This window comes from Morganella morganii, assembly GCF_019242955.1.
In the GTDB taxonomy this organism is placed as follows: domain Bacteria; phylum Pseudomonadota; class Gammaproteobacteria; order Enterobacterales; family Enterobacteriaceae; genus Morganella; species Morganella sibonii.
In genome coordinates this window covers 1-57671 of the sequence record NZ_CP066129.1, presented here as the reverse complement: position 1 = coordinate 57671, position 57671 = coordinate 1, and the positions used below count along the sequence as shown (strand labels likewise).

Below are 57671 nucleotides of genomic sequence, written 5' to 3'. Positions count from 1 at the left end.
GTTTAATATAAACAGCACAACAGACACCAAAACAACAGCAACGGTGCCCTGAAGCAGGGAGGCCAGAATACTTAATAATGCACTGTGACGTAATTTTGCCGGGTGTGTGGCGATATAGGCAGAAAGAATAACTTTACCGTGGCCCGGCCCCAGTGCATGCAATAAGCCGTATAAGAAACTGAAAAGGGTCAGCAGCCCGCCCGCTTTCAGCGGATCAGATACCACTTTCTGGATCAGCGCCGCCATTTCAAAATTCAGTTCCTTCTGTAATCCCGCACTGGCATGCAGCAGTGACGGCCACTGGCTGTACAACAGCCCGCCCGCACACAGAACAATAATCAGCACGGTGACCTGAAGAATAACCCGTGAATATGATGTCATCCGTTATCTCACTCCGTGCAATGTAAGGTAATCTGCTGTGCAAACTGACGCCCGAGCGTCAGGTCATCATCCGGGGTATCGCCGGTATCCAGCGACAGCGCGTAATCTTTCAGGCTATCTGAAGGATCAGCCTCTGTGAAAACCAGGCGGCACTGTGACTCATCCGGCGGAGAGAGGTGAACCGCGCGTTTGCCGTTATAAGTCATACTGACAAAAAAAGTCGGCTCATAGGTTTTCAGCTCAATGGTACTGCCGGCTAACGGTATCGGATGTAATAATGAGACACGGAATGACATCACAATCTGCAATCCCTGCCGGGTCATCCGGTATGAGTCCGGAAAGAGCTTAAAAGGCTGTTTTTTATTCTGATAACTCAGCTCGGAAAAATAAGATTGTGCAATGATATTCGCCATGACGGAGGCGGCCTGCTTCTTCCATTGCGGGCTGTCTTCTTTGCTGTTCATCAAATCATACAGAATATCAGCGGAAGTCATCGGGTCCATTTTCCAGACATATTCAATCCCTGTCAGCGTATGGTTTTCCGTCACAAGGGTCGTTTCCATATCAATAAAACTGTGCGGGTGTGCAAACGCCTGCGGACTGAATGTCAGCAAAAACAGGAAAGAGAGCAGTAACGTATTCATACTTTTGATTAAATTCACAACTTATCTCACCCGGCTACAAAGTGTTACAACATAACATAGCGATACAAATGAAAATACCGTTTTTTCCGGACGGAAAAACACCTGAGAACCAGGAAACCTGTCATAAAATGACGAAAGTGCGATCTCTGCCACAGATATCTGCCATTCATTCATCCGCTCAATAAAACACCATAAAGATATAGGCCATACCGCCGATAACTCAAATATACCCTTATTCGTTTCGGGAGTTCTGTATGTCCTGGTATCCGTCCCGTATTTCAACCCGCCTGACTATCGGGGGCATCCTGCTCCTGGCTGTAACCACTGCGATTATCATTGTTGTTATGCTGTGGCGGGGTCAGCCCCGTGTAGTGGAAATTAATACCGCATTAATAGAAGAAACCGGACGCGGCCTGACATCCCGGGTCAGCATCATTTTGTCCCAGACAGACGGAAAAACCGTCAGCCTTGCACGTCTGGCGGAAGTACTGCCTAATGATGAAGCTCTGTACCGCTATATCCCGCCTAATCTGATTGAAAGTAACAGTCTGATCACCGGCGGCGGTATTTGGCCGGAACCGGGTGCATTTACGCCGGGAGTCGAAAAACGCAGCTTTTTCTGGGCACGGAATACCGCCGGGGAACTGGTCTTTTCTGATGAATACAATGCGGAAGGTGCCGAAAATTATCACAATGAAAGCTGGTACCGGAATGCTCGGGAACAATCTACCGAAAGCTGTTTATGGTCGGATGTTTACAGAGATACCATTTCCGGTGTGAATATGGTGACCTGCAGTGTGCCGTATAAAACGGACGGAAAATTTGCCGGTGTCGCGACAACTGATATCCGTCTGGATAATATCGCCGCCATTATGCAGCAATACGGTGACAGCACCGGCGGCTATGCTTTTGTGACCGACCGGCAGGGGCAACTGATCTACTTTCCGGGTGATGACAGCAAGAAATTCAAAACCTTCGATGAACTGGCTGCACAATCCGCCTGGCTGGCACCGGTTGCTGCCGGACTGAAGGAAACACATTCTGATCAATCCGCTATCAATAGTATCCGTCTTGATAATGACGGACAGCTGAATACATCCTCACAAGTGATGCTGTTCCCGATGGCCGATACCGGATGGGTTATCGGCCTTGTCACACCGGAAGAGCGGATCACCGGACTGGCGAAAGTGATGATGCAGGATGTGCTGGAAGTACTGCTGCCTATCATGGCATTACTGCTGCTGGGTTCCTGGCTGGTTGTACGCCGTCTGATCACCCGCCTCGATGAAACCCGTAAAGCCCTCGATGATATCGCGCAGGGCGAAGGTGATCTGACACGGCGCATGGATGTCCGCGGTGCTGATGAAATATCCGCTATCTCACAGGCATTTAATCTGTTTGCCGATAAAATCTCATCCATGCTGCTTACTGTACGCAACAGCAGTTCTGTTGTGGCCGGGAATACCGTTAATCTGGCGGATAATAATAACGAGTTATCCGCACGGGTTACGCAGCAGGCCGCTGCACTGGAGCAAAGTGCTTCCGCCATGGAAGAACTGAATGCGACGGTCCGACAGAACAGTGAGAATACCCATCAGGCTGATGAGCTGGCAGAAACCACGGCACAAACCGCGAGCCGCTGCGGAGATATGATGCGTGATGTGATTTCGACAATGAATAGTGTCAGCACATCATCCGGACGGATGGTTGAAATCGTGTCGGTGATTGACAGCATTGCATTCCAGACCAATATTCTGGCACTGAATGCGGCTGTAGAAGCCGCCCGCGCCGGTGACTCCGGACGGGGCTTTGCCGTTGTGGCAACGGAAGTCAGATCACTGGCTCAGCGCAGCGCGCAGGCAGCACAGGAAATTAAGACGCTGATTGATGAATCCGTACAGAATGTAAAAACAGGCAGTAATCAGGTACATGAAGCCGGTGAAACACTGGCTGATCTGGTGATGGATGTATTGCAGGTAAGGCAGCTGATGGGAGATATCCGTGTTGCCGGAGAGGAGCAAAGCAAGGGACTGGCCGAGGTGACAACCGCAGTATCAGAGATGGATACGACAGTGCAGCAAAATGCCTCTTTAATTGATGATGCCGCTTCGCGGACACAAATCCTGAGAAGAGAGGCCGAACAGCTCGCACAAATGGTGTCAGCCTTTAAATTACCGGAACCGCATTAATAACAGGAAAGGATTTCCCGGCAGAAATCATCTGCCGGGAAATGATTAAATATCAATCCAGATCTGACGCGTCGTGACGTTCGCGGATAAACCGGTCTGAAGGCTCCCCGCCGCTGCGGTTAACACGGCGTCCTCGCTGAACAGCCGGGCGTGCCGCAATCTGTTCCGCCCAGCGGATCACATGCGGATATTCGCTGACAGACAAGAATATCGCCGCATTATACAACGTACCTAATACTAACCCGCCGTACCATGGCCAGGCGGCCATATCCGCAATGGTGTAGTTATCACCGGCAATAAATTCATGCTGACTGAGCTGACGGTTCAGGACATCCAGCTGACGTTTGGTTTCCATCGCATAACGGTTAATCGGATATTCATACTTTTCCGGTGCATACGCGTAGAAATGACCAAATCCGCCGCCGACAAACGGCGCTGAGCCCATCTGCCAGAACAGCCATGACAGGGTTTCAGCCCGCTCAGGTTGTGTTGCCGGCAGGAACAGAGAGAATTTTTCTGCCAGATACGTCAGAATGGCACCGGATTCAAAGATCCGTACCGGCGCTGCACCACTTCTGTCAACTAATGCGGGAATTTTTGAGTTCGGATTAATATCAACAAATCCGGAACCAAACTGGTCGCCTTCACCGATATCAATCAGCCAGGCATCGTATTCCGCTTCCTGAATCCCCGCAGCCAGCAGTTCTTCAAGCATGATGGTGACTTTCTGGCCGTTAGGTGTTCCCAGCGAGTAAAGCTGCAACGGGTACTTACCGACAGGCAGGGATTTTTCATGTGTCGCCCCGGCAACAGGACGGTTGGTATTGGCGAACTTCCCGCCGTTTTTCTGTTTCCATTCCCACACCTGAGGCGGGATATAAGTTGGATCAGCCATAACAATGCTCCTTTGTATTTTCTGCCGGATTGAAGTGATCAATTATCCAATCTACCTTCCGGTGCATAAAATACAAACTGAATTCTTTTGCTGATCGTTGTCAGGATTTCAGGGGGATAATTTCGGTGGCTTTCAGAGAGGTGTATTTTTACTTTCGCCCAAACGCAAAAAAGCCACCCAAAGGGTGGCTTCTTCACTTAATAATAACCTGGCGGTTCCCTACTCTCACATGGGGAGACCCCACACTACCATCGGCGCTACGGCGTTTCACTTCTGAGTTCGGCATGGGGTCAGGTGGGACCACCGCGCTACGGCCGCCAGGCAAATTCGTTAATCCAAAACAAGCTTTTCATAATGAATGACTCTGTTGTCTCTTCACTATGCTGAAAAATTCTTTCTTCGTCTCTCAACTCAAAACACCTTCGGTGTTGTCAGGTTAAGCCTCTCGGTTCATTAGTACTGGTTAGCTCAATACATCGCTGCACTTACACACCCAGCCTATCAACGTCTTAGTCTCAAACGTTCCTTCAGGATTCTCTAGGAATCAGGGAAGACTCATCTCGAGGCAAGTTTCCCGCTTAGATGCTTTCAGCGGTTATCTCTTCCGCACTTAGCTACCGGGCAATGCAATTGGCATCACAACCCGTACACCAGTGGTGCGTTCACTCCGGTCCTCTCGTACTAGGAGCAACCCCTCTCAATCTTCCAGCGCCCACGGCAGATAGGGACCGAACTGTCTCACGACGTTCTAAACCCAGCTCGCGTACCACTTTAAATGGCGAACAGCCATACCCTTGGGACCTACTTCAGCCCCAGGATGTGATGAGCCGACATCGAGGTGCCAAACACCGCCGTCGATATGAACTCTTGGGCGGTATCAGCCTGTTATCCCCGGAGTACCTTTTATCCGTTGAGCGATGGCCCTTCCATTCAGAACCACCGGATCACTAAGACCTACTTTCGTACCTGCTCGAGCCGTCACTCTCGCAGTCAAGCTGGCTTATGCCTTTGCACTAACCGCATGATGTCCGACCATGCTTAGCCAACCTTCGTGCTCCTCCGTTACTCTTTGGGAGGAGACCGCCCCAGTCAAACTACCCACCAGACACGGTCCCAACCCGGATTACGGGTCTGGGTTAGAACATCAAACGTTAAAGGGTGGTATTTCAAGGTCGGCTCCGTGCAGACTGGCGTCCACACTTCGTTGCCTCCCACCTATCCTGACACATCAAGGCTCAATGTTCAGTGTCAAGCTATAGTAAAGGTTCACGGGGTCTTTCCGTCTTGCCGCGGGTACACTGCATCTTCACAGCGAGTTCAATTTCACTGAGTCTCGGTGGAGACAGCCTGGCCATCATTACGCCATTCGTGCAGGTCGGAACTTACCCGACAAGGAATTTCGCTACCTTAGGACCGTTATAGTTACGGCCGCCGTTTACCGGGGCTTCGATCAGAAGCTTCGCTTGCGCTAACCTCATCAATTAACCTTCCGGCACCGGGCAGGCGTCACACCGTATACGTCCACTTTCGTGTTTGCACAGTGCTGTGTTTTTAATAAACAGTTGCAGCCAGCTGGTATCTGCGGCTGGCTTCAGCTCCGTCCGCAAGGGACTTCACCTAGTGCCAGCGTGCCTTCTCCCGAAGTTACGGCACCATTTTGCCTAGTTCCTTCACCCGAGTTCTCTCAAGCGCCTGAGTATTCTCTACCTGACCACCTGTGTCGGTTTGGGGTACGATTAATGGTAACCTGGAGCTTAGAGGCTTTTCCCGGAAGCAGAGCATCAATCACTTCACCACCGTAGTGGCTCGTCGTCACGCCTCAGTGTTAACAACCGACCGGATTTGCCTGGTCAGTCCACCTGCACGCTTAAACCGGGACAACCGTCGCCCGGATGATTTAGCTTTCTCCGTCCCCCCTTCGCAGTTACCACCAGTACGGGAATATTAACCCGTTGCCCATCGACTACGCTTTTCAGCCTCGCCTTAGGGGTCGACTCACCCTGCCCCGATTAACGTTGGACAGGAACCCTTGGTCTTCCGGCGTGCGGGTTTTTCACCCGCATTATCGTTACTTATGTCAGCATTCGCACTTCTGATACCTCCAGCAACCCTCACAGGTCACCTTCACAGGCTTACAGAACGCTCCCCTACCCAACAATATTTACATATCGCTGCCGCGGCTTCGGTGCATAATTTAGCCCCGTTACATCTTCCGCGCAGGCCGACTCGACCAGTGAGCTATTACGCTTTCTTTAAATGATGGCTGCTTCTAAGCCAACATCCTGGCTGTCTGAGCCTTCCCACTTCGTTTCCCACTTAATTATGACTTTGGGACCTTAGCCGGCGGTCTGGGTTGTTTCCCTCTTCACGACGAACGTTAGCACCCGCCGTGTGTCTCCCGTGATAACATTCTCCGGTATTCGCAGTTTGCATCGGGTTGGTAAGTCGGGATGACCCCCTAGCCGAAACAGTGCTCTACCCCCGGAGATGAATTCACGAGGCGCTACCTAAATAGCTTTCGGGGAGAACCAGCTATCTCCCGGTTTGATTGGCCTTTCACCCCCAGCCACAAGTCATCCGCTAATTTTTCAACATTAGTCGGTTCGGTCCTCCAGTTAGTGTTACCCAACCTTCAACCTGCCCATGGCTAGATCACCGGGTTTCGGGTCTATACCCTGCAACTAAGACGCCCAGTTAAGACTCGGTTTCCCTGCGGCTCCCCTATTCGGTTAACCTTGCTACAGAATATAAGTCGCTGACCCATTATACAAAAGGTACGCAGTCACACCATAAAGGTGCTCCCACTGCTTGTACGTACACGGTTTCAGGTTCTTTTTCACTCCCCTCGCCGGGGTTCTTTTCGCCTTTCCCTCACGGTACTGGTTCACTATCGGTCAGTCAGGAGTATTTAGCCTTGGAGGATGGTCCCCCCATATTCAGACAGGATAACACGTGTCCCGCCTTACTCATCGGACTCACAATACCAGTGCTTTCAGATACAGGGCTATCACCTGCTGTGGCCAGCCTTTCCAGACTGTTCTCTTAACACTGACACTGATTAAGGTCCTGGGCTGCTCCCCGTTCGCTCGCCGCTACTGGGGGAATCTCGTTTGATTTCTTTTCCTCGGGGTACTTAGATGTTTCAGTTCTCCCGGTTCGCTTCATTACCCTATGTATTCAGGTAATGATAGTGTGACGAATCACACTGGGTTTCCCCATTCGGAAATCGCCGGTTATAACGGTTCATATCACCTTACCGGCGCTTATCGCAGATTAGCACGTCCTTCATCGCCTCTGACTGCCTAGGCATCCACCGTGTACGCTTATTCGCTTAACCTCACAACCCGAAGGTGTTTCATAAAGAAGCACATTCAGTGTCGTTCGGCTGAGAGACTCATCAATATTACCTCGGTGATAATATTGATTGTTTCAATTTTTCAGCTTGTTCCGGATTGTTAAAGAGCATAATTGTTAAGCTGACTCTTGAATCAGCTTAATCATTATTTGCAGATGACTTTCACTCACCCGCGCAGACTGGCGTCCCCTAGGGGATTCGAACCCCTGTTACCGCCGTGAAAGGGCGGTGTCCTGGGCCTCTAGACGAAGGGGACATATGTCAGCTTCGCAGACGCTCTCTGCTCATTTTCTATCAGACAATCTGTGTGAACACTCACATTCAACATCAACTAGGTAAGGAGGTGATCCAACCGCAGGTTCCCCTACGGTTACCTTGTTACGACTTCACCCCAGTCATGAATCACAAAGTGGTAAGCGCCCTCCCGAAGGTTAAGCTACCTACTTCTTTTGCAACCCACTCCCATGGTGTGACGGGCGGTGTGTACAAGGCCCGGGAACGTATTCACCGTAGCATTCCGATCTACGATTACTAGCGATTCCGACTTCATGGAGTCGAGTTGCAGACTCCAATCCGGACTACGACGTACTTTATGAGTTCCGCTTGCCTTCGCAGGGTCGCTTCCCTTTGTATACGCCATTGTAGCACGTGTGTAGCCCTACTCGTAAGGGCCATGATGACTTGACGTCATCCCCACCTTCCTCCGGTTTATCACCGGCAGTCTCCTTTGAGTTCCCGACATTACTCGCTGGCAACAAAGGATAAGGGTTGCGCTCGTTGCGGGACTTAACCCAACATTTCACAACACGAGCTGACGACAGCCATGCAGCACCTGTCTCAGAGTTCCCGAAGGCACCAAAGCATCTCTGCTAAGTTCTCTGGATGTCAAGAGTAGGTAAGGTTCTTCGCGTTGCATCGAATTAAACCACATGCTCCACCGCTTGTGCGGGCCCCCGTCAATTCATTTGAGTTTTAACCTTGCGGCCGTACTCCCCAGGCGGTCGACTTAACGCGTTAGCTCCGGAAGCCACGCCTCAAGGGCACAACCTCCAAGTCGACATCGTTTACAGCGTGGACTACCAGGGTATCTAATCCTGTTTGCTCCCCACGCTTTCGCACCTGAGCGTCAGTCTTCGTCCAGGGGGCCGCCTTCGCCACCGGTATTCCTTCCACATCTCTACGCATTTCACCGCTACACATGGAATTCTACCCCCCTCTACAAGACTCTAGCTGACCAGTATCAGATGCAATTCCCGGGTTAAGCCCGGGGATTTCACATCTGACTCAATCAACCGCCTGCGTGCGCTTTACGCCCAGTAATTCCGATTAACGCTTGCACCCTCCGTATTACCGCGGCTGCTGGCACGGAGTTAGCCGGTGCTTCTTCTGTCGGTAACGTCAATTGCTAAGGTTATTAACCTTAACACCTTCCTCCCGACTGAAAGTACTTTACAACCCGAAGGCCTTCTTCATACACGCGGCATGGCTGCATCAGGCTTGCGCCCATTGTGCAATATTCCCCACTGCTGCCTCCCGTAGGAGTCTGGGCCGTGTCTCAGTCCCAGTGTGGCTGATCATCCTCTCAGACCAGCTAGGGATCGTCGCCTAGGTAAGCCGTTACCTTACCTACTAGCTAATCCCATATGGGTTCATCTGATGGTGCGAGGCCCGAAGGTCCCCCGCTTTGGTCCGGAGACATTATGCGGTATTAGCTACCGTTTCCAGTAGTTATCCCCCTCCATCAGGCAGATCCCCATACATTACTCACCCGTCCGCCGCTCGTCAGCAGAGAAGCAAGCTTCTCCCTGTTACCGCCCGACTTGCATGTGTTAGGCCTGCCGCCAGCGTTCAATCTGAGCCATGATCAAACTCTTCAATTAAAAGTGTTTGATGCTCAAAGAATTAAACTGTTTACTGCTGCTTATTTCTAAGCTGCTGTATTGGTCACTCTTCAAGACTTCTCAAAAATAATATTTTTTGTGATATGTCCTGCGAGTGCCCACACAGATTGTCTGATAAATTGTTAAAGAGCAGTTGCAACATTCGCTGCCGTTGCCGGTCTTCTGCGTTGTTGCGAGGCTGCGTATATTACGTTTTCAGCCTCTTCGAGTCAAGCGTTGTTTTTCAACTTTTTCGCTTTTCTCTGCTGCCGGCGCGCTTCTCAGCGTGTTGCTCCGTGTCAGTGAGGGCGCATTATAGACACTCGCTGAGATCACGCAAGTGTTTATTTCAAAAAAATGTTTGTTCGCGTTTTTTTTAGACAAAACATGTATATTTGAGCTTTTATTCGCCGGTTTTGTCATTAATATGCACCATAATGCGTCTTCTGTATCATTATCCCGCTTTGTTAATGCATTACACCAAGGAATCAGAATGCAGTTTTCAGAACAACTCAATGCGTCACAAAAGAACCTGTCTTATCTTCTGGCTGAAAAACTGGGGCAGCAGATTTTATCCGGCCAATATCCGCCGGAGTCTATTCTGCCGGGGGAGATTGAGTTGGCGGAGCAGTTTGAGGTAAGCCGGACAGCCGTCCGTGAAGCGATAAAGATGCTGGCCGCGAAAGGGATGGTCTTACCGCGCCCGCGCATCGGTACCCGCGTGATGCCGGTGATAAGCTGGAATTTCCTCGATCATGACTTTATTAAATGGTGGCTGAGCAGCGGGGATCACCGGCAGGTACTGAAATATTTCCGCGAGCTGCGTGCCGCAATTGAACCTCAGGCCTGTGCCCTGGCTGCCGCCAATGCAGGAAAGGAACAAAAGCAGTCGCTCTCCTTTCTGTTAAAAGAGATGACATTATTATCCGCCCATTTTGAGCGGGATAAATGGATAGCCGTTGATCACCGCTTCCACCACCTTATCTATCAGGCGTGCGGAAATCCGTTTTTTGCTTCTTTCGCGAATTTATTCGATTTTGTGTATCACAACTTCTTTGAATCTATCACCACCAATCAGGTTATTGAGATTGATCTCCATAAAGAGATTGTGGATGCCATTATTGACGGCAACGGAGAACGTGCCCGTCAGGCATGTCAGGTGTTGTTGAGTAAAGTGTGAATATGTAATAGTTACACTACTGACTATTCAGAGATAATGTATTAAGGGAAAACATGTTTAAAACAGCCCGGAATATGGCGGGTCTGCCTTGGATTGCCGCAATGGCGTTCTTTATGCAGGCGCTCGATGCCACCATTCTGAACACCGCACTGCCGGATATTGCCAGAAGCCTGAATCACTCTCCGCTGGCGATGCAGTCCGCTGTTATCAGTTATACGCTGACAGTAGCGCTGCTGATCCCGGTCAGCGGCTGGCTGGCTGACCGTTTCGGTACCCGCAGGGTATTTATTATCGCAGTGGTTCTGTTTTCCCTCGGTTCTTTATTATGTGCCTTTTCCCCCAGCCTTCCGTTTCTGGTGGTATCGCGGATTATTCAGGGAATAGGCGGGGCGATGATGATGCCGGTGGCACGTCTGGCACTGCTGCGGGCTTATCCGCGCAGCGAACTGCTGCCGATCCTCAATTTTGTCACCATTCCGGGATTAGTCGGCCCGGTACTGGGGCCGCTGCTCGGCGGGATACTGGTGACCTATGCCACCTGGCACTGGATTTTTATCATTAATATTCCTATCGGGATTCTGGGGATTATCTACGCCATCCGCCATATGCCTGATTTCACCATGCCGAAACGCCGGTTTGATACATTAGGTTTTGCCCTGCTCGGTGCCGGACTGGTGTCTGTTTCTGTCAGCCTGGATCTGTTCGGGGATAACGCGCTGGCGGCGGCGACGCCGTTCCTGGTGATGGGCAGCGGTTTTGCGCTGCTGACCTTCTATGCCCTGCACGCCCGCCGTATCGCAGCCCCGATAATTCCGCTGAGTCTGTTCCGTACACGGACATTCAGTGTCGGAATCGCCGGTAACGTGGCCACACGGCTGGGGACCGGCTGTATTCCGTTTCTGATGCCGCTGATGTTACAGGTCGGTTTTGGTTATCCGGCCGTGGTGGCAGGGATGATGATGGCACCGACGGCAATCGGTTCTATTCTGGCAAAATCTGCGGTTACTCAGATTCTGCGCCGCTACGGCTACCGGCTGACGTTGTTTGCGGTCACACTGGTGATCGGCGCAATTATTTCATCCTTCTATTTCCAGTCGCCGGGAATGTCGATTTATCTGCTGGTATTGCCGCTGTTTATTCTCGGGATGGCGATGTCCACACAGTTCACCGCGATGAATACCATTACCCTTGCGGATCTGACCGAGCACAATGCCAGTTCCGGTAACAGTGTGCTGGCCGTGACTCAGCAGCTTTCTATCAGTTTCGGGATTGCAGTGAGTGCGTCTGTATTACGCTATTTCGAATCTCAGGATTGGGGATCTATCGTCGATAATTTCCACGCGACCTTTGTGACTGTCGGGGTGATGACGATTCTGTCGGCGTTTGTGTTCCTGTTCCTGAGCCGGACTGACGGACGGAATATGATTAAGAAGAAAACCCGCCCCTCAGACAGCCCGGCCCCGCATTAACGGCGGATAACTGAACCCCGGTTTATCAGTGCCGGGGTCAGTACCAGCAGATCAGAAGGTGCGTCCGCATCATCCATGCGCCGCAGAAGTTTATCCACTGCCAGTTTACCCAGCTCATCTTTCGGCTGGTGGATAGTGGTCAGCGGAGGCGTGAGGAATGCTGCCAGATCGATATCATCGTAACCGACGACCGCAATATCCTGCGGGATACGTAATCCTTTCTGCCAGATAGCCTGATACGCACCGACCGCCATCGCATCGTTACCGGCAAATACCGCCTGCGGCGGTACCGGCAGGGAAAGCAGCTGATTCATGGCACTGAAACCGCCGCTGAATTCAAAATCACTCTCCAGCACATACTCTGACGGCACATCCAGCCCGGCCTGTGCCATTGCGCGGTAAAAACCGTCCAGACGGGATTTGGCCGGTGATTTATCCAGCGGACCCGCAATGCAGGCAATCCGGGTAAAACCGTTTTCGATCAGGTGATTGGTGGCAATTTCACCGCCGAGGAATGAATTGTCCTGAATCACATCCCCGCCGAACGCGAACGGCGACCAGTCCATCATGACCATCGGCAGACGGGGATAGCGGCTGAACACCTCCGCTGACGGGCCTTTTATCTCGGTGCACATCAGCAGCAGGCCATCCACCCGCTTTTGCAGCAGCGTTTCCAGGCTGCTGTTCATCCGTTTGTGATCCCCCTCGGTATTACAGAGGATCAGGCTGTAGCCGCGTTCATAACAACTGCGCTCCACCCCGCGGACAACTTCCGCATAAAACGGGTTGTTACTGGTGGTCACCAGCATCCCGATGGTGTTTGTCCGGTTCATTTTCAGGCTGCGCGCAAGTGCAGACGGTGCGTAGTTCAGTTCGGCAATGGCATCATTCACTTTCTTGCGCACACCGTCACTGACAAAGCGGTTATTGTTGATGACATGGGAAACTGTCGAGGTGGATACCCCCGCCAGCCGCGCCACGTCTTTCATCGTCGCCACAGTATTAACCACGCTCCGCAAGGAAAGCATCAATTTCACGGCGCCACGGTACTGATGGCTGTGCACCCCGCCGGGTGACGGCGATAGCGGCCGCTGCATGGGCAAAACGCACAGCATCATCTGCCGGTTTGCCTTCCAGAAGCGCGGTAACATACGCACCATTAAAGGTATCACCGGCGGCAATAGTATCTACGGCATTGACTTTAAATCCCGGAATACGGCGGCCTTCACCATTGACACTCAGCCAGACACCCCGGCTGCCCAGGGTAATAAGCACCTGTTCAATGCCTTTATCATGCAGTACCTGCGCAGCTTTCGCTGCGCCGGTTTCATCACTGACAGAAATACCGGTCAGCTTTTCCGCTTCCGTTTCATTCGGGGTGATAACATCCACCAGCTTCAGCAGGCTGTCAGGTAATTCCCGCGCCGGGGCCGGATTGAGGATCACTTTGGTCTGGTGATGTTTTGCTGCCTGTGCGGCGGCTATCACCGTTTCCAGCGGAGATTCCAGCTGCATCAGCAGGGCATCGGATTGCTCAACAATCCCTTTATAAGGTGCAAAATGTTCCGGCGTCAGTGCAGCGTTGGCACCGGCACTGATACCGATGACGTTTTCACCGTCTTCATTCACAAAAATCATCGCCACGCCGGTGGCCGCTTCCGGTACCACACTGATTGCGGCAGTATGAATATGGTCGCGCTGTAACTGCGCCAGTATTTCCGCCCCGATGGCATCATCACCCACACAGGCAATAAAGGTAATATCAGCACCGCTGCGTCCGCAGGCTACCGCCTGGTTTGCACCTTTGCCGCCGAAGGCTGTCTGATATTGCTTACCGATCACCGTTTCGCCCGGTGCCGGAAACTGTGCAATATTCATTATATAGTCGACATTAATACTGCCGAGAACGGTCAGACGGGATGTTGTCATTACCTTTATTTCCTTATTGCTGACAATACTCCCCGGCACACAGTACCGGGGAGGCTGATATCGTTAGTCTTTTACAATCAGTTCTAACTCAACCGGGATAGTTTTATCGATTTTTTCACCTTTCAGGACTTTATCGGCTGTCTGAATACCGATGATCCCAATCTGGTCAGGGCGCTGTGCCACTGTTGCACCCAGTTTACCGCCTTTTACTGCTTTGATACCGTCAGCTGTTCCGTCGAAACCAACCACCAGCACATCATCACGGCCGGCAGTCTGTAATGCACGCTGCGCACCTAATGCCATTTCATCGTTCTGGGCGAAGACCGCCTGAACAGCCGGATGTGCGGTCAGCAGGTTCTGCATGACGTTCAGACCTTTGGTACGGTCGAAATCTGCCGGCTGGCTGGCCAGCACATTCATTTTATGCTCAGCAACTGCCTGTTTGAAACCTTCGCCGCGCTCACGGGAAGCTGAAGTCCCGGTGATACCTTCCAGCTGGATAACTTTGGTGTCCGCACCGGTTTTACGGGCGATAAAATCACCGGCCAGTTTGCCGCCGAGGACGTTATCAGAGGCAACGTGGCTGACCACTTCACCTTTACTTGCAACGCGATCCAGGGTGATTACCGGGATATTAGCTTTGTTGGCCAGGATCACGGCGTTACCGACGGCATCAGAGTCTGTCGGGTTAATCAGCATCAGTTTGGTGCCTTTCACGGTCAGATCCTGCACGTTAGCCAGTTCTTTTGCCGGGTTATCCATGGAATCCAGAACCACCAGGTCGTAACCGAGTTTATCCGCTTCTTTTTGCGCACTGTCTTTCATGGTGACAAAGAACGGGTTATTCAGTGTGGAGATCACCAGGGCAATGGACTCTTTTGCCAGTGCATTGGCGCTGATAGTGGCGCTCAGTGCAACAACGGAGAAAAGGGTCGCAATCTTTTTCAGTTTCATGTTTCAGTTCCTTGCAGGATTCGGGTAAGTGGATTATTTACTGCTTTTATTATCAACAAGTACAGCCAGCAAAATCACAACCGCTTTGACAATCATCTGGTAGTTGGAGGAGATCCCCAGCAGATTCAGCGCGTTGTTCAGAAAACCTAAAATCAGCGCCCCGATCAGGGTGCCCATAATACGGCCTTTACCACCGGCGAGACTGGTGCCGCCCAGAACCACCGCCGCAATCGCATCCAGCTCGTAACCGTTACCGGCCATCGGCTGTGCGGAAGATAAACGCGCCACTTCAATCACACTGGCTAACGCCGCCAGCAGACCACAAAGTGCGTAAACAATAATTTTGATTTTATCGACATTAATACCGGACAGGCGGGTGGCGGATTCATTACCGCCCAGTGCGTAGATATAACGTCCCAGACGGGTGTGATGCAGCAGATACCAGGCCGCCGCAAAAACAACAATCATCAGCCAGACCGGTGCCGGAATACCGAACAAACGGCCGATACCAAACCAGTTGAACACATCCGCATTATCGCTGAATCCGGTGCTGATCGGGCTGCCGTCGGTATACACACGGGTTACACCGCGCAATAACAGCATCATCACCAGTGTGGCGATAAAGGCCTGCACTTTCCCTTTGGCAACAATCACCCCGGTCACGCCGCCGATAGCCGCGCCCAGTGCCAGTGCACCCGCAACCGCAACAATGGCGTTAACATCTGCTCCCACCATGGAGGCTGCCACCGCGCCGGTCAGTGCCAGCAGAGAGCCGACAGACAGGTCAATCCCGGAAGTCAGGATCACCAGCGTCATCCCCACGGCCATAATGGCGTTAACAGAGGTTTGCTGAAGGATGTTGAACAGGTTATTCAGGGTAAAAAAGTTCGGGCTGATCATGGAGACAATCACAATCAGGATCAGCAGTGCTATCAGTGATTTCTGCTCAAGCAGCCATTCTTTGGAAAACCAGCGTTTTGACGCCGGGGTTGAATCTGTACGCATATCTTACTCCTGCCCTGCGCCATATTGTTTGCCGACTGCGGCGGCCATTAATGCTTCCTGAGTGACGTTTTCCGCGGCAAACTCCCCGCTTATCCGCCCTTCGTGCATGACCAGAATCCGGTCACTCATCCCCATAACTTCCGGCATTTCCGATGAAATAAGGATGATACTCAGGCCTTCCTGTTTAAATTTGTTGATCAGCTGATAAATCTCTTTCTTCGCCCCGACATCCACACCGCGTGTCGGTTCATCGAGGATCAGGACTTTCGGCCGGGTCATCAGGCCGCGGGCGATCGCCACTTTCTGCTGATTACCGCCGGATAAAAATCCGATGATTTGATCCATACCCGGGGTTTTGATATTGAACAGCTGAATGAAATCACTGACGGTCAGATGCTCTTCTTTATGATTAAGGCGTCCGGTTTTGCTGCTGAAATACGGCAGCGCGGTCAGAGACATGTTCTCTTTTACTGACATCCCCAGTACCAGACCATCACGTTTGCGGTCTTCGGAGATATACACGATACCGTTATTCAGTCCGGCTTTCGGCGAGTTTATCTGACAGATTTTGCCGTCCATTTCGACAGTACCGCCGGTTTTTGCCATCGCACCGTAAATGATTTTCATCAGTTCAGTACGTCCCGCGCCCATCAGCCCGGAAACACCGAGAATTTCGTTTTCATGCAGCGTGAAACTGACATCATGCACATCGCGGCCGCACAGGTTTTTCACCACCAGCTTCTCTTTGCCGCGCGGCAGATTCAGACGCGGATACTGATCTTCCAGCTTGCGCCCGACCATCATTTCAATCAGGGTATCTTCTGTCAGGTCAGATACCGGTTTTTCACCGATAAACTGGCCGTCGCGGAATACCGTCACATCATCGCAAATCTCAAAAATCTCTTTCAGACGGTGAGATATATAGACAATCCCGCAGCCCTGCTCACGCAATTCGCGGATCACACTGAAAAGTGATTCGGTTTCGGTGTCGGTCAGTGCGTCCGTCGGTTCATCCATAATAATGACTTTCGACTCAAAGCTAAGCACCTTGGCGATTTCCACCATCTGCTGATCGCCGATAGACAGTTCCGCCACCAGCCGGTGACTGCTGTAAGAAAGATTCAGACGGGCCAGTAACTTATCCGCTTCGGCATACATCTTTTTCCAGTCGATATTGCCGAAACGGCCGGTAAATTCGCGGCCGAGGAAAATATTCTCTGCAATCGTCAGTTCCGGGATCAGGTTCAGTTCCTGATGGATAATCCCGATACCGGCTTCCTGAGACGATTTCGGCCCCGTAAACTGACGCTCCTGCCCCAGAAACAGAATCTGACCGGCATCTTTTTTATAGATCCCGGTCAGTACTTTCATCATGGTGGATTTACCGGCGCCGTTCTCTCCGACCAGCGCCATCACTCTGCCGGGATAAACCCGCAGGGCGGCACCGGATAAGGCTTTCACACCCGGGAAAGCTTTATCGATACCTTTGAGTTCAAGTAACGGTTCCATAGACACCTCAGAATGTCACGCCGGAGAACAGCATCACATTGGCAAACGGTGTGCACTCACCGGTCCGGATCACGGCACGGCTGTTTTGTGTCTGTAATTTGAAAGAAGCATGAGTAACATACTGAATCTGAATCACATTCCCCTGCTGTAATTCCAGTGCTTTCAGATGAGCCACAATCGCATCATGCAGGTCACTGTTATGTGTCTGGATATCTTCCGCCATCAGAGCGGCTTCCACCTGCATCTCCTGTGTGATGACTTTAAACACCGACATAAAATCAGGCACACCCTGTGTTAATGCCAGATCAATACGCGGTGTGGCGGGCGGGATCGGCAGCCCGGCATCAGCAACAGTAATATGGTCGGTATGACCCAGACGTGCGATAACTGCGGAAACATCACCGTTCAGTAAAGCCCCTTTCTTCATAAAATCCTCCTGAGCGAAACGTTTCGCTTTTAAACTATGGTAGAAAAAATACGGGAAAACTCAATATTCATTCCCGAAAAATGTGATGGTGATCGAAACGTTTCGCTTGTGAATATGTTAAATAAAAAATATAACTGATTGAATGAGTTATAGCTGAATGGATTCAATCATACCGGCAGAAAAATGCCGGTGATCCGGCAGCTTCCCCGCAGAAATCACCGGTTTTCCTCCCTGATATCCCGGATTTTTTATCACTCTGTTACACCACTGATAAGTTATGACATCGCAGAACATATCCCGGTGTTGTTATGTTGATTTCCCCTCTCATACCGGAGATCTTCTTATGATGAAAAAAACGGCATTTGCCGGCATACTTTTCTGTTTACTGACTTCTCAGGCGTTTGCTCACGGCTATATCACTGAACCGGCCTCACGGGCAGCAAATTGCCGTGACGGTAAAAATCCCGCTGCAATGTGTGGCTCCGCCCAATGGGAACCACAAAGTATTGAAACATTCTCCGGATTTCCGGACGGAAAATTCCCGCCGGACGGCCGGCTTGCCAGTGGTGGTATTGAGCGTTTTCTGCCACTCGATACCCCCGGTGATAACTGGCATCAGATAACGGTAAAACCGGGAACCGCCATATTCACCTGGAAAATAACAGCTGCCCACAAAACCCGTAACTGGCGTTACTACATCACCAGACCGGACTGGCAGCCGGGAGCCCCGCTGACCCGGGCATCATTTGAATCCGAACCATTCTGTAGTTATGACGGTAAAAATCAGGTTCCGCCGCAGACAGTGACACATCAGTGCACCATTCCGGAACGGAGCGGCTATCAGATTATTTACGGTGTATGGGAAATCGCGGATACCGCCAACAGTTTCTATCAGGTGATTGATGTCCGGTTTGACTGATGTTCTGTTTTACTGATTAACAGCATTGCCGGTATCCCCGGCAATTTTTTTATCACTATTTGCGCAAAAAGCAGAAGAAACGTGATTTTACGCAGTAAACGCGGTAGCTTTTTTAGTTTATAAACGCAGAAACTGCATCAGTAAATTCACGGGAGTCCCATGCAACGTTCTGAACGTATCGCCCGGCTGAGCCGACATCTGGAATCCGGGCTGTATGAACGACAGCACGCCATCCGGCTCTGCTTACTGGCAACCCTCAGCGGGGAAAGTGTTTTTCTGCTCGGCCCGCCGGGAATAGCCAAAAGTATGATTGCACGGCGGATGAAACTGGTTTTCAGTGACGCCCGTGCTTTTGAGTACCTGATGACCCGCTTCTCCACCCCGGAGGAGATCTTCGGCCCGCTCTCTATTCAGGCACTGAAAGATGAAGGGAAATATCAGCGCATCACGCAGGGATATCTGCCGGATGCGGAAATCGTGTTTCTCGACGAAATCTGGAAAGCCGGTCCCGCTATCCTTAATACCCTGCTGACCGCGATTAACGAACGCAAATACCGTAACGGCGACAGCGAAAGCGCTATCCCGATGCGGTTGCTGGTGGCCGCCTCCAACGAACTGCCGGATAACGACAGCAGCCTGGAAGCCCTCTATGACCGGATGCTGATCCGCTTATGGCTGGATAAACTACAGGAAAAACAGAGTTTCCGCGCCATGCTTACCGTCACACCCGGCGCATCAGATGAACAGATCCCCGCGCATCTTCAGGTAACCGATGAGGAATATCATCAGTGGCAGGAAGAAATTGACCGTGTTGTGCTGACCGATCAAATATTTGAACTGATTTATCAGCTGCGTCAGCAGATTGAACGGCTGGATAACGCGCCGTATATCTCAGACCGGCGCTGGAAAAAAGCACTGCGGCTGTTACAGGCCAGTGCGTTTTTCAACGACCACAGCAGTATCACGCCTCTTGATCTGATTTTGCTGAAAGATTGCCTGTGGCATGATTCCGCGTCACTGAAATCTGTTCCGCAGCTGCTGACACAACTGGTGTGTGAGCAGGCCTATCAGCAGCGCAGCCTGCTGCTGAAGCTGGAAAAGTACTATCAGGAATGGATACTGGAAACACAGACCCGGCAACAGCAGGATGCCTTCAGTGTTATCCGCAGCAGTGCCCGTTTCGGGCGCAAAGTCAGCTATGCGTTACCGGATACCCTGCAGCCCGGCCCGGTAACGCTGTTTTTACATAATCCCCTGACATTACATGATATGACCGTTACCCATGTGACTATTGAACGCAGTGCGTTTGATACCTTCTTTGATAAAGGCGTCTTTGATAAAGGAGGGAACATTGCGGCAAAACTCAATGGTATCGGGTTTACTCAGTCGGTTTCTGCCGCCGTGAATGATAACGGTCTGCTGGAACTGCGTGATGTCAGCCTGCGCAGCAGCACGCTGTTCCCTGCGGATACTGACAGCCGGATGACAGAAGCACAAACGCAAATCTGGCTGGATAAGCTTTTCGGAATCCGTCAGACCCTGGTACAGCAGCGTCAGCTGTTTGCACAGCATCAACCGGCGCTGTTTGTCAGTGATGACTGGATTGCGCAGATAGAGGAAAGTTTCCTGCCGGTGACAGAGCGTCTCGATAAACTGACTCAGCAGATGGGCAGCACTCCGTGTTAAGTCTTTCGGCACTGGATGTCGCGCTGGCCGTCAATGAAGGGGAACTGATTGAAGAGATCCTGCTGACACTGCTGGCCGCCCCGCAACTGGCCTGGTTTTTCGAAAAACACCCGCGTTTACGCCGGGCGGTGCTGACCGATTTGCCGTCGTGGCGCAAATCACTGGAAGAACGGGTCAGAGAAGCGCTGGTTCCGGCGGCACTGGCGGATGAATTCTGTCTTTACCAGAAAAGCACAGCCGCAGACCGGACAGAATTTTACCGTCAGCTGCCGGAAATACTCAAAGCGCTGGAGGACATAAACTCCCCGTTCTCTCCGGAAGCCCACCGCCTGCACAGAGATGAGCAGGAGACCACCTCCCATCAGATATTATTCAATCAGCGCTGGCGTATCAGCCTGATTTTACAGGTCACCGCTTACCACAAAGAGATTCTGGAGCAGGAAAAAGAACAGCTCCTCGCCGAGCTTCAGCAGCATCTGGCGCTGAGCGGCAATCTTGATCCGATCATCAGTGAAAATGAACAGGCTTCCGGCAAGTTATGGGATCTGACCAAAGGATCACTGAAATCCCCGAGACCGGCGGATGATCTCCTGCTGCGTTACAGCGAGTTCTTAAAAACCCAGCCGGAACTGGAAAAACTGGCCTCGCTGCTGGGGCGCAGCCAGACAGCAAAATCCGTTCCTCAGGACAGTGCGGTGACAGAACCGGTCATCATAACTGAGCTGGTGCCGGATCAGACCCCGGAAGAGGTCAGCGGGGTCGGGCTGAGTGATGATGTGCTGCGTCTTCTGCCCGCAGAGCTGGCATTACTCGGCATCAGCGGCCTGGAGCTGGAATTTTACCGGAAGCTGGCCGAGAAACAGCTGTATACCTACCGGTTACAGGGCGATCACTGGCAGGAACGGCAGGTGATGCGGCCGATCGTTCATCATAAAGATGAAAAACAGCCGCGCGGTCCTTTCATTATCTGTATCGATACTTCCGGTTCGATGGGCGGCTTTAATGAACGCTGCGCCAAAGCGTTTTGTCTTGCACTGGTCAAAATTGCCATGGCCGATAACCGGCAGTGTCATGTCATGCTCTTTTCCACCGAACAGGTACATTATGATTTTCTCGGTCAGGACGGCATCGAACAAATGACCCGCTTTCTGCTGCAGAGTTTTAAAGGCGGAACAGATCTGGCGTCCTGTCTGACAGAAACAGCAAAACGGCTGGAGACACCGCAGTGGCGTGATGCGGATGTGGTGGTGATATCTGATTTTATTGCCCAGCGGCTGCCGGATGAAGTGGTAAAGCAGGTTAAACGTTCACAGCAGCAGGGAAAACACCGCTTCCATGCGGTAGCCCTGTCCCATTACGGAAAGCCCGGTATCATGCGGATTTTTGATCACATCTGGCGTTTTGATACCGGCTTAAAAAATCGTCTGCTGCGCCGTTTCAGGCGGTGAGCCTCCGGGCTCACCGTACAGCAAAAGTATTACAGCATATCAGAGATGGTTTCACGTACTTCCGGTGCCCACACACTGCACTGCACCTGGCCGATATGGCTGCGCTGGAGCAGTAACATCACCAGACGTGACTGGCCGATCCCGCCGCCGATAGTCTGCGGCATTTCACCGGCTGCCAGCGATTTGTGCCAGTCCAGCTCCATCCGTACCTGCTGGCCGGTCAGCTCCAGCTGACGCGCCAGGGTGACCGGGTCGACGCGGATACCCATTGAGGATAACTCAAACGCATCCTGTAAAACCGGGTTCCATACGAGGATATCCCCGTTCAGGCCTTTGTAACCGTCACTGTTCTCAGTGGTCCAGTCATCATAATCCGGTGCACGGACATCATGGGACTCACCATGAGATAATTTACCGCCGATACCGATTAAGAATACGGCACCCAGTTCTTTCGCGATGGCACGTTCACGACCTTTGGCATCCAGGTCCGGATAACGCGCAAGCAGCTCTTCAGAGTGAATAAAATGAATTTGGTCCGGCAGGAACGGTGTCAGACCAAATTCCTTACTTACTGCAAGTTCTGTTTCTTTTATTGTCTGATATATTTTACTCACTGTCTGCTTCAGATAAGGCAGCGTACGCTCCTTATCTGCCATCACTTTTTCCCAGTCCCACTGATCAACATAGACAGAATGGATTGGGGTTAAGCGATCCTCATCAGGACGCAACGCTTTCATGTCGGTGTACAGACCCTGACCCGGCAGAAAATCAAAACGCCCTAAGGTTTTGCGTTTCCATTTAGCCAGTGAATGCACGACTTCAAAGGTTGAGCCCGGCAATGATTTAACTTTCACCTGAACCGCTTTCTCGCTGCCGGATAAATTATCCTGAGTACCATCACCCACGCGGCTTAAGATTGGCCCCTGGACTTCAATAAGGCCCAGTTGTTTTTCCAGCAGACGTGAGAAATATGACTTCACGAAGCTGATTTGCTGCTGCTGTCGGATGAATGATTTTTCCATGATAATAATCCTTGATATGCGGAACATGTATTGCCTGTGAAATAGATTAAGCAACAGAATGGGGTATAAATTCAATATCCTTTAGCAAAAATACCCTTTGCTATTTATAAAATTCATTTTTATGATGCTAAAAATGAATTTTCGTTAATTTAAGGGGCATAAAATGGCCGAAATTTATCAGATCGACAATCTGGACCGTGACATACTTCACGCTTTAATGGCGAATGCCCGCACACCTTACGCCGAACTGGCGAAAAAGTTTGCCGTCAGTCCCGGCACCATTCATGTCCGGGTCGAGAAAATGAAACAGGCAGGTATTATCACCGGTACCCGGGTGGATATCAGTGAAAAGCAGCTGGGATTTGATGTGACCTGCTTTATCGGCATCATCCTGAAAAGTGCCAAAGATTATCCCGCTGCCCTCAAAAAACTCGATAAGCTGGATGAAGTGGTGGAAGTCTATTACACCACCGGGCAATACAGCATTTTTATAAAGGTGATGTGCAAAACAATAGAATCTTTGCAGGACGTACTTATCAACAAGATACAGAGTATTGATGAGATACAGTCCACTGAAACCCTGATCTCCTTACAGAATCCGATCATACGGACGATCCGCCCGTAAAAAAAAAATTTCTTATAACCACATTATCCACAGGTAGATCCCAGCTGTTTCACAGCGTACAATAGCCGCTCTTTACAGCAGGGGATCACCATGACCACAGTTACTCTCATCACAGGCAGTACAATGGGCAGCGCAGAATATGTCGCTGAACATGTTGCTGAAATACTGGAAAACGCCGGTTTTACCACAGATGTGCAGCACGGGCCTGAAGCGGATGACGTGCCGCAGCAGAACAGTACCTGGTTAATAGTCACCTCCACACACGGTGCCGGTGATCTCCCTGAAAATATACAGTCGTTTGCCGATGCACTGCGTGAACAGCAGCCTGATCTCAGCACTGTCCGTTACGGTGCCATCGGAATCGGCAGCAGTGAATATGACACGTTCTGTGGTGCGGTCCGTACACTGGATACCCTTCTTGCCTCTTTAGGTGCGGAAAAAATCGGTCAGTCACTCGAAATTGATATCCAGAAACACGATATTCCTGAAGATCCGGCTGAGATCTGGATCGAAGAATGGAAAAATTTACTCTGATTTGCTGATAAAAACAGCGATCAACTGTGGATAACTCGGGGATCAACTTGCGATCAACCCGTAGTTATTCACTGTATAAGATCACTCTCCGCCAGGCCCTGTGAATAAGTACCCGTTTTGACCCCAGCTTATACTGAACAGGATCAACGGTACTGCACAGGAAATGATCCTTTACAGTTTTATGATCTTTATGGGGATTTATCACTTATCCACAGAGGATCGCGATCCTAATAAAAGATCTAATAAAGAGATCTTTAAATAAAAAGATCTTTATATAATTACCTGCGTCTTTACCGCTCATGGTCAGACGGCAAGAGTTGAGTTATATTCTCTCCCCCGATGCACTACTGCATTTTGTAATGAAGGTTTAACATGTTTTATCCGGATCATTTTGACGTCATTGTTATCGGCGGTGGCCACGCCGGTACTGAAGCTGCAATGGCAGCGGCACGTATGGGCCGTCAAACACTTTTACTGACTCACAATATCGACACTCTGGGTCAGATGTCCTGCAACCCTGCTATCGGTGGGATCGGTAAAGGGCATCTGGTTAAAGAGATCGATGCACTCGGCGGATTAATGGCACATGCCACTGACCGTGCGGGTATTCAGTTCAGAACCCTGAACGCCAGCAAAGGGCCGGCAGTCCATGCCACCCGTGCTCAGGCTGACCGTGTGCTTTACCGGCTGGCCGTTCGTACTGCGCTGGAAAACCAGCCTAACCTGATGATCTTCCAGCAGCCGGTTGAAGATCTTATCGTTGAAAACGATATTGTTACCGGTGCGGTAACCCGGATGGGACTGAAATTCAGAGCCAAATCGGTGGTACTGACTGTCGGGACATTCCTGGACGGCAAAATTCATATCGGACTGGAAAACTACAGCGGCGGCCGTGCCGGTGATCCGCCGTCAGTTTCACTCTCACACCGTCTGCGGGAACTGCCGCTGCGTGTCGGACGCCTGAAAACAGGAACACCACCGCGTATTGATGCACGGACTATCGATTTTGCCCGGCTGACACCGCAATTTGGTGACAACCCGATGCCGGTATTCTCCTTCATGGGCAGTGCGGATGAACATCCGGAACAGATGCCGTGCCACATCACCTACACCAATGAAAAAACCCATGAAGTGATCCGCAATAACCTTGATCGCAGCCCGATGTATGCCGGTGTGATCGAGGGGATCGGCCCGCGATACTGCCCGTCCATTGAGGATAAAGTAATGCGGTTTGCGGATCGTAACCAGCATCAGATCTTCCTGGAGCCGGAAGGGCTGACCAGCCATGAAATTTATCCGAACGGTATCTCCACCAGCTTACCGTTTGATGTGCAGATGCAGATTGTTCACTCGATGAAAGGCATGGAAAACGCACGGATTATGCGTCCGGGCTATGCTATCGAGTATGATTTCTTTGACCCGCGCGACCTGAAACAAACCCTGGAAAGCAAATATCTGCACGGCCTGTTCTTTGCCGGACAAATCAACGGCACCACCGGTTATGAGGAAGCTGCTGCCCAGGGGCTGCTGGCCGGTCTGAACGCCGCCCGCTATTCTGCTGATCAGGAAGGCTGGTTCCCGCGCCGTGATCAGGCTTATATCGGCGTGCTGGTGGACGACCTGTGCACACTCGGCACCAAAGAGCCGTACCGGATGTTTACCTCACGGGCGGAATACCGTCTGATGCTGCGTGAAGACAACGCAGATGCCCGTCTGACGGAAAAAGGCCGTGAACTCGGACTGGTGGATGACGCCCGCTGGGCGCACTTCAGCGAAAAAATGGAGCTGATCGAGAAAGAACGTCAGCGCCTGAGAGACATCCGCGTTCATCCGCAATCCGAAAGCGTGAAAGAGATCAACGCGATCCTGAATACCCCTCTTTCCAAAGAAGCGACCGGGGAGGATCTTCTCCGCCGTCCGGAAATGGACTATAACCGCCTGATGACCCTGAGTGATTTCGCGCCGGGCGTTGATTCACCGGCCGCAGCACAGCAGGTGGAAATCCAGGTGAAATACGAGGGGTATATCTCCCGCCAGCAGGACGAAATTCAGCGCCAGCTGCGTAATGAGAACGCCACACTGCCTGTTGATCTCGATTACAAACAGGTGAGCGGACTTTCCAACGAAGTGGTGGCTAAACTGAACGACCACAAACCGACATCGATCGGTCAGGCATCGCGGATCTCCGGTATCACACCGGCCGCCATTTCGATTCTGCTGGTCTGGCTGAAAAAGCAGGGCCTCCTGCGCCGGAGTGCATAACGGATGAGTGATTTACAGCAACAACTTACCGCATTGCTGCGCAGTACGGACATCCGGCTGACCGATCAGCAGAAACAGCAGCTGACCGGTTATGTGGAGATGCTTCACAAATGGAACAAGGCCTATAACCTGACCTCTGTCCGTCAGCCGGAGCAGATGCTGGTGCGTCATATCATGGACAGCATTGTGGTGGAGCCGCATCTGACCGGCAGCCGGTTTATTGATGTCGGAACCGGTCCCGGGCTTCCCGGCGTGCCGCTGGCGATTGTCCGGCCTGAGTCTCACTTTGTCCTGCTCGACAGCCTGGGCAAGCGTGTGCGCTTCCTGAAACAGGTTCAGCATGAACTGGGGCTGACAAATATCGAACCGGTTCAGAGCCGCGTGGAAGAGTATCAGGGCAAACCATTTGACGGGGTTATCAGTCGTGCGTTTGCATCACTGGACGATATGCTCAGCTGGTGTCATCACCTGCCGGCATCCGGAACCGGACGCTTTTTTGCACTGAAAGGCAGTGTGCCGGAAGAGGAACTGACCCGGTTACCGGCCGGTATTTCTCTCGTCAGTGTCGAAAAACTGGTCGTGCCGCAACTTGATGAACAGCGTCATCTGGTGATTCTTAAGCCAAACTGAGTTTGCTGTACGTCAAAAAACAGAAATATTTTTAAGGGGACGGAGTCAGCGCATTTTCTGCACCGTCCCTTTGTTTTTCCGGAGACGAAAATAAAATGCGTAACCGGGCCGTTACAAAGTAACAACGGCTGATTGGTTACTTTCCGGCAAGTTTATCTGCGAAAAATTTTATGCCGAATCGTTTTTACGGATAACGTATTATTTCAAAATTATTTATTTTATTTAAAATTAATCTGTAAATATCAGTTAAATATTTATTTTTTTGATTAACTGATTGATTGATATTGCTATTTTTACAGCTGCTAATCGCTATAAAATGTTAATTCAACTAATGTATTTTATGTTATGTGATTTTTGTCACGTTTCAGAAATGAGTTGCACGTCGTATTCCGAGGTAGGGTAGACTCTATTTTTTGTACGATTTGTGGCGGCGGCAAAGAAATTAAATTTTTATTCACTTTTTCGCTACTTATTGATTGAAAACAATCTGGCTGCCCGTATAATTTGCACGTTTTTGTCTCTTGACACTCTCGCTCAAAGGCAGTTTTATACATCATTCAGTAAGCCTGACCCCGGAAGGTGCACACGGAGAAACTAAATGTCATGTCTGTCTCCCTTTTCAACGGAAAATTGACCAAAAAACTGTTGTTTTTGCAGTTTATGACGTTTGTTGTTCTTAGTGCGCTTTTTTGCATAAAAAGTATCGAATGGGGGGCTTCCGCGCTTGCCGGGGGAGTTGCCGCATGGATACCGAATGCGATTTTTTTGCTGATCAGTAACCGGCAGAAAGCGCATGAGGAACCGCAGTCGTACCGGATTGCATGGTTTTTTGTGGTGGGGGAAGGGTTTAAAGTTATCTTCGCGATAGCGATACTGATGATTGCTTTAGGAGTGTTTAAAGCGGCAGTTGCACCACTGGTCTTGACCTATTTAGCGGTGCTTTTCGTGCAGATTATCGCACCGGCCGTGCTAAGCGGTTAGCGGTTTTAACAACAAAGGGTAAGAGGCATCATGTCTGCATCAGGAGAAAGTTTAACCACAAAAGAGTATATCGGTGGCCATCTGAATAACCTTCAGCTGGACCTGAATACTTTCGAGTTGGTCAATCCCCATGCGAACGCGACTCCATCTTTTTGGACGCTGAACATTGACTCCCTTTTCTTCTCAGTCGTATTAGGTATTTTCTTTTTATGGCTTTTCAGAAGGGTGGCAAAGAAAGCGACAAGTGGCGTTCCCGGGAAATTTCAGACTGCGGTAGAAATGCTTATCGGCTTCGTTGACAGCAACGTCCGTGATATGTATCACGGCAAGAGCAAGGTTATTGCACCTCTCGCATTAACTGTGTTCGTGTGGGTGCTGCTGATGAACGCACTGGACTTATTACCAATCGACTTCATTCCGTATATCGGTGAACACATCCTCGGTTTACCTGCGCTGCGTATCGTTCCGACCGCAGACGTAAGTATCACACTGTCGATGGCGATTGGTGTATTCGTTCTTATCCTCTTTTACAGCTTCAAGATGAAAGGCGTGAAAGGATTTGCAAAAGAGCTGACATTACAGCCTTTTAACCATCCGTTATTCATTCCTGTCAACCTGATTCTGGAAGGGGTAAGCCTGCTGTCAAAACCTGTTTCCCTCGGTCTGCGACTGTTTGGGAACATGTATGCAGGTGAGCTGATCTTCATTCTTATTGCAGGTCTGCTACCGTGGTGGTCACAATGGTTACTGAGCCTTCCGTGGGCGATTTTCCACATACTGATTATTACGTTACAAGCCTTTATTTTCATGGTTCTGACGATCGTCTATCTGTCGATGGCGTCTGAAGAGCATTAATTTTATTATCAATAACTGTGATTTAACTGAAACAAACTGGAGACTGTCATGGAAAACCTGAATATGGATCTGCTGTACATGGCTGCCGCTGTAATGATGGGCCTGGCGGCTATCGGTGCTGCGATCGGTATCGGCATCCTCGGTGGGAAATTTTTAGAAGGCGCTGCACGCCAGCCGGATTTAATCCCTCTGCTGCGTACTCAGTTCTTCATCGTAATGGGTCTGGTTGACGCCATCCCGATGATCGCTGTAGGTCTGGGCTTGTATGTAATGTTTGCGGTTGCGTAGTGATACGGCCACTCCCGGATATTTACATCAACTCAATTAGATAAAGAGGTATTGTGCTGTGAATCTTAACGCAACAATCCTCGGCCAGGCCATCGCGTTTGTCCTGTTTGTTTTGTTCTGTATGAAGTATGTATGGCCACCGATCATGGCGGCCATTGAAAAACGTCAGAAAGAAATTGCTGACGGTTTATCTTCCGCAGAACGTGCTAAAAAGGACCTGGACTTAGCGCAAGCCAATGCGACCGACCAAATGAAAAAAGCGAAAGCGGAAGCATCTGCCCTGATCGATCAAGCGAATAAACAACGCGCTCAGATCATCGATGAGGCAAAAGCAGAAGCGGAAGTTGAGCGTAGCAAAATCGTAGCACAGGCGCAGGCGGAAATTGACGCCGAACGCAAACGTGCTCGCGAAGAGTTACGTAAACAGGTCGCCATTTTAGCTGTCGCGGGTGCCGAGAAAATTATTGAACGTTCCGTGGATGAAGCTGCTAACAGCGACATCGTTGATAAACTTGTCGCTGAACTGTAAGGAGGATGGGGCATGTCAGAAATCGTTACTGTAGCTCGCCCCTACGCCAAAGCAGCTTTTGACTTTGCTGTGGAAAACCAGGCCGTTGAAAAATGGCAGAACATGCTGGCATTTACCGCTGAAGTGACTCGCAATGAGCAGATCGAAGATCTGATTTCCGGTTCTTTTGCTCCGGAAACCCTGGCTCAGGCGTTTATCACTGTTTGCGGTGAGCAGATTGACGAGCATGTGCAGAACCTGGTTCGTATCATGGCTGAGAATGGTCGCTTAGTGACCCTGCCGGAAGTTAGCCGTCAGTTCGCAACATTGCGGGCTGCGCTGGAGTCAACTGTTGAGGTTGAAGTCACTTCAGCCGGCGAACTCAATGAACAGCAGCTGGCGAAAATTTCTGCAGCGATGGAAAAACGTCTGTCACGCAAAGTTAAGCTGAATTGCAAAATTGATAAGTCAGTTATCGCGGGGTTTGTATTGCGCGCCGGTGACCTTGTCATCGACAACAGCATTCGCAATCGACTCGAGCGTCTAACCGACGTCTTGCAGTCTTAAGGGGACTGGAGCATATGCAACTGAATTCCACCGAAATCAGCGAACTGATCAAGCAGCGCATTGCTCAGTTCAATGTCGTGAGTGAAGCTCACAACGAAGGTACGATTGTTTCCGTCAACGACGGTATCATTCGTATCCACGGTTTAGCCGAAGTTATGCAGGGTGAGATGATCTCTCTGCCGGGCAACCGTTATGCTATCGCACTGAACCTGGAGCGCGACTCTGTTGGTGCGGTTGTGATGGGTCCTTATGCCGACCTGGCAGAAGGCATGAAAGTAAAATGTACCGGCCGTATTCTGGAAGTGCCGGTTGGCCGTGGCCTGTTAGGCCGTGTGGTCAACACCCTGGGTGAGCCTATCGATGGTAAAGGCCAGGTTGAGCACGATGGTTTCTCACCTGTCGAAGTTATCGCACCGGGTGTTATCGACCGTCAGTCCGTTGATCAGCCTGTACAGACCGGTTATAAGTCTGTCGATGCGATGATTCCAATCGGCCGTGGTCAGCGTGAGCTGGTCATCGGTGACCGTCAGACCGGTAAAACCGCACTGGCAATCGATGCAATCATCAACCAGCGCGATTCCGGCATCAAATGTATTTACGTCGCAATTGGTCAGAAAGCGTCCACTATTGCTAACGTTGTCCGTAAATTAGAAGAGCACAATGCGCTGGCCAACACGATTGTTGTGGTCGCGAGTGCGTCTGAATCTGCGGCACTGCAATATCTGGCTCCGTATTCCGGTTGTGCAATGGGTGAATACTTCCGTGACCGCGGTGAAGACGCGTTAATCATTTATGATGACCTGTCAAAACAAGCGGTTGCTTACCGTCAGATCTCCCTGCTGCTCCGTCGTCCGCCGGGACGTGAAGCATATCCCGGTGACGTTTTCTATCTGCACTCCCGTCTGCTGGAGCGTGCTGCGCGTGTTAACGCGGAATATGTGGAAGCGTTCACCAAGGGTGAAGTGAAAGGTAAAACCGGTTCTCTGACCGCGCTGCCAATCATTGAAACTCAGGCAGGGGACGTATCAGCGTTCGTTCCGACAAACGTTATCTCCATCACTGATGGTCAGATCTTCCTGGAATCTGCGCTGTTCAACGCCGGTATCCGTCCTGCGGTTAACCCGGGGATCTCCGTATCCCGTGTGGGTGGTGCAGCACAGACCAAGATCATGAAAAAACTGTCCGGTGGTATCCGTACCGCTCTGGCACAGTATCGTGAACTGGCGGCGTTCTCACAGTTCGCATCTGACCTTGATGATGCAACCCGTAAACAACTTGACCACGGTCAGAAAGTTACCGAGTTGCTGAAACAGAAACAGTATGCACCAATGTCAGTGGCACAACAGTCTCTGTCACTGTATGCAGCTGAGCGTGGTTACCTGGAAGATATCGAAATTTCGAAAGTCGTGCCGTTTGAAGCTGCTCTGATTGGCTATGCCACTCGTGAACATGCTGATCTTCTGAAAGAAATCGACCAGACGGGTAGCTATAACGATGATATCGAAGCGAAGTTGAAAAACGTGCTCGATACCTTCAAGGCGACTCAGTCCTGGTAATACTAAACGGCCTGTGTGAACAGTACAGGCCGTCTGGTTCATGAGGAGAGCAAATGGCCGGCGCAAAAGAGATACGTTCTAAGATCGCCAGCGTACAAAATACGCAGAAGATCACTAAAGCGATGGAAATGGTCGCGGCGTCCAAAATGCGTAAAACGCAGGACCGCATGGCGGCCAGCCGTCCTTATGCAGAGACCATCCGCAGTGTGATTGGTCACATTGCGTTAGGTAATCTGGAATATAAACATCCATACCTCGAAGAACGCGAGGTTAAGCGTGTCGGGTACCTGGTTGTTTCTACCGACCGTGGTTTGTGTGGTGGCTTGAACATTAACCTGTTCAAGAAGCTGATTGTCGAAATGAAAGATTGGTCTGACAAAGGTGTTCAGATTGATCTGGCACTTATCGGGTCCAAAGCAGCGTCATTCTTTGCCTCTGTGGGCGGTAATGTGGTTGCTCAGGTTAACGGCATGGGTGATGAACCTTCGCTGGCTGACCTTATCGGTTCGGTAAAAGTCATGCTTCAGGCCTACGACGAAGGTCGTCTTGACAAGCTGTACATTGTAACTAACCGGTTTGTGAATACCATGTCTCAGGTTCCGACCATTGTTCAGGTTCTGCCGTTACCGCCAAGCGATGACGAAAACCTGAAGAAGAAAACCTGGGATTATTTATACGAACCTGATCCTAAAGCGTTACTGGATTCCCTTTTACGGCGCTACATCGAAGCGCTGGTATACCAGGGCGTTGTGGAAAACCTGGCCAGTGAGCAGGCCGCGCGTATGGTTGCAATGAAAGCTGCAACTGATAACGGCGGTAACATGATCAAAGAGCTGAATTTAGTTTACAACAAAGCGCGTCAGGCAAGCATTACACAAGAACTCACCGAGATTGTGTCCGGTGCTGCCGCGGTTTAACACCCGGGTTTTACGAATTACGTAGAGGATTCAAGATGGCTACTGGAAAAATCATCCAGGTTATCGGCGCCGTTGTGGACGTCGAATTTCCTCAGGATGCAGTACCGAAAGTGTACGATGCGCTTGAGGTAAAAAATGGTAATGAAAAACTGGTGCTGGAAGTTCAGCAGCAGTTAGGCGGCGGGGTTGTCCGTTGTATCGCTATGGGTACATCTGACGGTCTGAGCCGTAATCTGGAAGTAACCGATTTAGGCCACCCGATCGAAGTCCCTGTCGGCGTGAAAACCTTAGGACGTATCATGAACGTTCTGGGTGATCCGATCGATATGAAAGGTGACATCGGCGCAGAAGAAAAATGGTCTATTCACCGTGCTGCACCAACATACGAAGAACTGTCTAACTCCCAGGAACTGCTGGAAACAGGTATCAAAGTAATGGACCTGATCTGCCCGTTCGCGAAGGGTGGTAAAGTCGGTCTGTTCGGTGGTGCGGGTGTGGGTAAAACCGTAAACATGATGGAACTGATCCGTAACATCGCGATCGAGCACTCCGGTTACTCTGTATTCGCAGGGGTGGGTGAGCGTACACGTGAAGGTAACGACTTCTATCATGAAATGACTGACTCCAACGTTCTGGACAAAGTATCACTCGTGTACGGCCAGATGAACGAGCCACCGGGAAACCGTCTGCGCGTTGCACTGACCGGTCTGACCATGGCGGAAAAATTCCGTGATGAAGGCCGTGACGTACTGCTGTTCGTTGATAACATCTACCGTTATACCCTGGCCGGTACTGAAGTATCCGCGCTGTTAGGCCGTATGCCTTCAGCGGTAGGTTACCAGCCGACACTGGCGGAAGAAATGGGTGTGCTTCAGGAACGTATCACATCGACCAAAACAGGCTCTATCACGTCTGTACAGGCCGTTTACGTCCCTGCGGATGACTTAACTGACCCATCTCCTGCAACCACGTTCGCCCACCTTGATGCGACCGTTGTTCTGAGCCGTCAGATTGCGTCTCTGGGTATTTACCCTGCGGTTGACCCGCTGGATTCCACCAGCCGTCAGCTTGACCCGCTCGTTGTTGGTCAGGAGCACTACGATGTTGCCCGTGGCGTACAGTCAATCCTCCAGCGTTATCAGGAACTGAAAGATATCATCGCAATCCTCGGGATGGATGAGCTGTCAGAAGAAGATAAACTGGTTGTTGCCCGTGCCCGTAAAATCCAGCGCTTCCTGTCTCAGCCGTTCTTCGTGGCAGAAGTCTTCACCGGTTCACCGGGTAAGTTCGTTTCCCTGAAAGACACAATCCGTGGCTTTAAAGGTATTCTGGAAGGTGATTACGACCATCTGCCGGAGCAGGCGTTCTACATGGTTGGTACCATCGAAGAAGCTGTGGAAAAAGCGAAGAAGATTTAATCCGGTTGACAGGAGGCTGATATGTCTGCAATGACGTTTCACCTGACGGTAGTAAGTGCCGAGAAACAACTGTTTAAGGGCTTAGTCCAGAAGATTCAGGTGACAGGCAGTGAAGGTGAGCTGGGTATTTACCCGATGCATACCCCGCTGCTGACTGCCATAAAACCGGGCATGGTACGGATTGTTAAGCAATTTGGTGAAGAAGAGCTGATCTACCTTTCAGGCGGAATGCTCGAAGTACAGCCAAACGGCGTTATCGTACTTGCGGACACGGCTATCCGTGCAAATGATCTGGATGCTGCACTGGCGATGGAATCAAAACGCCGCGCAGAAGAAAACATCCGGAAAGCACATGGTGACGTGGATTATGCTCAGGCATCAGCCGAACTGGCAAAAGCAATTGCAAAATTACGTGTAATTGACGAATTAGCCAAGAAGATGATGTAACCGAGGCAGTTAAAATATGAAAGCCAGTCAGTATCTGCTGACTGGCTTTTTTGCGTTGCGAAATATGTGGTATTTTCGTGTGTAAACAGGTTTACTTGGCACTCTAAAAGAGGAGCGATCAGATTTCTTATGTCTACGAATGCTAAAAGTGTGGTAATTCTCGCTGCGGGTAAAGGTACCCGGATGTACTCCGCGCTGCCGAAGGTGTTACATCACCTGGCAGGCAAACCGATGGTTCAGCATGTGATTGATACAGCCCTTTCGCTGGGCGCACAGAACGTGCATCTGGTTTACGGACACGGCGGTGATTTATTACAGAATACGCTGTCGGATCAGAATCTGAACTGGGTGTTACAGGCTGAACAGCTGGGAACCGGGCATGCGATGCAGCAGGCTGCACCTCACTTTGCCGATGACGAAGATATTCTGATGCTGTACGGCGATGTTCCGCTGATTGCGGCTGAAACCCTGGAGCGCCTGATGGCGGTCAAACCGGAAGGAGGGATTGGTCTGCTGACGGTGATCCTGGATAACCCGGCGGGTTACGGACGTATTATCCGCGAAAACGGTCAGGTGACCGGGATAATCGAACAGAAAGATGCCTCTGAAGAACAGCAGAAAATCAACGAAATCAACACCGGTATTCTGGTGGCCAACGGCGGTGATCTCAAACGCTGGTTAGCAAAACTGAATAACAATAATGCGCAGGGTGAATTTTATATCACCGATATTATTGCTATTGCGCATCAGGAAGGGCGTCGTATTGAGACTGCTCATCCGGAAAAACTGAGTGAAATGGAAGGGGTGAATAACCGCCTTCAGCTTGCGGCGCTGGAGCGTATTTATCAGCGTGAACAGGCGGATCGTCTGTTACTCGAAGGTGTCATGATCCTCGATCCGGCGCGTTTTGATCTGCGCGGCACCCTGACACACGGTAAAGATGTCATCATCGACGTGAATGTTATTATCGAAGGGGATGTGACCCTCGGGGATAATGTGGTGATTGGCGCCGGTTGTGTGCTGAAAGACTGTGTTATCGGTGACGGCTCTGTGCTCAGCCCGTATACCGTGGTTGAATCATCTGAAATGGCACGTGACTGTACTGTCGGGCCGTTTGCCCGTCTGCGTCCGGGCTCTGTGCTGGCGGATAAAGCCCATGTCGGCAACTTCGTGGAAATGAAGAAAGCGACACTCGGCACCGGCTCCAAAGCCGGGCACCTCAGCTATCTGGGGGATGCGGAAATCGGCAATGATGTGAATATCGGTGCCGGAACCATCACCTGTAATTATGATGGTGCGAACAAATTTAAAACGGTAATCGGCGATGATGTTTTTGTCGGCTCTGATACCCAGCTGGTGGCGCCTGTCACTATCGGGAAAGGTGCGACTGTCGGTGCCGGCACGACCGTAACCAAAGATGTGGGTGAGAATGAACTGGTGATAAGCCGGGTCAGACAAACCCAGATTGCCGGCTGGAAACGTCCGGTAAAAATGAAGAAGTAAATACAATAATAACCCCATATCTACACAGCCCGGGGACACGGCAACGCCGTAAAAACAATCAGGCAGGACATCGTTAAATCAGGAATTTACAACTATGTGTGGAATTGTTGGTGCAGTAGCACAACGTGATATCGCTGAAATTCTGTTAGAAGGGCTTCGTCGTCTGGAATACCGCGGATATGACTCTGCCGGTATGGCGGTTGTGGACAGCGAAGGACATCTGACACGTCTGCGTGAAGTCGGCAAAGTAAAAATGCTGGCGGAAGAAGCAGAAAAAACGCCGGTTTCCGGCGGCACCGGTATCGCGCACACACGCTGGGCAACGCATGGCGAACCGCTGGAACGTAACGCGCACCCGCATGTTTCCGGGACTATCGCCGTTGTTCATAACGGTATTATTGAAAACTACAGTGAATTACGGGAAATACTGAAAGGCCGCGGCTATCAGTTCACTTCCGATACGGACACTGAAGTTATCGCTCATCTGGTAAACCATGAGCTTTCTCAGGGCGGTACACTGCGTGAAGCTGTGCAGCGTGCTATTCCGCAGCTGCGCGGTGCTTACGGTACGGTGATTATGGATTCCCGCACACCGGAACTGCTGGTTGCTGCCCGTTCAGGCAGTCCGCTGGTGGTTGGTCTGGGTGTCGGTGAAAACTTCCTCGCCTCTGATCAACTGGCGCTGCTGCCGGTGACCCGCCGCTTTATCTACCTGGAAGAAGGGGATATCGTCGAAATCACCCGCCGTCATGTGCATATTTTTGACTGCAATGGTGATGCCGCAGAACGTGATGTGATTGAATCCAACGTTCAGTATGATGCCGGTGATAAAGGTATCTACCGCCATTATATGCAGAAAGAGATCTATGAGCAGCCGCTGGCCATTAAAAACACGATGGAAGGGCGTCTGCGCAATGAAACGGTTGAGTTCAGCGAACTGGGTGAAAAAGCCCGTGATGTGCTGTCCGGTATCGAGCATATCCAGATTGTTGCCTGTGGTACGTCATTCAACGCCGGGATGGTATCCCGTTACTGGTTTGAAGCACTGGCGGGTATTCCATGTGATGTCGAAATCGCTTCTGAATTCCGTTACCGTAAACCGGCCTGCCGCAAGAACAGCCTGCTGATCACGATTTCACAATCCGGTGAAACCGCAGATACCCTGGCTGCGCTGCGTCTGGGTAAAGAATTGGGTTATCTGACTTCCCTGGCTATCTGTAACGTTGCCGGTTCATCGCTGGTACGTGAATCTGATTTTGCTGTGATGACCAAAGCCGGAACCGAAATAGGTGTGGCTTCCACCAAGGCGTTTACCACTCAGCTGACTGTTCTGCTGATGCTGGTGGCTTACCTCGGTCGTCTGAAAGGCAAAGGTGAGGAACTGGAGCACAGCATTGTGACTGCGCTGCATGCTCTGCCGAGCCGCATCGAAAGCATGCTGTCCCAGGACAAAGTCATCGAGCAACTGGCGGAAGATTTCTCTGACAAGAGCCACGCACTGTTCCTCGGACGCGGCGATCAGTTCCCGATCGCCGTGGAAGGCGCGCTGAAACTTAAAGAGATTTCGTATATCCACGCAGAAGCCTATGCAGCCGGTGAATTAAAACACGGCCCGCTGGCTCTGATTGATGCGGATATGCCGGTTATTATTGTGGCACCGAACAACGAACTGCTGGAAAAACTGAAATCCAATATTGAAGAAGTCCGTGCCCGTGGTGGTCTGCTGTATGTCTTCGCGGATAAAGACGCCGGTTTCAGTGACAGCGAAAATATGAAAATTATTCCGCTGCCGTATGTGGAAGAGCTTATTGCCCCAATCTTCTACACCATCCCGTTACAACTGCTTTCCTATCACGTCGCCTTAATTAAAGGCACCGATGTGGATCAGCCGCGTAACCTGGCGAAATCAGTGACGGTGGAATAAACCGGAGTCTGATTTAGTTTCAGAGAATTAAAGATTCAGGCCCGGAGCGCATCGCTGTGATGCACTCCGGCTTTTTTTTACCCGGGTATTTCCATTGTTAAGAAAAACAACATCATTATTTGACCAATAATCATATTTGTAAACTAAATGTGATTAAGTTCACTTACTTATCAGTAATAAAATTTGAATTTACCCTGTTAATAATCAATTATATAGAAAGATAAAACAAAAAGTAAATTAAGATTCATTAACTAAAAATATCGCAAAATTCAAATTATGGAGTGAATTATGCTTAAAAACATCAGTGTAAGAACGGTTATTATTGTATTTCTTATCTGTAATTTCACTACAATTAATATTATATTTCTGTTACCCCTGTCAGCATTGATCAAATTAGTGATGCTTAATATTGTCAGTGTTTTTACGTTTGTCTGCTCATGGCTTTACATCACGAAGTATCTGGTGATGCCTATCAACGCGGTGAAAAAAAGTATTGATGAGGTCAATGCCGGTAACTTATCAGTACGGATACCGGTATTTGGTAATAACTGTCCCGGACGCCTGATCCCGGGGGTGAACCAGCTGGCGGAAAGCCTTTCTCTGCTGGTCAGGGAGATCCGCAACTCATCGGATTCGGCATCCGGGTTATCTGAACAACTGGCAATGCGCAGTTTTGAACTGTCCGCCAAGACAGAGCAGCAATCAGCCATGCTGGTGGAAACGGCAGCCAATATGGAAGAAATTGCCGCCGGAACAAAAAACAATGCAGAAAATACCGTTCTGATCAGTGAGCACGCGCAGGAAGCAACCCTGTTTGCAGGACATGGCGGCAAGCTGATGGAGGAAGTTGCCACCAATATGCATTCTATTAATGAGTGCACCAATAAGATGACTGAAATCATCACCCTTATTGATTCCATTGCCTTCCAGACCAATATTCTGGCCCTGAATGCGGCAGTAGAAGCGGCCCGTGCCGGTGAGCACGGCAGAGGGTTTACTGTGGTTGCCGGTGAAGTCAGAAATCTGGCTCACCGCAGTTCGGAATCCGCAAAAAATATTAAATCACTGATTTCATTAACAACAGATAATGTGAAGCAGGGCGAGGAGATTGTTCACCGCGCCGAAGTGAATATGAATAAGATTGTTGAGGGGGCGGAGCGGGTAAACGGCCTGATGGCGCAGATCTCTGTTTCCACACAGCAGCAGCAACAGGGGATTGAGCAGATAGCAACGGCCCTTTCCGAGCTGGAACAGGCAACTCAGGGCAGTGTGATGATCGCCGATGAGCTTGCCGGTTCTTCTGATGCACTTAAGGTTCAGGTTGCGGATTTACAGTCACGGACACGGGATTTCCGCCTGACAGATCATGCCGCTGCTCAGCCGCACAGCAAACCGGTATTAAATACCGGCAAACGGGCAGCGCGGTTTGCCGCATCTGCTCAGGCATGATTACCGAAGACCTGTATTGCCTGCTGCAGCCGTGAGGCCCGCCGCGTCAGTTCAGAGGTGGCGCCGGTAACATTATTGACCATTTCAGTATTGTTGCCGGTCATGGTGCCGATACGGGCGACAGATTCATTGATAAGCTCCAGCGCCTGAGTCTGTTCTTTGGTGGCAAGGCCGATTTCATTGATCATGGATGACATTTTCAGCACATCGGTGACCATTTCCCCGAGCTGGGTTTCAGTCTGCTCTGCGATTGTCACACCTGTACGGACATTGGCCGCATTTTTCTCAATCAGGGTTTTTATCTCTTTGGCGGCAGAGGCGGAATGCAGTGCGAGGTTGCGTACCTCTGCAGCCACCACAGAAAATCCCCGTCCGGCATCTCCGGCACGGGCGGCTTCCACCGAGGCATTCAGAGCCAGAATATTGGTCTGAAAAGCAATACGGTCAATCACACCGATGATATCGACAATATGATTATTGTCTGCAGAAATGGTATGCATCATATCGATCGTTTTCTGCATGGTTTCGTTGCTTTGTGTCGCACTGTTACTCGCATTACCGGCGATATTCATAGTCAGATAGACACTTTCGGCCGTCTGCTGCACCGCACTGCTGATCTCCTCAATAGCAACGGCAGTTTGCTGCAAATGGGCGGATGCTTCTTCTGAACGGGTATGCAGCGCAGTCGTTTCCTGTGAAACCCGCTGATTGATAGCTTTGATCCCGGCAACCTGGGTGCTGACGTCATCCACCAGCGAATTCAGGTTAAGCCCTGACTGATTCACCATGCGCATCAGCAGGCCGATTTCATCCACTCTGTCCATGTGTACCGGGGCCGGTTTACGGCCGGAAACGACTTTTTTCATCTGTGACAGAAGTAATTTAACCGGCAGAGAAACGTGTGACTGAAGATAAAGCGATAACAGAATAAACAGAGTCACTACGCCACCCGCCTGAATAAACGGATTTAACGGTGAAAATAACAGAGCCAGCGTTAATAACATGACACTTAATAAGGAATAATTGATCCGCTTTCCGACCGGCAGCCATTTCATTAATGATAAAAATGCCAGTTTGCCTTTGCGGATAATAACGCCTTTAAAAAGACGGTATCCGTTTAGTTTATTATTCTTTAACCGGCTGTAAAGTGATGCGCTTTTTTTTATTTCATCGCGGGATGGTACTGTACGGACAGAAATATAGCCGGTTAATTTTTTATCGTGCCATACCGGGGTGACATTTGCTCTTACCCAGTAATGGTCGCCGTTACGACAGCGGTTCTTGATAATACCTGTCCAGCTGTCACCCTGTTGCAGGGTATACCACATATCAGCAAAGGCAGCCGGTGGCATATCCGGATGACGGATAATATTATGAGGTTGTCCGGTTAGCTGCCCTTCCTCAAATCCGCTTGCTGTAATAAATGCAGAGTTTGCATAGGTTATATGGCTTTGAGTGTCAGTGGTTGACATTAATATTGCATTATCGTTAAGCGAATACTCATGCTGTGTGACAGGCATGTTGTTTTTCATGATAACCCCGGGATAATGTGAAACAATTAAAAAGAGTCCTCCGCACTGTAAGAAGACAGCACGGAATAGGTTATTTTATTTTTGCGGTAATATATTCTCAAATGACCGGGAAATATATGACTTTTTTTTAAAAATTATTTTTTGTCATTGAAATGAAATAATTTAAGAGATACTTAATTGTTGCATCAATATTGCTGGTATTCTTTTTTATTGATGTGACAACATGTTTTATGTTATTTGTTGTTTATATCTGATAGGTTATTTTAATATAAATAAATCTCAGTTTCGGAAATGTAAAATCATTACTTAACCGTAATTTTTGGCGGAGACAATAGCGCCGCTTTTTACGTGCAATGTGTACCGGTCATCTGGCCGGATGATCCGGAATGTAGCGCAGCGTTACCTCTGTAATGTTCAGAGAGTCCGGCAGGGCAATACGGTAGGTGCAGAACACTTTTCTCAGATTCATATCCACAACAATGGTGTCGAGCTGTAAATTTTTCGGGATAGAAAACCCGAGGCCGGAGCCGATAAAAACAAACAGATTTTCCACCGGAACATAAAACAGGACATGCTGGCGCTCAATCTCGGTTGCGGATACCAGACCAAACAGTTTCAGCGGGAGTTTATTACCGGCTTTAAGATGGGGGATCTGCAGCGTCGGGTGTGCGCCACACCAGTAATTGATATTATCCGGCATCTGTGACGGCGGGTTCTGATGGTAATCGCCGGCATATTCCGCACGCCCCTGCCAGGTCCGGCCAAAAAAGCCGAAACCGTCCGGCCGGAGTATCTGACTGATATGCTGTGCCGGGATATCCGGGGATTCTATCTGATGCGCCGGTAACTGTGTTTTATCACTCCCCGCCAGAAATTCTGCCGGATACCAGCCCATACCAATCGGATTTGCCGGAGAAGTAAAAACAGTATCACCGGCATTGTATGTACCACCGGAGGCATGCTCATAGCGGATATTAAGATAACTGATGGGCTCAGGCTCTGTCAGAAACCATTCATTGCCCTCTTTTACCCAGTTACGGGTACCGAATATACGCAGGGCTTTCTGATATTTTCCTATCTGAATCCCCACATCAAAAACCGGAACCGGATTATTTTCCGGTACAAACGCAGTGGCGTTAATGACAATATCCGTTTTTGGTTTATAGGGTGCCAAATCATTTTCATATTCAATGCTGGCATCAATCATTTCACTGTAGCTGATATCTGTATAATTCAGCGGGGACTGTTCAGGAGAAATAATAAGCTGACTCTGACCATTACGGGTATTTATCCGGATATCATAAGTGATACGTGATGCAACAACATGAAATTTATCATGATGCGGGTTATAACAGTCATAATTCAGTGCCGGAAAAATAGTATGATTGATGAAATTCATTATCCACTCACCTATGATATATAATAATCACAAGAATACGTAATTTAACACGGACTGATATAATACAGAGAAAACAGAATGATATTCTATGTATAAATACGGTACGTTGCAGATTCAGCCGGCTTTTAATACAGATAATCTAACCTTTTTCCGGGATAAATAAGATAAGAGTTAGCCTATATTATTTTTAATATTTACCGCCTGTATCCGCAGGCGGTAAATATATGCCGGTCAGCCGGAAAAATTCAGACAGGCTGCTCCTCTGGCACCGCCGGAATCCCCGTAACGGGCCTTATGAATGCCGGGCAGTGAGGCAACACCGTAGAGGTACTGCGGCAGGTATTCCGGCAGCAGGCGGTAAATTTCCTCGAATTGTGATAATCCACCGCCGATCACGAGTAAATCAGGATCAAAAACACTCAGTACATTCCCCAGATAGTGCGCGAGCAGTGACATATAGCGTTCAACGTGCAGTTTTGCATGATGATCACTGTTGTAGTAACGGGTGATAATATCAACCGCACTGAGTTTTTCACCGTAAAATGCCGTAAAAATCCGCTCAAATCCCGGGCCGGAAAGATAGGTTTCAAAGCAACCGGTTTTTCCGCAGCCGCAGAGAGTCTCCGGAACCTGATGCCCGAGAAGTTTGTCACCTTCCAGGGTCATATTAATATGACCGATCTCTCCGGCAATCCCGTTTTTCCCCGGCAACACCGTGCCGTTAATCACAAAGCCGCCGCCGACACCGGTACCGAGGATCAGTCCCAGTACTGTCGGATAGTGGCGGAATGCCGGGTCCCAGGCTTCGGAGAGAGCAAAACAGTTGGCGTCATTTTCAATTTTTACCGGACGCTGCAGTATCGTTTCCAGGTCATGGCGCAGAGGCTGATACTGCGCGGCGGGCACATTGGTGGTAAATACGGTTCCTTTTTCATGATTCACAATACCCGGAACACCGATACCGATTTTTCCTTTACAGCCAAGTTCGGTATCCGCCTGTTCTGTCAGTTGCCGGAATGCTTCAAGCAGCGCGGCATAGCTCTCTTTGGGGGTCGCGATGCGTTTTTGCCAGACCGGCTCCAGTGCTTCATTAAAAACGGCAAGCTCAATTTTTGTCCCGCCCATATCAAAACCGTAATACATGATGATTCCGCCCTGTTCTGATCACTGTGGTGTTATCTCCAGCATAAAGCACCGGAGGCCGGATGAGAACCCGCAGCCTGATATAAGTCCGGCTTCTGAACAGCGGGGGATCATCAATAAATTCACTTGCACCGTTATTCATATTTTGTCAGGTTAAGAGTATTGCAAACGCAGTTCAGATGAGAATAAAAGGAAACATCACGATGAAAAATGTGGGATTTGTCGGCTGGCGCGGGATGGTGGGGTCTGTGCTGATGCAGCGCATGACAGAAGAGCGGGATTTTGACGGTATCCGTCCGGTGTTTTTCTCAACCTCGCAGAGCGGCGGGGAAGCGCCGTCATTCGGCGGACACCGCAGTACGTTACAGGACGCCTTTGATATTGATGCATTGCGTGCACTGGATATTATTATCAGCTGCCAGGGCGGTGATTACACCAATGATGTCTATCCTAAGCTGCGTGAGAGCGGCTGGGACGGTTACTGGATTGATGCGGCATCGGCTCTGCGGATGAATGATGACGCTATTATTATTCTCGACCCGGTTAACGGTAAGCATATAGAAGAGGGACTGAACCGCGGCATTAAAACATTTGTCGGCGGTAACTGTACAGTCAGTCTGATGCTGATGTCTCTGGGTGGTTTGTTTGAGGCGGATCTGGTGGAGTGGGCTTCTGTGGCAACCTACCAGGCTGCATCCGGTGCCGGTGCCCGTCATATGCGCGAGCTGCTGGTACAGATGGGTGCACTGAATGCGCATGTGGTGAAAGAGTTGCAGGACCCGGCTTCCGCAATCCTGGATATTGAACGCAAAGTGACTGAATTTACCCGCAGCGGTGCATTACCGGCGGAACAGTTCGGCGTACCGCTGGCCGGAAGCCTGATCCCGTGGATTGATAAGCAGCTGGATAACGGCCAGAGTCGTGAAGAGTGGAAAGGTCAGGCGGAAACCAACAAAATCCTGTCACGCGGTCAGAATATTATCCCGGTGGACGGTTTGTGCGTCCGTATCGGGGCACTGCGCTGCCACAGCCAGGCATTCACCCTGAAACTGAAAAAAGATCTGCCGGTTGCAGAGATTGAGTCTTTACTGGCTGCCCATAACGAGTGGGTACGGGTTGTACCGAATGATCGTGATATCTCCGTGCGTGAGCTGACGCCGGCGGCGGTTACCGGCACTCTGAAAACGCCGGTAGGGCGCATCCGTAAACTGAATATGGGGCCGGATTATATCTCGGCATTTACTGTGGGTGATCAGCTTCTGTGGGGAGCCGCAGAGCCATTACGCAGAATGCTGAATATTTTATTGAAATAACGATAATATTTTAGTTAGATGTAAAATAATGGACTCATGTGCTGATTTTTCCACATGAGTCATTTTTTTTGTTTGTGTTTTGGTTTTTTATCAGTATCAGTATCTTCTGACGGTCTGAACCGGTTAAACAGAGGGATGCCGGTGTTTCCTGTGACCGTAAAATATACATCAGGTCTATATTGCCGGGATTCGTGGTGTATCCGGGTTTATTGTTTGTTATTTGCATAAAATAATCCGGTAACATTCCGCTCCGGATCCTTTTTTATTTTATTGTTAAAACGGTATACGTAATTTGTTGTATATGCCGGATACCGCTTTATCACGGATAGTTATTTTTTCTTAAAATTAATATTCGGGTCATCAGTGAAACCGCCTGACTTAGCGTTTATATTTAGCGGTATGTTTTAAATGTCCCGCTGTATCTGTATCTTTCCTGATTTTTTATCTGTGGTTTCCGGTCATGTAAAAATGGCTTGATTCGGGTAAGAAAAAAAGACACTGATTTATGATCCTCCGCACTGCCCGGTTTTTCCTGTCATTCATTCTTCTTCCGTTAATTTTATCCTGTTCAGTTCTTATATATACACGTCTGTGTTTCACAAAACAGTAACAAAACAAATAAATATTTCTTCTGTGTTTGTGGTGTTTTTTATCAGGGTGATTTATTTGGATTTATCATAATAAAAAATGAATCATATAAGAAATTATAATTTCTGACCTGTTTTATGGATTTGAGTGTTGTGTGTTTTATAAGCTAATATACGTAGGTTGCTTCGGTAATCACATGGTTTCAGCTGATATTATCTTTTTTTACCGCAATCAGCCATGAATAACCGCATAGCATCATTAGTTTATTTTAACTATCAATAAGTAGTCCGAGAAGGAGGTTGTATGTCTCTTCATGCTGTGAAAGGTAATAATAGTTCAGAATTTATTGATATTTACGCATCAACAGACTCGGATGCAAAACTCCCTAAATACAAAATGCCGGAAGACAGCAGTGACCCGCGAATTATTTACAGCGTGGTCCGGGATGAACTGCTGCTGGATGGTAATTCCCGTCAGAACCTGGCGACATTCTGTACAACCTGGGTTGAGGATGAAGTCAAACAGCTGATGACGGACAGTGTCGATAAAAACATGATCGACAAAGATGAATATCCGCAAACGGCTGAAATTGAAAGCCGTTGTGTGCATATTATTGCCGACCTGTGGAATTCCCCGCAGGCTCAGGAAACTATCGGCTGCTCTACCACCGGTTCCAGCGAAGCTGCGATGCTTGGCGGACTGGCTATGAAATGGCGCTGGCGTAAAAACCGCGAAAAACAGGGGAAAGATACCGGTAAACCGAATCTGGTGACCGGCCCTGTACAGGTATGCTGGGAAAAATTTGCCCGTTATTTTGACGTGGAACTCCGGCAAATCCCGCTGGAAGGCGATGCACTTGGTATGCAGCCGTCTGATCTGCGTAAGTATTGTGATGAAAACACCATTGGTGTGGTGGCGACGCTGGGTGTGACGTTTACCGGGATTTATGAACCGGTTGCGGAACTGGCGAAAGAGCTGGATGCAATACAGCGGGATACCGGTCTGGATATTCCTCTGCATGTTGATGGTGCCAGCGGCGGGTTTATTGCTCCGTTCATTCAGCCGGAACTGGTGTGGGATTTCCGGATTGAGCGGGTGAAATCCATTAACAGCTCCGGTCACAAATACGGTCTGTCACCACTGGGTGTGGGCTGGGTGGTCTGGCGCAGCAAAGAAGACCTGCCGGAAGAGCTGGTTTTCAATGTGGATTATCTCGGCGGTAATATGCCGACATTTGCACTGAATTTCTCCCGTCCCGGCGGGCAAATCATTGCACAGTATTATAACTTCCTGCGTCTGGGACGCGCCGGTTATACCAAAATTCAGCAGGCGTGTGCAGATACTGCGCAATGGCTTGCGGATGAACTGAACAAGCTGGGCATTTTCGATCTGGTGTATGACGGCCGCGGCGCTCTGCCGGCGGTGGCTTACAAGCTGAAACCTGGCGTGACGCAGTTCAATCTGTACGATCTTTCCGACCGCATCCGCACACGCGGCTGGCTGATAGCCTCTTATCCGCTCCCGGCGGACAGAGAAAAAACCGTTGTTCAGCGCATTATGATCCGCCACGGTGTCAGCCGTGATCTGGCCGCACTGCTGCTGGATGATATTAAGCGGGCTATCGATCATTTCAGACAAAATCCGGTGGTGAATTCCACGGCCAAAGCAACCTTCCATCACGGTTAATTTCCATCATGGTTAATGACCATCACAGTTAATTAACCATGACCTCCGGCCGGTATCAGCGGCCGGAGGCTCTCACTCATTATCCTCCGGGGTGCTTTATGACTGATACTTCAACAAAAAAACCGTCTTCCGGTGCAGCAAAACTGACTATCGGCACACTTATCGTCATGAATATTGTGGCGGTGGTGAGCCTGCGCGGTTTGCCTGCCGAAGCGGAATACGGTCTCAGTGCAATTTTCTATTATCTGTTTGCAGCAGTGTTCTTCCTGATCCCGGTATCACTGGTCGCGGCTGAACTGGCCACCGGCTGGTCAGAGAAGGGCGGGGTTTTCCGCTGGGTCGGCGAAGCGTTCGGGCCGCGCCTGGCGTTTCTGGCGATGGCGATGCTGTGGATTGAGGTAACTGTCTGGTTCCCGACCGGGCTGACATTCGGGGCGGTGTCACTTGCCTTTATCAACCCTCATCAGGCATTTGATGAAGCGCTGGCGGCAAATAAATTCTTTGTGCTTGGTGTTGTGCTGTTTATCTACTGGCTGGCGACCTTTATTGCCTTTAAAGGGGTAGGTGCATTTGCCCGGGTATCAAAATGGGGCGGCATTATCGGGACGATTGTTCCGGCGATTATTCTGATTGTGCTCGGTTTCTCCTACCTGTTCAGCGGTCAGACGCCGCAGATTGACCTGGCGTGGGATCAGGTTCTGCCGGATTTCTCAAACTTCGATAACATTGTGCTGGCGGCCAGTATTTTCCTGTTCTACGCCGGGATGGAAATGAATGCTATCCATGTGAAAGACATTGATAACCCGACCAAAAACTACCCGAAAGCCATTATTCTGGCGGCGGCGGGTACTGTCGCTATCTTTGTGCTCGGTACACTGGCGATCGCCTTTATCATTCCTCAGTCAGATATCAGTCTGACTCAGAGCCTGCTGGTGGCTTACGATGATATGTTCAAATGGGCCCATATTCCGTGGATGGGGCCGATTGTTGCCGTCATGCTGGCTATCGGCGTGCTGGCGAGTGTCGTGACCTGGGTTGCCGGGCCGTCTTCCGGTCTTCTGGAAGTGGCAAAAGCGGGCTATCTGCCGCACTGGTTCCAGCATACCAACAAGAACGGGATGGCAACACATATCCTGCTGGTGCAGGCGGTGCTCGTCTCTCTGCTGGCAGTGCTGTTTGTGGTGCTTCCGTCCGTACAGGCGGCTTATCAGATCCTCAGTCAGCTGACCGTCATTCTCTATCTGATTATGTATATGCTGATGTTCAGTGCCGCGATTTATCTGCGCTTCAGTCAGCCGCAGCGTGCCCGTCCGTACCGTATCCCGGGCGGTAATGCGGGGATGATTATTCTCGGTGGTATGGGGCTTCTCGGTTCATTAACGGCGTTTCTGTTCAGCTTTATCCCGCCGGCACAGATTGCGGTCGGCAGCCCGGAAGTGTATGTGGGGGCGCTGATCGGACTGACCGTTCTGTTCGTTCTTCTTCCGTTTGTTGTTTATCAGATCCGTAAACCGGGCTGGCGTGATCCGGACAGTGATTTCGCACCGTTTACATGGGAAAACAAAGGAAAAGTATCATGACGGATTTAACAGCTATCAAACAGGCGGTAACCAATGCCTTTCAGCAGTTTCATCAGGCTCCCGGCGGTGCTAATGCGGATTATATTCCGTTTCTGGCAAATATCCCGTCCGACCTGGCGGCTGTCGCAGTGGTAACAGTGCAGGGTGATGTTATAAGCAGCGGCGATGCCGATTACCGCTTTGCCATCGAGTCAATTTCCAAAGTCTGCACACTGGCGCTGGCGCTGGAGGATATTGGTCCGGAGGCGGTGCAGAACCAGATCGGTGCTGACCCGACCGGCCTGCCGTTTAACTCGGTGATGGCGCTGGAGCTGCATAATGACAAACCGTTGTCGCCGCTGGTGAACGCCGGCGCAATCGCGACTGTCAGTGCGGTAACCGCAAAATCGGCCGAAGAACGCTGGCAGCGGATACTGACGATGCAGCGCCGCCTCGGGTCAGATGCGATTGCATTGTCGGATGAGCTGAATCAGTCAGAGCAGACCACTAATTTCCATAACCGTGGTATATCCTGGCTGCTTTACGCGGCACAAAATCTCTATTGTGATCCGATGGAGGCGTGTGATGTGTATACCCGCCAGTGCTCCACGCTGCTGACCACCAAAGAGCTGGCCACGATGGGTGCGACACTGGCCGGACACGGCAAAAACCCGGTGACAGGTGAGCAGGTGCTGAATCCGGCCCATACGCCGTTTATCCTGGCGGAAATGACGATGGAAGGGCTGTACGGCCGCTCGGGTGACTGGGCATACACCGTCGGATTGCCGGGCAAAAGTGGTGTCGGCGGAGGGATTCTGGCTGTCGTACCGGGCGTGATGGGAATCGCTGCATTTTCACCACCGCTGGATGATGACGGAAACAGTGTCAGAGGCCAGAAAATGGTGGCCTCGGTTGCCGCCGCGCTGGGATATAACCTTTACCGGTGATCCCGCGGATAACGACAAAGCCCGGATTTCCGGGCTTTGTCAGATATAAATAAACATCAGCGGCAGCACGGGTTTTGTTTCGGGAGCAGGGTATGACGTCAGTATCATCAGAAAAACCGTTAACACTATTACAGGTCATTGCGCTGGGGATCGGCGCGATGGTGGGAGCAGGGATTTTTGCTCTGCTGGGGCAGACAGCGCTGATTATGCAGTCTGCAACATGGATTGCATTTGCCTGCGGCGGCGTGGTCGCGTTATTTGCCGGTTATGCGTATGCCAGGCTATCCGCCTGCTATCCCTCTCCGGGCGGTATTATTGATTTCTTCCGGCTGTCTTTTCCTGCGGTACTGACGATTGCCTTATCTTTTTTGTATCTCGTCACGCTGATCCTGACAGTTGCGATGGTGGCCAGAGCATTCGGGGCCTATGCTGTTCAGCTTTTCCATCAGGGCAATGAATCCGCCTTATTACCGGAAGTGTATACGGCCTTTATTATCATCGTGGTCGCCCTGATGAATATCACCGGCAGTCATGCTGTCGGCAAAATTGAAGTCCTTCTGGTGGGCACCAAACTGGTGATTATTATTGCACTGGTGGCAACGGGAATATTTACGGTGGACACAACACTGCTGAATATAACCCCGTTCTCCGGTGATACGCTTTTTTCCGCCGTCGGGCTGACCTTTTTCGCCTATGCCGGGTTCGGCATGATGGCGAATGCCTCTGACAAAGTGGCAAATCCCGGCCGGGTAATGCCGAAGGCATTTATGATAGCTATTCTGTTCACGATTGCGCTTTATATCAGCCTGGCACTGGTATTACTCGGCAACCTTTCTCCGTCTGCGCTGGTCCGTTATGCCGATACCGCAGTGGCTCAGGTGGCTTATCCTGTATGGGGAAAAGCCGGTTTTGTGATTGTTGCCGCCGCCGCATTGCTGGCGACAACATCGGCGATAAATGCCACGCTGTTCTCCGCATTCAATATTACTGACAGAATGTGCAGCACCGGAATTCTGCCGGCTGCCTGGGGCAAAACAATATACCGGCAGGGAACGACAGTGAATATCCTGCTTATTCTGCTGACACTGTTGCTGGCGTTGTTCCTGAATCTCGGCGACCTGGCAAATGTCGCCAGTTTTACGTTTCTCCTGTGCTATCTGATGGTACTGGTGGTGGCGTGGCGTCAGAGCAGTGTTATCCGCGCTTCAAAATTCATTACCGGGACCGGGATTATCCTGGTTACCGCGGTACTGGCTGGTTTTGTTGTGACACTGCTGAGCAGCGGGATGATCGCTGTCAGTGTGATTGCCGCGGCGCTGGTTCTTTGTCTGGCTGCCGGTTATCTGCGGACACGGAGCCGGAAAGATGAATGAATGGCTCGACAATATTCTTCTTAACTATGTGACGTTTGTATCGCTGTTCAGTCCCCCTGCAACGATCACCGCCGCCACGATTATTCTCGGCCGGATTGATCGGGGGATACTGTGGCAAATTGCCTGGAAAATTGCGGCCGGATACACACTGGTCATGCTGGTGGTTATCTGGCTGGGGAACTGGCTGCTGACGGCGCTGGGGCTGAGTGCGGATGCACTGACTGTCACCGGCGGTATTGCGTTGCTGGCGCAGGGATGGCCGATGCTTATCCGCGGTGTCAAAGAGGAGCACAGTGATATTCCGGTCAGTGTCACGCCGCCGAAAGATATCATGCGGCTGGCGATGGTACCGCTGCTTTTTCCGCTCTCGATGGGCGGCGGAACGATAGCGGTCGGGATTTCGCTGGCGGGACACAGTGATTCGCTGTCCGGCCTGATTCAGCTTTCCGTTGTGATCCTCCTGATGCTGCCCACTATTGCCCTGACTTTTCTGGCAACCGGGCCGCTGCACGGGCGTTTATCGCCCGGTGTGATGGATACACTGGCGCGGATCTCCGGCATTATTCTGGTCACGCTGGCGATTCAGTTACTGGTCTCGGGGATGGTCGGTATTATTACCACGAACCTGAAGCATATCGCTGACTTTGCGGGGTGAGGGGCTGCGGGCGGATCGCCGGAAAAAATAAAGCCCGGAAATCCGGGCTTTATCAGGTCTCAGAGAGAGGAAAAATTATACGTCGATGTTTGCCGCTTTCAGGGCATTCTCTTCGATAAAGGCGCGGCGCGGTTCAACATCATCACCCATCAGTGTGGTGAATAACTGATCCGTGGCAATCGCATCTTTAACGGTGACCTGCAGCATACGGCGGGTTTCCGGGTTCATGGTGGTTTCCCACAACTGATCCGGGTTCATTTCACCCAGCCCTTTATAGCGCTGTACTGCCAGACCACGGCGTGATTCTTTCATCAGCCAGTCGAGTGCCTGCTCAAAGTTACTGACGTTCTGACGACGCTCACCACGGACAACATAAGCACCTTCTTCAATCAGACCGCGGATCAGCTCACCCAGTTTGGAGATACGGGCGTACTCGCTGCCGTGAACAAAATCGAAATCCAGGTTGTAGTCAGTATCAACACCGTGAGTACGGATAGTCAGTACCGGCTCAAACAGCTGACGCTCTTTGTTTTCCGCAATGTGATAGCTGTAGGTACTGCCGTGCTCTTCATGACGGGTCAGGCGCTCTGTCAGGCTCTTCGCCCAGGCTTCCACCTCATCTTTGTTCAGCAGCGCGGATTCTTCCAGTTTCGGCTGATAGACCAGGCTGTTTAACAGCGGCAGCGGATAGAGACGCTCTAAACGGCGGATGATTTTGTGCGCGCCGTTGTACTCGTGCAGCAGTTTTTCCAGATGTTCACCCTGAATCGGTGCGGCGGTTTCATTTACATACAGTGCCGCGCCATCCAGTGCGATAGATACCTGATACTGCTCCATCGCTTCGTCATCTTTAATATACTGTTCCTGCTTGCCTTTTTTCACTTTATACAGCGGCGGCTGTGCGATATACACATAACCGCGCTCAATGATTTCCGGCATCTGACGGTAGAAGAAGGTCAGTAACAGGGTACGGATGTGTGAACCATCGACGTCGGCATCGGTCATGATGATGATGCTGTGATAGCGCAGTTTGTCCGGGTTGTATTCGTCACGGCCGATACCGCAGCCGAGCGCGGTGATCAGGGTGGCCACTTCCTGAGAAGCCAGCATTTTATCAAAACGCGCCTTCTCAACGTTCAGGATTTTACCTTTCAGCGGTAAGATGGCCTGGTTCTTACGGTTACGCCCCTGTTTTGCAGAGCCGCCCGCTGAGTCCCCTTCCACTAAGTACAGTTCGGAGAATGCAGGGTCACGTTCCTGGCAGTCCGCCAGTTTACCCGGCAGACCGGCTAAATCCAGCGCGCCTTTACGGCGGGTCATTTCACGGGCACGGCGTGCAGCTTCACGGGCACGTGCGGCATCAATAATTTTGCCGACAATGATTTTTGTGTCGTTCGGGTTTTCATCCAGATATTCAGACAGCTTTTCGTTCATCAGGGTTTCAACCGCGGTTTTCACTTCGGAAGAGACCAGCTTGTCTTTAGTCTGTGAGGAGAATTTCGGGTCCGGTACTTTGACGGAAATAACCGCCACCAGTCCTTCACGTGCATCATCCCCGGTCGTGCTGACTTTGGATTTTTTATTCAGCCCTTCTTTCTCAATATAGCTGTTGAGAGTACGGGTCATAGCAGCACGGAAACCGGCAAGGTGAGCACCACCGTCACGCTGCGGAATGTTGTTGGTGAAGCAGTATACGTTTTCCTGGAAGGAGTCATTCCACTGCATGGAGACTTCCACGCCGATATCGTCTTTCTCGGTGGAGAAATAGAAAACGTTGTTATGAATCGAGGTTTTGGCGCGGCTTAAATATTCCACGAATGCTTTGATACCGCCTTCGTAATGGAAATGGTCTTCTTTGCCGTCGCGTTTGTCGACCAGACGGATCGACACACCGGAGTTCAGGAAGGAGAGTTCACGCAGGCGTTTTGCCAGAATATCGTACTGGAATTCAGTCTCGCCTTTGAAGGTGTTCATGCTCGGCCAGAAACGCACGCGTGTCCCGGTTTTATCGGTTTCGCCGACAATGGTCAGGCGATCCTGAGGCTCACCGTGGCGGTAGATCTGCTCGTGGACTTTGCCGTCACGGCGGATAACCAGTTCCAGTTTTTCAGACAGGGCGTTAACAACAGAGACCCCGACGCCGTGCAGGCCGCCCGAGACTTTATAGGAGTTATCATCGAACTTCCCGCCGGCGTGCAGAACAGTCATGATAACTTCTGCGGCGGAGACGCCTTCTTCTTCATGGATCCCGGTCGGGATACCGCGGCCGTCATCCTGTACGGAGACTGAATTGTCATTGTGAATGGTCACAACGATGTCTTTACAGTAACCGGCGAGGGCTTCGTCGATAGCGTTGTCAACAACCTCGAAGACCATGTGGTGTAAACCGGTTCCGTCATCGGTATCACCAATGTACATTCCCGGGCGTTTACGCACCGCGTCCAGCCCTTTTAATACTTTGATACTTGAGGAGTCATAGGTATTCGACATCAACGTTTCCCGCTCATCTAATCCTGATTATTGAACCTGTATTTTACCTTTTTCCACGACAAACAGGCGACTGTTTTCATCTGTCATATCACTGACCTGTTCAGGGGTGATGGCACTGACAAAAACCTGAGCCTGTGTGGCTTTCAGCCGGTGAGCCAGTAAACGGCGGCGCCCGGCATCCAGTTCGGAGGCAAAATCATCAAGCAGATACAGGCATTGCTGCCCGCTCTGACGGGTGAAATATTCACCCTGTGCTAACCGCAGCGCGCACATCAGCAGTTTTAACTGACCACGTGAAAGTAAATCTTCCACCGGCACCCCATCCGCCCTGATCCGTAAATCCGCTTTATGCGGGCCGGAGGCGGTGTAGGTCAGTGCGCGATCCCGTTCAAACTGGCGCTGCAGAAGCTCTGAATAATCGGTCTCTTTATCCCATCCGCGCTGGAAAGAGACACTCAGCGAAAATTCAGGTAAAAACTGCTGACAGGTTTGCTCAATATCCTGCGCAATCGCTGTCACGTAATGCTCCCGCCACTGACTGATCTGTTCAGCAACCGGAATCAGCTGCTGATCCCAGTGGCGGATCTGACCATAATTCGATACCTGGCGAAGCGCGGCATTGCGTTGTTTCACCAGACGTTTTAAATCGCTCCACATCGCAAAAAATTGCGGCTCATTGTGGAAACAGCCCCAGTCAATAAAGGCGCGGCGGAATTTTGGTCCGCCGTTGAGCAGTGTAAAGCCTTCCGGGGTGATAAGCTGCATCGGCAGTAATTTTGCCAGTTCGGCAATCTTATGGCCGTCGGTGCCGTCAATACGGACCTTGCTGTCACCCTGGCGGTTTTTACTCAGGCCGACGCTGGTGGCCCGGTCTGTCTGTTCCTGCCCGAGTTTCCCGTGCAGAATAAATTCTTCATTATCGTGGCGTATAACACGCCCCGCCTGCACTGAACGGAATGCCCGGCCGTGGCCGAGAGTATAAATGGCTTCCAGAACGCTGGTTTTACCGCTGCCGTTCGGGCCGACCAGAAAGTTAAACCCGGCAGCCAGCGGTAAATCCGCATTTTCGATATTGCGAAAATCACGGATAAGTAAACGCGAGAGGATCATCGTGTTACAGGCGCATCGGCATCACAACGTAAGCGGCTGCATCACTGGCGTCATCTTCAATCTGTACGCTGGATGTGGCATCAGTCAGTTTCACAGAGACATCTTCACATTTCAGTGTGTTAAGAACATCAAGGACATAGCTGACATTGAAACCGATTTCCATATCCGTTCCGTCGTAAGTGACATCCACGATTTCTTCGGCTTCTTCCTGTTCCGGGTTATTGGCGGTAATTCTGAGCTGATTGTTGTTCAGGTAAATCCGCACACCGCGGAATTTCTCGTTCGACAAAATTGCCGCCCGCGAAAAAGCCTGCTTCAGCATATCACAATTTGCCGTCAGCGTTTTGTCCGGGTTCTTCGGCAGGACACGGCGGTAGTCCGGGAAGCGGCCATCCACCAGTTTGGAGGTGAAAATAAACCCGCCGACATGGGCGCGGATATTATTGCTGCCGATTTCCAGTTTCAGCAGGGCATCGCCGCCGTCCAGCAGACGCATCAGTTCGATAACACCTTTACGCGGTACGATCACCGAATGGTCCGGCAGTTCCTGCCCGATATCCAGTGAGCAGACCGCCAGGCGGTGCCCGTCAGTGGCGACGGTGCGCAGAACGGAACCGCTGGTTTCAAACAGCATACCGTTTAAGTAATAGCGGACATCCTGATGCGCCATGGAAAACTGTGTGGATTCAATCAGGCGCTTTAATGTCGCCTGTGACAGAGAGAAAGTGACATCACTCTGCCAGTCATCCAGATTCGGGAAATCCGAGGCCGGTAAGGTGGACAGCGAGAAGCGGCTGCGGCCGGAACGGACCAGAAGACGATCACCATCCAGCTCGACGCTGATTTGCGCGCCATCCGGCAGACCCCGCCAGATATCCAGGAACTTCCGTGCCGGTACCGTGGTTTCACCGTTTTCATGCGGCTGATCCAGCGGAACCGCTGCCATCATTTCCATCTCAAGGTCTGTCCCTGTGAGATGCAGTACGCCATCAGAGACTTTCAGCAGTAAGTTACCCAGAATCGGTAGGGTCGGGCGACCGCCCAACGGACTGCTGACCTGTTGTAAGGGTTTTAACAATTGCTCACGTTCAATGATAAATTTCATAGCGCTATGATGATAATGTCCGGATTAAGTTAGAAAAATCTTCTTTGATGTCGTGGCTTTCCTCACGCAGCTGCTCGATTTTACGGCAGGCGTGCAGAACGGTCGTATGGTCACGGCCGCCAAAAGCATCCCCGATTTCTGGCAAACTATGGTTTGTCAGCTCTTTTGCCAGAGCCATCGCCATCTGGCGCGGCCGGGCGACAGAGCGCGAACGGCGTTTGGAGAGCAGATCAGCCACTTTGATTTTATAATACTCAGCAACGGTTTTCTGAATATTATCGATAGTGACCAGTTTCTCCTGGAGTGCCAGCAGATCGCGCAGCGCTTCACGCACAAAATCGATGGTAATCGCCCGCCCGGTAAAGTTGGCGTTGGCAATGACCCGGTTCAGTGCACCTTCCAGTTCACGGACGTTGGAGCGCAGACGTTTCGCGATAAAGAAAGCCACTTCATCCGGCAGGCGGATGTTGTTTTCATCAGCTTTTTTCATCAGGATCGCGACCCGCGTTTCCAGTTCCGGCGGTTCAATAGCAACGGTTAATCCCCAGCCGAACCGCGACTTCAGGCGATCTTCCACCCCGTTAATTTCTTTCGGGTAGCGGTCGGAGGTCAGGATTATCTGCTGATTACCTTCGAGTAACGCATTGAAGGTATGAAAAAATTCTTCCTGAGAACGCTCTTTGTTAGCAAAGAACTGAATATCATCAATCAGTAAGGCATCGACAGAACGGTAGTAGCGTTTGAACTCTTCAATCGCATTGTTCTGTAAGGCTTTGACCATATCCTGCACAAAACGTTCTGAGTGCATATAGACCACTTTGGCGTTGGCTTTATTTTCCATAATGCTGTTGCCGACGGCATGTAATAAGTGGGTTTTACCCAGACCGGTTCCGCCGTATAAAAACAGCGGGTTATATGCGCCACCCGGGTTATCCGCCACCTGACGGGCGGCTGCGCGCGCCAGCTGGTTTGATTTACCTTCAACAAAGCTGTCAAAGGTGTGCTTCGGGTTAACGTTGGAACGGTAAGCCACATCCGGCTCCGTGCTGTTATCATGCCAGCTCGGGCGCAGTGCGGGTGCTTTTTCCCGCGAAGGCGGCTGTTTCATCGTCCGTGACGGGGGAATACTTCTTTCCGGTGTGCTGCTGATCGCGCTGACCGGTTTATTACCGACCTCAAAACGCAGCTGCGGGATATCGTTACCGCAGAAATCAGACAGGAGCGCATTAATGTTATTAATGTACTTCTCCCGTACCCAGTCGAGCACAAACCGGTTAGGGGCATAGAGCGCCAGAGTGTCATCACTCAGCTCAGCCTGAAGGGGGCGTATCCACATACTGAATTCTGTGGCAGGTAATTCATCCTGCAAACGGGCAAGACATTGCTGCCAAAGCGAAAGAGACACGGTGAACTCC

45 protein-coding genes, 1 tRNA gene and 3 rRNA genes (1 of these 49 running past the window's edge) are annotated in these 57671 nt (G+C 50.6%); 28 read left to right on the top strand and 21 right to left on the bottom strand.

The window, feature by feature from the left end; translation table 11 throughout:
* Together JC793_RS00245 and JC793_RS00240 are read right to left on the bottom strand one after the other, a co-directional pair.
* Nucleotides 1-381, bottom strand: the beginning of a protein-coding gene (locus JC793_RS00245) for a nickel/cobalt transporter (RefSeq protein WP_218427087.1). The gene continues 606 nt to the left of window position 1, outside the view; only the first 381 of its 987 coding nucleotides appear in the window; the start codon lies at nucleotides 379-381; its stop codon lies off the left edge, out of view.
* Between the two features lie 8 nt (nucleotides 382-389).
* The gene (locus tag JC793_RS00240; RefSeq protein ID WP_247709694.1) at nucleotides 390-1043 is read right to left on the bottom strand and encodes a DUF1007 family protein; all 654 of its coding nucleotides are present in this window, start codon (nucleotides 1041-1043) and stop codon (nucleotides 390-392) included.
* Between the two features lie 236 nt (nucleotides 1044-1279).
* Between JC793_RS00240 and JC793_RS00235 the strand changes: the two genes are divergently transcribed.
* On the top strand, nucleotides 1280-3214 hold the full coding sequence (locus JC793_RS00235; protein WP_218427085.1) for a methyl-accepting chemotaxis protein: 1935 nt from the start codon (nucleotides 1280-1282) through the stop codon (nucleotides 3212-3214).
* Nucleotides 3215-3266: 52 nt separating this feature from the next.
* On the opposite strand, the gene yghU is transcribed toward JC793_RS00235, so the two are convergent.
* From yghU to JC793_RS00210, 5 genes are all read right to left on the bottom strand, one after another.
* Complete coding sequence (gene yghU, locus JC793_RS00230) at nucleotides 3267-4109, bottom strand: glutathione-dependent disulfide-bond oxidoreductase (RefSeq protein WP_218427084.1); 843 nt, start codon at nucleotides 4107-4109, stop codon at nucleotides 3267-3269.
* Between the two features lie 206 nt (nucleotides 4110-4315).
* A 5S ribosomal RNA gene (rrf, locus tag JC793_RS00225) occupies nucleotides 4316-4431 on the bottom strand.
* A 110-nt stretch (nucleotides 4432-4541) separates the two neighbouring features.
* Nucleotides 4542-7446 (bottom strand): 23S ribosomal RNA (locus JC793_RS00220).
* 198 nt (nucleotides 7447-7644) lie between these two features.
* A tRNA-Glu gene (locus JC793_RS00215) sits at nucleotides 7645-7720 on the bottom strand.
* Between the two features lie 80 nt (nucleotides 7721-7800).
* Nucleotides 7801-9344 (bottom strand): 16S ribosomal RNA (locus JC793_RS00210).
* The 16S, 23S and 5S rRNA genes sit together here with 1 tRNA gene alongside, the layout of an rRNA operon.
* Before the next feature lie 493 nt (nucleotides 9345-9837).
* Here JC793_RS00210 and JC793_RS00205 point away from each other — a divergent pair.
* The gene (locus JC793_RS00205; protein ID WP_046892807.1) at nucleotides 9838-10524 is read left to right on the top strand and encodes a FadR/GntR family transcriptional regulator; all 687 of its coding nucleotides are present in this window, start codon (nucleotides 9838-9840) and stop codon (nucleotides 10522-10524) included.
* Nucleotides 10525-10577: 53 nt separating this feature from the next.
* Entirely contained in the window at nucleotides 10578-11993 is a 1416-nt protein-coding gene (mdtD, locus tag JC793_RS00200) for a multidrug transporter subunit MdtD (protein ID WP_107679600.1), read from the top strand.
* On the opposite strand, the gene rbsR is transcribed toward mdtD, so the two are convergent.
* The 6 genes from rbsR to rbsD form a co-directional block, all read right to left on the bottom strand.
* Nucleotides 11990-12991: a ribose operon transcriptional repressor RbsR gene (gene rbsR, locus JC793_RS00195; RefSeq protein ID WP_369128120.1), complete on the bottom strand. Its 1002-nt coding sequence runs from the start codon at nucleotides 12989-12991 to the stop codon at nucleotides 11990-11992. The two genes, mdtD and rbsR, sit on opposite strands and share 4 nt — an antisense overlap.
* A 4-nt stretch (nucleotides 12992-12995) precedes the next feature.
* Nucleotides 12996-13922, bottom strand: a complete 927-nt coding sequence (gene rbsK / locus JC793_RS00190) for a ribokinase (RefSeq protein WP_218427082.1) — start codon at nucleotides 13920-13922, stop codon at nucleotides 12996-12998.
* A 63-nt stretch (nucleotides 13923-13985) separates the two neighbouring features.
* On the bottom strand, nucleotides 13986-14876 hold the full coding sequence (rbsB, locus tag JC793_RS00185; protein ID WP_218427080.1) for a ribose ABC transporter substrate-binding protein RbsB: 891 nt from the start codon (nucleotides 14874-14876) through the stop codon (nucleotides 13986-13988).
* 33 nt (nucleotides 14877-14909) lie between these two features.
* Nucleotides 14910-15881 carry a ribose ABC transporter permease gene (gene rbsC, locus JC793_RS00180; RefSeq protein ID WP_166706757.1) on the bottom strand — a complete coding sequence of 324 codons (972 nt, stop codon included), beginning with the start codon at nucleotides 15879-15881 and terminating at the stop codon, nucleotides 14910-14912.
* 3 nt (nucleotides 15882-15884) lie between these two features.
* Nucleotides 15885-17390: a ribose ABC transporter ATP-binding protein RbsA gene (gene rbsA, locus JC793_RS00175; protein ID WP_218427078.1), complete on the bottom strand. Its 1506-nt coding sequence runs from the start codon at nucleotides 17388-17390 to the stop codon at nucleotides 15885-15887.
* Nucleotides 17391-17397: 7 nt separating this feature from the next.
* On the bottom strand, nucleotides 17398-17817 hold the full coding sequence (gene rbsD / locus JC793_RS00170) for a D-ribose pyranase (RefSeq protein ID WP_046892813.1): 420 nt from the start codon (nucleotides 17815-17817) through the stop codon (nucleotides 17398-17400).
* 343 nt (nucleotides 17818-18160) lie between these two features.
* On the opposite strand from rbsD, the gene JC793_RS00165 reads away from it, so the two are divergent.
* The 3 genes from JC793_RS00165 (at nucleotide 18161) to viaA (ending at nucleotide 21870) form a co-directional block, all read left to right on the top strand.
* A complete protein-coding gene (locus JC793_RS00165; RefSeq protein ID WP_166706756.1) occupies nucleotides 18161-18736 on the top strand; it encodes a lytic polysaccharide monooxygenase in 576 nt (191 codons plus the stop codon).
* Between the two features lie 159 nt (nucleotides 18737-18895).
* Entirely contained in the window at nucleotides 18896-20422 is a 1527-nt protein-coding gene (ravA, locus tag JC793_RS00160) for an ATPase RavA (protein ID WP_218427076.1), read from the top strand.
* Entirely contained in the window at nucleotides 20416-21870 is a 1455-nt protein-coding gene (gene viaA / locus JC793_RS00155; protein WP_218427074.1) for an ATPase RavA stimulator ViaA, read from the top strand. Before ravA ends, viaA begins: the two co-directional genes overlap by 7 nt.
* A 29-nt stretch (nucleotides 21871-21899) precedes the next feature.
* Here viaA and asnA read toward each other — a convergent pair whose 3' ends face one another.
* Entirely contained in the window at nucleotides 21900-22892 is a 993-nt protein-coding gene (gene asnA, locus JC793_RS00150; protein WP_218427072.1) for an aspartate--ammonia ligase, read from the bottom strand.
* Nucleotides 22893-23055: 163 nt separating this feature from the next.
* Between asnA and asnC the strand changes: the two genes are divergently transcribed.
* The 16 genes from asnC to JC793_RS00070 all read left to right on the top strand — a co-directional run bounded on the left by asnC (nucleotide 23056) and on the right by JC793_RS00070 (nucleotide 39356).
* Nucleotides 23056-23517 (top strand): transcriptional regulator AsnC, encoded by a 462-nt coding sequence (gene asnC, locus JC793_RS00145; RefSeq protein ID WP_004240216.1) that lies wholly within the window; start codon nucleotides 23056-23058, stop codon nucleotides 23515-23517.
* Nucleotides 23518-23607: 90 nt separating this feature from the next.
* Nucleotides 23608-24051, top strand: coding sequence for an FMN-binding protein MioC (gene mioC, locus JC793_RS00140; RefSeq protein WP_052927981.1), 444 nt, complete (start codon nucleotides 23608-23610; stop codon nucleotides 24049-24051).
* Nucleotides 24052-24423: 372 nt separating this feature from the next.
* Entirely contained in the window at nucleotides 24424-26313 is a 1890-nt protein-coding gene (gene mnmG / locus JC793_RS00135) for a tRNA uridine-5-carboxymethylaminomethyl(34) synthesis enzyme MnmG (protein WP_218427070.1), read from the top strand.
* Between the two features lie 3 nt (nucleotides 26314-26316).
* The gene (gene rsmG, locus JC793_RS00130) at nucleotides 26317-26943 is read left to right on the top strand and encodes a 16S rRNA (guanine(527)-N(7))-methyltransferase RsmG (RefSeq protein WP_218427068.1); all 627 of its coding nucleotides are present in this window, start codon (nucleotides 26317-26319) and stop codon (nucleotides 26941-26943) included.
* Between the two features lie 603 nt (nucleotides 26944-27546).
* Nucleotides 27547-27924 (top strand): F0F1 ATP synthase subunit I, encoded by a 378-nt coding sequence (gene atpI / locus JC793_RS00125; protein WP_004236739.1) that lies wholly within the window; start codon nucleotides 27547-27549, stop codon nucleotides 27922-27924.
* A 30-nt stretch (nucleotides 27925-27954) separates the two neighbouring features.
* Complete coding sequence (gene atpB / locus JC793_RS00120) at nucleotides 27955-28779, top strand: F0F1 ATP synthase subunit A (protein ID WP_004236738.1); 825 nt, start codon at nucleotides 27955-27957, stop codon at nucleotides 28777-28779.
* Nucleotides 28780-28827: 48 nt separating this feature from the next.
* Nucleotides 28828-29067, top strand: a complete 240-nt coding sequence (atpE, locus tag JC793_RS00115) for a F0F1 ATP synthase subunit C (protein ID WP_000429386.1) — start codon at nucleotides 28828-28830, stop codon at nucleotides 29065-29067.
* A 58-nt stretch (nucleotides 29068-29125) separates the two neighbouring features.
* Nucleotides 29126-29596 (top strand): F0F1 ATP synthase subunit B, encoded by a 471-nt coding sequence (gene atpF, locus JC793_RS00110; protein WP_024473723.1) that lies wholly within the window; start codon nucleotides 29126-29128, stop codon nucleotides 29594-29596.
* A 12-nt stretch (nucleotides 29597-29608) separates the two neighbouring features.
* Nucleotides 29609-30142: a F0F1 ATP synthase subunit delta gene (gene atpH, locus JC793_RS00105; RefSeq protein WP_025153703.1), complete on the top strand. Its 534-nt coding sequence runs from the start codon at nucleotides 29609-29611 to the stop codon at nucleotides 30140-30142.
* A 14-nt stretch (nucleotides 30143-30156) separates the two neighbouring features.
* Nucleotides 30157-31698 carry a F0F1 ATP synthase subunit alpha gene (atpA, locus tag JC793_RS00100; protein WP_025153702.1) on the top strand — a complete coding sequence of 514 codons (1542 nt, stop codon included), beginning with the start codon at nucleotides 30157-30159 and terminating at the stop codon, nucleotides 31696-31698.
* A 53-nt stretch (nucleotides 31699-31751) separates the two neighbouring features.
* Nucleotides 31752-32615, top strand: coding sequence for a F0F1 ATP synthase subunit gamma (atpG, locus tag JC793_RS00095; RefSeq protein WP_046892821.1), 864 nt, complete (start codon nucleotides 31752-31754; stop codon nucleotides 32613-32615).
* 35 nt (nucleotides 32616-32650) lie between these two features.
* Entirely contained in the window at nucleotides 32651-34033 is a 1383-nt protein-coding gene (atpD, locus tag JC793_RS00090; protein ID WP_024473722.1) for a F0F1 ATP synthase subunit beta, read from the top strand.
* A gap of 21 nt (nucleotides 34034-34054) precedes the next feature.
* The gene (locus tag JC793_RS00085) at nucleotides 34055-34480 is read left to right on the top strand and encodes a F0F1 ATP synthase subunit epsilon (protein ID WP_004236731.1); all 426 of its coding nucleotides are present in this window, start codon (nucleotides 34055-34057) and stop codon (nucleotides 34478-34480) included.
* 129 nt (nucleotides 34481-34609) lie between these two features.
* Nucleotides 34610-35983 (top strand): bifunctional UDP-N-acetylglucosamine diphosphorylase/glucosamine-1-phosphate N-acetyltransferase GlmU, encoded by a 1374-nt coding sequence (gene glmU, locus JC793_RS00080; RefSeq protein WP_218427066.1) that lies wholly within the window; start codon nucleotides 34610-34612, stop codon nucleotides 35981-35983.
* A gap of 94 nt (nucleotides 35984-36077) precedes the next feature.
* On the top strand, nucleotides 36078-37907 hold the full coding sequence (gene glmS / locus JC793_RS00075; protein WP_107679593.1) for a glutamine--fructose-6-phosphate transaminase (isomerizing): 1830 nt from the start codon (nucleotides 36078-36080) through the stop codon (nucleotides 37905-37907).
* A gap of 288 nt (nucleotides 37908-38195) precedes the next feature.
* Nucleotides 38196-39356, top strand: coding sequence for a methyl-accepting chemotaxis protein (locus tag JC793_RS00070; protein ID WP_181257617.1), 1161 nt, complete (start codon nucleotides 38196-38198; stop codon nucleotides 39354-39356).
* Here the strand turns inward: JC793_RS00070 and JC793_RS00065 are convergent.
* The 3 genes from JC793_RS00065 to nagK all read right to left on the bottom strand — a co-directional run bounded on the left by JC793_RS00065 (nucleotide 39347) and on the right by nagK (nucleotide 43430).
* The gene (locus JC793_RS00065) at nucleotides 39347-40888 is read right to left on the bottom strand and encodes a methyl-accepting chemotaxis protein (protein WP_218427064.1); all 1542 of its coding nucleotides are present in this window, start codon (nucleotides 40886-40888) and stop codon (nucleotides 39347-39349) included. The two genes, JC793_RS00070 and JC793_RS00065, sit on opposite strands and share 10 nt — an antisense overlap.
* Before the next feature lie 364 nt (nucleotides 40889-41252).
* Nucleotides 41253-42287, bottom strand: coding sequence for a DUF2169 domain-containing protein (locus tag JC793_RS00060; RefSeq protein ID WP_218427062.1), 1035 nt, complete (start codon nucleotides 42285-42287; stop codon nucleotides 41253-41255).
* 231 nt (nucleotides 42288-42518) lie between these two features.
* Entirely contained in the window at nucleotides 42519-43430 is a 912-nt protein-coding gene (gene nagK, locus JC793_RS00055) for an N-acetylglucosamine kinase (RefSeq protein ID WP_218427061.1), read from the bottom strand.
* Nucleotides 43431-43633: 203 nt separating this feature from the next.
* On the opposite strand from nagK, the gene asd reads away from it, so the two are divergent.
* The 6 genes from asd (at nucleotide 43634) to JC793_RS00025 (ending at nucleotide 51551) form a co-directional block, all read left to right on the top strand.
* Nucleotides 43634-44743 carry an aspartate-semialdehyde dehydrogenase gene (gene asd / locus JC793_RS00050; RefSeq protein ID WP_046892826.1) on the top strand — a complete coding sequence of 370 codons (1110 nt, stop codon included), beginning with the start codon at nucleotides 43634-43636 and terminating at the stop codon, nucleotides 44741-44743.
* Nucleotides 44744-45634: 891 nt separating this feature from the next.
* A complete protein-coding gene (gad, locus tag JC793_RS00045) occupies nucleotides 45635-47017 on the top strand; it encodes a glutamate decarboxylase (RefSeq protein WP_046892828.1) in 1383 nt (460 codons plus the stop codon).
* A gap of 98 nt (nucleotides 47018-47115) precedes the next feature.
* A complete protein-coding gene (gadC, locus tag JC793_RS00040) occupies nucleotides 47116-48597 on the top strand; it encodes a glutamine/gamma-aminobutyrate antiporter GadC (RefSeq protein WP_166706745.1) in 1482 nt (493 codons plus the stop codon).
* Nucleotides 48594-49523 (top strand): glutaminase A, encoded by a 930-nt coding sequence (glsA, locus tag JC793_RS00035; protein WP_107679589.1) that lies wholly within the window; start codon nucleotides 48594-48596, stop codon nucleotides 49521-49523. Before gadC ends, glsA begins: the two co-directional genes overlap by 4 nt.
* 92 nt (nucleotides 49524-49615) lie before the next feature.
* Complete coding sequence (locus JC793_RS00030; RefSeq protein WP_046892831.1) at nucleotides 49616-50896, top strand: APC family permease; 1281 nt, start codon at nucleotides 49616-49618, stop codon at nucleotides 50894-50896.
* Nucleotides 50889-51551 (top strand): MarC family protein, encoded by a 663-nt coding sequence (locus JC793_RS00025; protein ID WP_052926473.1) that lies wholly within the window; start codon nucleotides 50889-50891, stop codon nucleotides 51549-51551. The genes JC793_RS00030 and JC793_RS00025 overlap by 8 nt, the downstream gene beginning before the upstream one ends.
* Before the next feature lie 75 nt (nucleotides 51552-51626).
* Here JC793_RS00025 and gyrB read toward each other — a convergent pair whose 3' ends face one another.
* Genes gyrB through dnaA form a run of 4 tightly spaced genes read right to left on the bottom strand, consistent with a single transcriptional unit; the run spans nucleotide 51627 to nucleotide 57661 of the window.
* Nucleotides 51627-54041, bottom strand: coding sequence for a DNA topoisomerase (ATP-hydrolyzing) subunit B (gyrB, locus tag JC793_RS00020; protein ID WP_166706741.1), 2415 nt, complete (start codon nucleotides 54039-54041; stop codon nucleotides 51627-51629).
* A gap of 27 nt (nucleotides 54042-54068) precedes the next feature.
* Nucleotides 54069-55151 (bottom strand): DNA replication/repair protein RecF, encoded by a 1083-nt coding sequence (gene recF, locus JC793_RS00015; protein ID WP_046892834.1) that lies wholly within the window; start codon nucleotides 55149-55151, stop codon nucleotides 54069-54071.
* A 4-nt stretch (nucleotides 55152-55155) separates the two neighbouring features.
* A complete protein-coding gene (gene dnaN, locus JC793_RS00010) occupies nucleotides 55156-56256 on the bottom strand; it encodes a DNA polymerase III subunit beta (protein WP_046892835.1) in 1101 nt (366 codons plus the stop codon).
* 4 nt (nucleotides 56257-56260) lie between these two features.
* Nucleotides 56261-57661, bottom strand: a complete 1401-nt coding sequence (gene dnaA / locus JC793_RS00005; protein WP_218427059.1) for a chromosomal replication initiator protein DnaA — start codon at nucleotides 57659-57661, stop codon at nucleotides 56261-56263.
* Nucleotides 57662-57671 lie beyond the last annotated feature (10 nt).

Coding starts and splice junctions, on each gene's coding strand:
- mdtD (WP_107679600.1), top strand. CDS start 10,578: ATGTTTAAAACAGCCCGGAATATGGCGGGTCTGCCTTGGATTGCCGCA.
- JC793_RS00030 (WP_046892831.1), top strand. CDS start 49,616: ATGACGTCAGTATCATCAGAAAAACCGTTAACACTATTACAGGTCATT.
- nagK (WP_218427061.1), bottom strand. CDS start 43,430: ATGTATTACGGTTTTGATATGGGCGGGACAAAAATTGAGCTTGCCGTT.
- atpH (WP_025153703.1), top strand. CDS start 29,609: ATGTCAGAAATCGTTACTGTAGCTCGCCCCTACGCCAAAGCAGCTTTT.
- atpG (WP_046892821.1), top strand. CDS start 31,752: ATGGCCGGCGCAAAAGAGATACGTTCTAAGATCGCCAGCGTACAAAAT.
- rbsK (WP_218427082.1), bottom strand. CDS start 13,922: ATGACAACATCCCGTCTGACCGTTCTCGGCAGTATTAATGTCGACTAT.
- rbsA (WP_218427078.1), bottom strand. CDS start 17,390: ATGGAACCGTTACTTGAACTCAAAGGTATCGATAAAGCTTTCCCGGGT.
- asnC (WP_004240216.1), top strand. CDS start 23,056: ATGGCCGAAATTTATCAGATCGACAATCTGGACCGTGACATACTTCAC.
- rbsC (WP_166706757.1), bottom strand. CDS start 15,881: ATGCGTACAGATTCAACCCCGGCGTCAAAACGCTGGTTTTCCAAAGAA.
- dnaN (WP_046892835.1), bottom strand. CDS start 56,256: ATGAAATTTATCATTGAACGTGAGCAATTGTTAAAACCCTTACAACAG.
- rbsB (WP_218427080.1), bottom strand. CDS start 14,876: ATGAAACTGAAAAAGATTGCGACCCTTTTCTCCGTTGTTGCACTGAGC.
- recF (WP_046892834.1), bottom strand. CDS start 55,151: ATGATCCTCTCGCGTTTACTTATCCGTGATTTTCGCAATATCGAAAAT.
- gyrB (WP_166706741.1), bottom strand. CDS start 54,041: ATGTCGAATACCTATGACTCCTCAAGTATCAAAGTATTAAAAGGGCTG.
- atpE (WP_000429386.1), top strand. CDS start 28,828: ATGGAAAACCTGAATATGGATCTGCTGTACATGGCTGCCGCTGTAATG.
- rbsD (WP_046892813.1), bottom strand. CDS start 17,817: ATGAAGAAAGGGGCTTTACTGAACGGTGATGTTTCCGCAGTTATCGCA.
- ravA (WP_218427076.1), top strand. CDS start 18,896: ATGCAACGTTCTGAACGTATCGCCCGGCTGAGCCGACATCTGGAATCC.
- glsA (WP_107679589.1), top strand. CDS start 48,594: ATGACGGATTTAACAGCTATCAAACAGGCGGTAACCAATGCCTTTCAG.
- JC793_RS00085 (WP_004236731.1), top strand. CDS start 34,055: ATGTCTGCAATGACGTTTCACCTGACGGTAGTAAGTGCCGAGAAACAA.
- yghU (WP_218427084.1), bottom strand. CDS start 4,109: ATGGCTGATCCAACTTATATCCCGCCTCAGGTGTGGGAATGGAAACAG.
- asnA (WP_218427072.1), bottom strand. CDS start 22,892: ATGGAAAAATCATTCATCCGACAGCAGCAGCAAATCAGCTTCGTGAAG.
- JC793_RS00205 (WP_046892807.1), top strand. CDS start 9,838: ATGCAGTTTTCAGAACAACTCAATGCGTCACAAAAGAACCTGTCTTAT.
- mnmG (WP_218427070.1), top strand. CDS start 24,424: ATGTTTTATCCGGATCATTTTGACGTCATTGTTATCGGCGGTGGCCAC.
- asd (WP_046892826.1), top strand. CDS start 43,634: ATGAAAAATGTGGGATTTGTCGGCTGGCGCGGGATGGTGGGGTCTGTG.
- mioC (WP_052927981.1), top strand. CDS start 23,608: ATGACCACAGTTACTCTCATCACAGGCAGTACAATGGGCAGCGCAGAA.
- JC793_RS00025 (WP_052926473.1), top strand. CDS start 50,889: ATGAATGAATGGCTCGACAATATTCTTCTTAACTATGTGACGTTTGTA.
- rsmG (WP_218427068.1), top strand. CDS start 26,317: ATGAGTGATTTACAGCAACAACTTACCGCATTGCTGCGCAGTACGGAC.
- JC793_RS00165 (WP_166706756.1), top strand. CDS start 18,161: ATGATGAAAAAAACGGCATTTGCCGGCATACTTTTCTGTTTACTGACT.
- gadC (WP_166706745.1), top strand. CDS start 47,116: ATGACTGATACTTCAACAAAAAAACCGTCTTCCGGTGCAGCAAAACTG.
- gad (WP_046892828.1), top strand. CDS start 45,635: ATGTCTCTTCATGCTGTGAAAGGTAATAATAGTTCAGAATTTATTGAT.
- atpI (WP_004236739.1), top strand. CDS start 27,547: ATGTCTGTCTCCCTTTTCAACGGAAAATTGACCAAAAAACTGTTGTTT.
- atpA (WP_025153702.1), top strand. CDS start 30,157: ATGCAACTGAATTCCACCGAAATCAGCGAACTGATCAAGCAGCGCATT.
- atpB (WP_004236738.1), top strand. CDS start 27,955: ATGTCTGCATCAGGAGAAAGTTTAACCACAAAAGAGTATATCGGTGGC.
- JC793_RS00060 (WP_218427062.1), bottom strand. CDS start 42,287: ATGAATTTCATCAATCATACTATTTTTCCGGCACTGAATTATGACTGT.
- glmS (WP_107679593.1), top strand. CDS start 36,078: ATGTGTGGAATTGTTGGTGCAGTAGCACAACGTGATATCGCTGAAATT.
- JC793_RS00235 (WP_218427085.1), top strand. CDS start 1,280: ATGTCCTGGTATCCGTCCCGTATTTCAACCCGCCTGACTATCGGGGGC.
- JC793_RS00070 (WP_181257617.1), top strand. CDS start 38,196: ATGCTTAAAAACATCAGTGTAAGAACGGTTATTATTGTATTTCTTATC.
- glmU (WP_218427066.1), top strand. CDS start 34,610: ATGTCTACGAATGCTAAAAGTGTGGTAATTCTCGCTGCGGGTAAAGGT.
- JC793_RS00065 (WP_218427064.1), bottom strand. CDS start 40,888: ATGAAAAACAACATGCCTGTCACACAGCATGAGTATTCGCTTAACGAT.
- atpD (WP_024473722.1), top strand. CDS start 32,651: ATGGCTACTGGAAAAATCATCCAGGTTATCGGCGCCGTTGTGGACGTC.